50 protein-coding genes, 1 tRNA gene and 1 pseudogene (1 of these 52 cut by a window edge) are annotated in these 56590 nt (G+C 61.1%); 25 read left to right on the forward strand and 27 right to left on the reverse strand.

Going from position 1 to position 56590, the window contains the following annotated elements:
• Positions 1–2: 2 nt before the first annotated feature.
• Positions 3–1928: pseudogene (gene recG / locus JL2886_RS00005) on the forward strand (ATP-dependent DNA helicase RecG); the annotation flags it as partial.
• Between the two features lie 150 nt (positions 1929–2078).
• Positions 2079–2201: a hypothetical protein gene (locus JL2886_RS19760; protein ID WP_257784213.1), complete on the forward strand. Its 123-nt coding sequence runs from the start codon at positions 2079–2081 to the stop codon at positions 2199–2201.
• Between the two features lie 256 nt (positions 2202–2457).
• Here the strand turns inward: JL2886_RS19760 and JL2886_RS00010 are convergent, their stop codons facing one another.
• Together JL2886_RS00010 and JL2886_RS00015 are read right to left on the reverse strand one after the other, a co-directional pair.
• Positions 2458–3864 carry a methyl-accepting chemotaxis protein gene (locus tag JL2886_RS00010; RefSeq protein ID WP_065270138.1) on the reverse strand — a complete coding sequence of 469 codons (1407 nt, stop codon included), beginning with the start codon at positions 3862–3864 and terminating at the stop codon, positions 2458–2460.
• Positions 3865–3922: 58 nt separating this feature from the next.
• The gene (locus JL2886_RS00015; protein ID WP_065270139.1) at positions 3923–4375 is read right to left on the reverse strand and encodes an iron-sulfur cluster assembly scaffold protein; all 453 of its coding nucleotides are present in this window, start codon (positions 4373–4375) and stop codon (positions 3923–3925) included.
• A 58-nt stretch (positions 4376–4433) separates the two neighbouring features.
• On the opposite strand from JL2886_RS00015, the gene hisI reads away from it, so the two are divergent.
• The gene (gene hisI / locus JL2886_RS00020; protein WP_065270140.1) at positions 4434–4829 is read left to right on the forward strand and encodes a phosphoribosyl-AMP cyclohydrolase; all 396 of its coding nucleotides are present in this window, start codon (positions 4434–4436) and stop codon (positions 4827–4829) included.
• A 6-nt stretch (positions 4830–4835) separates the two neighbouring features.
• Here hisI and gluQRS read toward each other — a convergent pair whose 3' ends face one another.
• From gluQRS to JL2886_RS00035, 3 genes are all read right to left on the reverse strand, one after another.
• A complete protein-coding gene (gene gluQRS, locus JL2886_RS00025; RefSeq protein WP_065270141.1) occupies positions 4836–5678 on the reverse strand; it encodes a tRNA glutamyl-Q(34) synthetase GluQRS in 843 nt (280 codons plus the stop codon).
• A gap of 15 nt (positions 5679–5693) precedes the next feature.
• Positions 5694–7037 carry a methylenetetrahydrofolate--tRNA-(uracil(54)-C(5))-methyltransferase (FADH(2)-oxidizing) TrmFO gene (trmFO, locus tag JL2886_RS00030; RefSeq protein ID WP_065270142.1) on the reverse strand — a complete coding sequence of 448 codons (1344 nt, stop codon included), beginning with the start codon at positions 7035–7037 and terminating at the stop codon, positions 5694–5696.
• 339 nt (positions 7038–7376) lie between these two features.
• On the reverse strand, positions 7377–8165 hold the full coding sequence (locus JL2886_RS00035; protein ID WP_065270143.1) for an enoyl-CoA hydratase: 789 nt from the start codon (positions 8163–8165) through the stop codon (positions 7377–7379).
• Positions 8166–8223: 58 nt separating this feature from the next.
• Here JL2886_RS00035 and JL2886_RS00040 point away from each other — a divergent pair, with 58 nt between their 5' ends.
• Complete coding sequence (locus JL2886_RS00040) at positions 8224–8646, forward strand: PaaI family thioesterase (RefSeq protein ID WP_065270144.1); 423 nt, start codon at positions 8224–8226, stop codon at positions 8644–8646.
• 3 nt (positions 8647–8649) lie between these two features.
• Here JL2886_RS00040 and asd read toward each other — a convergent pair whose 3' ends face one another.
• Positions 8650–9540 carry an archaetidylserine decarboxylase gene (gene asd, locus JL2886_RS00045; RefSeq protein ID WP_065270145.1) on the reverse strand — a complete coding sequence of 297 codons (891 nt, stop codon included), beginning with the start codon at positions 9538–9540 and terminating at the stop codon, positions 8650–8652.
• Positions 9541–9739: 199 nt separating this feature from the next.
• Between asd and JL2886_RS00050 the strand changes: the two genes are divergently transcribed.
• The 5 genes from JL2886_RS00050 (at position 9740) to JL2886_RS00070 (ending at position 14334) form a co-directional block, all read left to right on the forward strand.
• Complete coding sequence (locus tag JL2886_RS00050) at positions 9740–10351, forward strand: holin-associated N-acetylmuramidase (protein ID WP_065270146.1); 612 nt, start codon at positions 9740–9742, stop codon at positions 10349–10351.
• Between the two features lie 5 nt (positions 10352–10356).
• Positions 10357–10905: a holin family protein gene (locus JL2886_RS00055; RefSeq protein ID WP_065273443.1), complete on the forward strand. Its 549-nt coding sequence runs from the start codon at positions 10357–10359 to the stop codon at positions 10903–10905.
• 79 nt (positions 10906–10984) lie between these two features.
• Positions 10985–12952 carry a heme lyase CcmF/NrfE family subunit gene (locus JL2886_RS00060; RefSeq protein WP_065270147.1) on the forward strand — a complete coding sequence of 656 codons (1968 nt, stop codon included), beginning with the start codon at positions 10985–10987 and terminating at the stop codon, positions 12950–12952.
• A gap of 50 nt (positions 12953–13002) precedes the next feature.
• Complete coding sequence (locus JL2886_RS00065; RefSeq protein WP_237028473.1) at positions 13003–13443, forward strand: cytochrome c-type biogenesis protein; 441 nt, start codon at positions 13003–13005, stop codon at positions 13441–13443.
• Between the two features lie 114 nt (positions 13444–13557).
• Entirely contained in the window at positions 13558–14334 is a 777-nt protein-coding gene (locus JL2886_RS00070; protein ID WP_065270149.1) for an enoyl-CoA hydratase-related protein, read from the forward strand.
• Between the two features lie 64 nt (positions 14335–14398).
• Here JL2886_RS00070 and JL2886_RS00075 read toward each other — a convergent pair whose 3' ends face one another.
• The 3 genes from JL2886_RS00075 to gltX form a co-directional block, all read right to left on the reverse strand.
• A complete protein-coding gene (locus JL2886_RS00075; RefSeq protein ID WP_065270150.1) occupies positions 14399–15271 on the reverse strand; it encodes a calcium-binding protein in 873 nt (290 codons plus the stop codon).
• Between the two features lie 252 nt (positions 15272–15523).
• On the reverse strand, positions 15524–16819 hold the full coding sequence (gltA, locus tag JL2886_RS00080) for a citrate synthase (protein WP_065270151.1): 1296 nt from the start codon (positions 16817–16819) through the stop codon (positions 15524–15526).
• A 128-nt stretch (positions 16820–16947) separates the two neighbouring features.
• The gene (gene gltX / locus JL2886_RS00085) at positions 16948–18348 is read right to left on the reverse strand and encodes a glutamate--tRNA ligase (RefSeq protein ID WP_065270152.1); all 1401 of its coding nucleotides are present in this window, start codon (positions 18346–18348) and stop codon (positions 16948–16950) included.
• A 79-nt stretch (positions 18349–18427) separates the two neighbouring features.
• Here gltX and JL2886_RS00090 point away from each other — a divergent pair, with 79 nt between their 5' ends.
• Complete coding sequence (locus tag JL2886_RS00090; protein ID WP_065270153.1) at positions 18428–20440, forward strand: ComEC/Rec2 family competence protein; 2013 nt, start codon at positions 18428–18430, stop codon at positions 20438–20440.
• Between the two features lie 101 nt (positions 20441–20541).
• On the opposite strand, the gene lexA is transcribed toward JL2886_RS00090, so the two are convergent.
• The 7 genes from lexA to JL2886_RS00125 form a co-directional block, all read right to left on the reverse strand.
• Entirely contained in the window at positions 20542–21234 is a 693-nt protein-coding gene (gene lexA / locus JL2886_RS00095) for a transcriptional repressor LexA (protein WP_065270154.1), read from the reverse strand.
• 229 nt (positions 21235–21463) lie between these two features.
• Positions 21464–22642 (reverse strand): gephyrin-like molybdotransferase Glp, encoded by a 1179-nt coding sequence (gene glp / locus JL2886_RS00100; RefSeq protein WP_065270155.1) that lies wholly within the window; start codon positions 22640–22642, stop codon positions 21464–21466.
• Positions 22643–23113: a cyclic pyranopterin monophosphate synthase MoaC gene (gene moaC, locus JL2886_RS00105; RefSeq protein ID WP_065270156.1), complete on the reverse strand. Its 471-nt coding sequence runs from the start codon at positions 23111–23113 to the stop codon at positions 22643–22645.
• Positions 23113–23925, reverse strand: a complete 813-nt coding sequence (gene trpC, locus JL2886_RS00110) for an indole-3-glycerol phosphate synthase TrpC (protein WP_065273444.1) — start codon at positions 23923–23925, stop codon at positions 23113–23115. The genes moaC and trpC overlap by 1 nt, the downstream gene beginning before the upstream one ends.
• A 14-nt stretch (positions 23926–23939) precedes the next feature.
• Positions 23940–24590 (reverse strand): uracil-DNA glycosylase, encoded by a 651-nt coding sequence (locus JL2886_RS00115; RefSeq protein ID WP_065270157.1) that lies wholly within the window; start codon positions 24588–24590, stop codon positions 23940–23942.
• The gene (trpD, locus tag JL2886_RS00120) at positions 24590–25612 is read right to left on the reverse strand and encodes an anthranilate phosphoribosyltransferase (protein WP_065270158.1); all 1023 of its coding nucleotides are present in this window, start codon (positions 25610–25612) and stop codon (positions 24590–24592) included. Before trpD ends, JL2886_RS00115 begins: the two co-directional genes overlap by 1 nt.
• A complete protein-coding gene (locus tag JL2886_RS00125; protein ID WP_065270159.1) occupies positions 25609–26190 on the reverse strand; it encodes an anthranilate synthase component II in 582 nt (193 codons plus the stop codon). The genes trpD and JL2886_RS00125 overlap by 4 nt, the downstream gene beginning before the upstream one ends.
• A gap of 194 nt (positions 26191–26384) precedes the next feature.
• Here JL2886_RS00125 and JL2886_RS00130 point away from each other — a divergent pair, with 194 nt between their 5' ends.
• Positions 26385–27941, forward strand: a complete 1557-nt coding sequence (locus JL2886_RS00130) for a polysaccharide deacteylase family 2 protein (protein WP_065270160.1) — start codon at positions 26385–26387, stop codon at positions 27939–27941.
• A gap of 82 nt (positions 27942–28023) precedes the next feature.
• Here the strand turns inward: JL2886_RS00130 and trpE are convergent, their stop codons facing one another.
• The 5 genes from trpE to fabI all read right to left on the reverse strand — a co-directional run bounded on the left by trpE (position 28024) and on the right by fabI (position 34376).
• Positions 28024–29535: an anthranilate synthase component I gene (gene trpE, locus JL2886_RS00135; protein WP_065270161.1), complete on the reverse strand. Its 1512-nt coding sequence runs from the start codon at positions 29533–29535 to the stop codon at positions 28024–28026.
• A 30-nt stretch (positions 29536–29565) separates the two neighbouring features.
• Positions 29566–31410 (reverse strand): peptidylprolyl isomerase, encoded by a 1845-nt coding sequence (locus tag JL2886_RS00140; RefSeq protein WP_065270162.1) that lies wholly within the window; start codon positions 31408–31410, stop codon positions 29566–29568.
• A 156-nt stretch (positions 31411–31566) separates the two neighbouring features.
• Positions 31567–32742: an aminotransferase gene (locus JL2886_RS00145; protein WP_065270163.1), complete on the reverse strand. Its 1176-nt coding sequence runs from the start codon at positions 32740–32742 to the stop codon at positions 31567–31569.
• 169 nt (positions 32743–32911) lie between these two features.
• Positions 32912–33415: a xanthine phosphoribosyltransferase gene (gpt, locus tag JL2886_RS00150; RefSeq protein WP_065270164.1), complete on the reverse strand. Its 504-nt coding sequence runs from the start codon at positions 33413–33415 to the stop codon at positions 32912–32914.
• A gap of 157 nt (positions 33416–33572) precedes the next feature.
• Entirely contained in the window at positions 33573–34376 is an 804-nt protein-coding gene (gene fabI / locus JL2886_RS00155; RefSeq protein WP_065270165.1) for an enoyl-ACP reductase FabI, read from the reverse strand.
• Between the two features lie 222 nt (positions 34377–34598).
• Between fabI and pdxH the strand changes: the two genes are divergently transcribed.
• The 6 genes from pdxH (at position 34599) to JL2886_RS00185 (ending at position 41951) form a co-directional block, all read left to right on the forward strand.
• Entirely contained in the window at positions 34599–35204 is a 606-nt protein-coding gene (gene pdxH / locus JL2886_RS00160) for a pyridoxamine 5'-phosphate oxidase (RefSeq protein WP_065270166.1), read from the forward strand.
• A 118-nt stretch (positions 35205–35322) separates the two neighbouring features.
• Positions 35323–35868 (forward strand): cold-shock protein, encoded by a 546-nt coding sequence (locus JL2886_RS00165; protein ID WP_065270167.1) that lies wholly within the window; start codon positions 35323–35325, stop codon positions 35866–35868.
• A 4-nt stretch (positions 35869–35872) separates the two neighbouring features.
• The gene (locus tag JL2886_RS00170) at positions 35873–36361 is read left to right on the forward strand and encodes a DUF192 domain-containing protein (RefSeq protein ID WP_065270168.1); all 489 of its coding nucleotides are present in this window, start codon (positions 35873–35875) and stop codon (positions 36359–36361) included.
• A 43-nt stretch (positions 36362–36404) separates the two neighbouring features.
• Positions 36405–36481 (forward strand) — tRNA-Pro (locus JL2886_RS00175).
• 832 nt (positions 36482–37313) lie between these two features.
• A complete protein-coding gene (locus JL2886_RS00180) occupies positions 37314–40988 on the forward strand; it encodes a vitamin B12-dependent ribonucleotide reductase (RefSeq protein WP_065270169.1) in 3675 nt (1224 codons plus the stop codon).
• Positions 40989–41207: 219 nt separating this feature from the next.
• Positions 41208–41951: a glycosyltransferase family 2 protein gene (locus JL2886_RS00185; RefSeq protein ID WP_065270170.1), complete on the forward strand. Its 744-nt coding sequence runs from the start codon at positions 41208–41210 to the stop codon at positions 41949–41951.
• Here the strand turns inward: JL2886_RS00185 and JL2886_RS00190 are convergent.
• Both JL2886_RS00190 and JL2886_RS00195 read right to left on the reverse strand, forming a co-directional pair.
• Positions 41938–42717 (reverse strand): hypothetical protein, encoded by a 780-nt coding sequence (locus JL2886_RS00190; RefSeq protein ID WP_133245344.1) that lies wholly within the window; start codon positions 42715–42717, stop codon positions 41938–41940. The genes JL2886_RS00185 and JL2886_RS00190 overlap by 14 nt on opposite strands.
• A 121-nt stretch (positions 42718–42838) precedes the next feature.
• On the reverse strand, positions 42839–44389 hold the full coding sequence (locus JL2886_RS00195; protein ID WP_065270172.1) for a trimethylamine methyltransferase family protein: 1551 nt from the start codon (positions 44387–44389) through the stop codon (positions 42839–42841).
• Positions 44390–44880: 491 nt separating this feature from the next.
• On the opposite strand from JL2886_RS00195, the gene JL2886_RS00200 reads away from it, so the two are divergent.
• The 5 genes from JL2886_RS00200 (at position 44881) to JL2886_RS00220 (ending at position 50580) form a co-directional block, all read left to right on the forward strand.
• On the forward strand, positions 44881–45429 hold the full coding sequence (locus JL2886_RS00200) for a hypothetical protein (RefSeq protein ID WP_065270173.1): 549 nt from the start codon (positions 44881–44883) through the stop codon (positions 45427–45429).
• 277 nt (positions 45430–45706) lie between these two features.
• Complete coding sequence (gene cysS, locus JL2886_RS00205; RefSeq protein WP_065270174.1) at positions 45707–47113, forward strand: cysteine--tRNA ligase; 1407 nt, start codon at positions 45707–45709, stop codon at positions 47111–47113.
• A gap of 110 nt (positions 47114–47223) precedes the next feature.
• The gene (gene cimA, locus JL2886_RS00210) at positions 47224–48846 is read left to right on the forward strand and encodes a citramalate synthase (protein WP_065270175.1); all 1623 of its coding nucleotides are present in this window, start codon (positions 47224–47226) and stop codon (positions 48844–48846) included.
• Positions 48846–49814, forward strand: coding sequence for an alpha/beta fold hydrolase (locus JL2886_RS00215; protein WP_197492329.1), 969 nt, complete (start codon positions 48846–48848; stop codon positions 49812–49814). Before cimA ends, JL2886_RS00215 begins: the two co-directional genes overlap by 1 nt.
• Positions 49804–50580, forward strand: coding sequence for a squalene/phytoene synthase family protein (locus JL2886_RS00220; protein WP_065270176.1), 777 nt, complete (start codon positions 49804–49806; stop codon positions 50578–50580). Before JL2886_RS00215 ends, JL2886_RS00220 begins: the two co-directional genes overlap by 11 nt.
• Before the next feature lie 88 nt (positions 50581–50668).
• On the opposite strand, the gene JL2886_RS00225 is transcribed toward JL2886_RS00220, so the two are convergent.
• On the reverse strand, positions 50669–51889 hold the full coding sequence (locus JL2886_RS00225; protein ID WP_065270177.1) for an MFS transporter: 1221 nt from the start codon (positions 51887–51889) through the stop codon (positions 50669–50671).
• Between the two features lie 105 nt (positions 51890–51994).
• Between JL2886_RS00225 and JL2886_RS00230 the strand changes: the two genes are divergently transcribed.
• Together JL2886_RS00230 and JL2886_RS00235 are read left to right on the forward strand one after the other, a co-directional pair.
• The gene (locus tag JL2886_RS00230; RefSeq protein WP_065270178.1) at positions 51995–52669 is read left to right on the forward strand and encodes a DNA-3-methyladenine glycosylase family protein; all 675 of its coding nucleotides are present in this window, start codon (positions 51995–51997) and stop codon (positions 52667–52669) included.
• Positions 52666–53331 carry an alpha/beta hydrolase gene (locus JL2886_RS00235; protein ID WP_065270179.1) on the forward strand — a complete coding sequence of 222 codons (666 nt, stop codon included), beginning with the start codon at positions 52666–52668 and terminating at the stop codon, positions 53329–53331. Before JL2886_RS00230 ends, JL2886_RS00235 begins: the two co-directional genes overlap by 4 nt.
• Positions 53332–53358: 27 nt before the next feature.
• Here JL2886_RS00235 and JL2886_RS00240 read toward each other — a convergent pair whose 3' ends face one another.
• Positions 53359–54048 (reverse strand): rRNA large subunit pseudouridine synthase E, encoded by a 690-nt coding sequence (locus tag JL2886_RS00240; RefSeq protein ID WP_065273446.1) that lies wholly within the window; start codon positions 54046–54048, stop codon positions 53359–53361.
• A 216-nt stretch (positions 54049–54264) separates the two neighbouring features.
• Between JL2886_RS00240 and JL2886_RS00245 the strand changes: the two genes are divergently transcribed.
• Positions 54265–54849: an HNH endonuclease gene (locus JL2886_RS00245; protein WP_065270180.1), complete on the forward strand. Its 585-nt coding sequence runs from the start codon at positions 54265–54267 to the stop codon at positions 54847–54849.
• Positions 54850–54857: 8 nt separating this feature from the next.
• Here the strand turns inward: JL2886_RS00245 and JL2886_RS00250 are convergent, their stop codons facing one another.
• Both JL2886_RS00250 and rocF read right to left on the reverse strand, forming a co-directional pair.
• The gene (locus JL2886_RS00250) at positions 54858–55922 is read right to left on the reverse strand and encodes an ornithine cyclodeaminase (RefSeq protein ID WP_065270181.1); all 1065 of its coding nucleotides are present in this window, start codon (positions 55920–55922) and stop codon (positions 54858–54860) included.
• Positions 55919–56590 carry the 3' portion of an arginase gene (gene rocF, locus JL2886_RS00255; RefSeq protein ID WP_065270182.1) on the reverse strand. It continues 255 nt past the right edge of the window, so only the last 672 of its 927 coding nucleotides appear in the window; its start codon lies beyond the right edge, outside the window — the gene reads right to left on this strand; its stop codon occupies positions 55919–55921. The genes JL2886_RS00250 and rocF overlap by 4 nt, the downstream gene beginning before the upstream one ends.

The raw sequence follows: 56590 nt of genomic DNA on the forward strand, positions 1-56590 counted from the left end.
ATACGGTTGCCGGGTTGGAACTGCCCACCGTTGCCACGGTTGAAGTCACCATCGGCGCCCATAGGCCGCCGCGCAATCGTGGGGGCGCCTACCGCATTACGGTGACGGATGCGGAGACAGATTTTCAGCTGGTGTTCTTTCACGGTCGCAGCCGTTATCTGGAGGCGCAATGCCCCGAGGGATCGCGGCGTCTGGTGTCGGGTAAGCTGGAGCTGTTCGACGGTATCGCGCAGATGGTGCATCCCGATCACATGGTGCCACTGGCCGAAGCCGCGACGATCCCCGAGTTCGAGCCGGTCTATCACTTGACCCATGGAGTGTCGCAGAAAACCATGTTCAAAGCGCTGCGCGGTGCCTTGGATCTGGTCTCTGATCTGCCCGAGTGGATCGACCCCGAGCAGGTGAAACGCGAAGCCTGGCCTTCATGGGACGAGGCGATCACCACGGCGCATGAGCCACAAGGGCAGGAGGATCTCGCCCCTGACGCTCCGGCACGGGCGCGCCTGGCCTATGATGAGCTGTTTGCGCATCAGCTGACGCTGGCGATTGCCCGGCAATCCGAACGCAAATCCCGTGGCATCCAGAGTCAGGCCACCGGGCGTTTGCAGTCCCGTGTCCTGTCGGCGTTGCCTTATCGCCCCACGGGGGCGCAGACCCGCGCGATTGAGGAAATCTCCGCCGATATGGCCTCGGACAGGCGGATGAACCGGCTGCTGCAGGGCGATGTGGGCGCGGGCAAGACGCTGGTGGCGCTGATGGCGCTTCTGGTCGCGGTGGAGGCTGGCGGGCAGGGCGTGATGATGGCTCCGACCAGTATCCTTGCGCAGCAGCATTACGAGGGCTTGCGCCCCCTTGCCGAAGAAGCTGGTGTGGTTCTGGAGCTGCTGACCGGCCGGGACAAGGGCGCCGAGCGCAAGGCCAAGCTGGCCGCGCTAGAGCGGGGTGATATCCAGATTCTGGTCGGGACCCATGCAGTATTCCAGCAGGATGTTCATTTTGCAGATTTGCGGCTGGCCATCGTCGACGAACAGCATCGGTTCGGCGTTCGTCAACGTATGGAGCTAGCGGAAAAGGGCATGGGCGCCGATGTTCTGGTGATGACCGCGACGCCCATTCCGCGCTCACTGGCTCTGGCGCAGTACGGGGATATGGATGTTTCGGTGCTGGATGAGAAACCCCCGGGCCGCAAGCCGGTCAAGACGGCTGTGATCAGCACGGAACGGACCGAGGAGATTGTCAGCCACCTGCGCCACGCCATTGAGGAAGGGCGGCAGTGCTACTGGGTGTGCCCCTTGGTTGGCGAATCCGAGGTCATGGACCTGACCGCTGCAGAAGAACGGTTCAAGCTCTTGCGCGCCGCCCTTGGCGAAGGCGTGGTGGGTCTCGTGCATGGGCAGATGCCGGTTGGGGAAAAAGATGCGGCCATGGCCGCCTTTCAACGCGGTGAGACCAAGGTTCTGGTGGCGACCACGGTGATCGAGGTGGGCGTCAACGTGCCCAATGCCTCGATCATGGTGATCGAACGGGCCGAAATCTTTGGCCTAGCCCAGCTGCACCAGCTGCGGGGGCGGGTCGGGCGTGGCAGCGCCGAATCCACCTGCCTGTTGATGTACCAGCCACCGCTGAGCGAGGGAGGCCGCCGGCGGCTGGAGGTGCTGCGCGAAACCGAGGATGGCTTTCGCATTTCCGAAACCGATCTGGAGATGCGCGGTGCCGGGGACATGATCGGCACAGCCCAATCCGGTCTGCCGCGGTTCAGGATTGCCGATCTGGAACGGCAGGCCCCGCTGATGGCCGTGGCGCAGAGCGATGCGCGTGCGCTGCTGGCCAAAGACCCCGATCTGACCGGCCCCCGGGGGCAGGCCGCACGCGTTCTGCTGTGGTTGATGAAGCAGGATCAGGCGTTCCGTTTAATTTCAGTGGGTTAACCTGTTTCGTTCCTACTGAAATCGGTTTTGTTCCAAAAAGTTCGCAAATGTTCTCATAAAGTTCTTTACTTGCTGTTCGCAAAATGAGAACAAAGGGGCAACAAGAACGCGCCCAAGCGCAAACACAGCGAACTGACCGGAGGAACGATAATGATTGCACAGTTGAAAACGACCCTTCAAAATGCCCAATCCACCCTGCTGCAGGACGCGATTGGTGCGGGCGCCCTTGCGGTCATGCTGGTGGCGGCGCTGCACCTTCCGGGATCTTTCTAAGCCTGACACAATCCTGAATTTGATCTTGGCTCTTCATGGTGGTCGCACTGCATCCTGTCCCGAACCGATGAGGGGAACACCTGCCTGTACCCATCCCCGTCCGGCCTTGCCTGATTGCCGGAAAGCGTGACCCGTCCCGCATGAAGAACCAGAGTTGCCGCCACCATCTGCCCGGATGTGTGGCGGCTTTTTTTATTGCGTGAATATATAGTTGCGCGGGGTTTTCGTCTGTTTCGGGGATCCGTGTAATTGGGCTTCAGGTCGTAAAGGCCATCCGGAGCCCCCCCCAATGGCGACCGCCCACGGTAATGGGCGCCGACAGGTCCTTCATCATGACAAAGTCGCCGCCGCCCATGTCGCGCCGGTAAACCTGCATCAGGAAGGGACCTGTGTTGCGTCCGGCCTTGAGCCCGACGCGATCATCGAAAATCCGCCGGTTGCGGCAGTTGGCCATGTTCCAGTCAGGATCTGCGCTTTGCGGTTTGGAAAATTTCTTGTTGTGGGTCGGGAGGTATCCGTTGACGTCCACTGCTGCGGAAAAGACCACGCGTGGATCCAGATCCAGGGCGGCCTCCAGCAGCGGCGGCAGGACGCTGTCGGTGAACTTGGTGAAACGGGTCATGACCTGTGTCGGATTGGTGTTGGGGATTGGAACATAGGTCCGGTCGAACAGATCTGCCTGCGAAATCCGGCTGCTGGTCAGGCCCTCTTCGAATAGCCTGCCAATCTGGGCCGCCATGTCGGTGACAAATGCGATGAACATCTTGTCCCCGGATTGGCCGCCAAGAGCGACCGTGCCCTGAACAAGACGTTCAGAGGAAAGAATGAGATTTTCAACACGGTGGTGGGTCTTTTGAATGTCGGCAGTGGTGTCCTGAACAGAATGCTTGATCCGGTTGATGTTGGGAAAACACGCCTCCATCGCGTCGCGCACGGTCGTGGCATCGGTCAGAATCCGGCCGGTTTCGCTGTTCACGTTCTGGGCGTCTTTTTCAATGCCAGCCAGCGACGCGTCGGTGTCTCGGGCGCGGTCGAGGATTTGTTTGGCGGACTGGGACATCGTCTCAGTCTCTTCGTCCAGAGTCCGGATCCAGCTGTAAAGCGTTTCGATATTTGTGCTGATCTCCCGTGCCGCGCGTTGGGTGCGTTTGGACAGATCATTGATCGCCTCTGCAACGACCGCAAATCCCCGCCCGGCATCGCCTGCGCGCCCCGCTTCGATCTTGGCATTGATGGCCAGAATGTTCACCTGCGCCGCGATCGAAGTGATGATCTCGTTGTCCTTGCGCATAGCGTCGACGGTGTTGCTGACGTCCTCGGTCCGGCTGTTGAGATCCTGCACCCATTCGGCAACCTCCTGGCTGCGTCCGCTGCTTTCGCGGACGAGGGCTACGGACTCTCTGGCTGACTCCAGCGTTTTCTGGGTTGATAGAGAGACGGCCCCCACGGTCTCCATGACCTGCGCATTCGATCTGACAACCCGCTCGGCGCCTCGGTCCAATTGGTCAAGATCTTCAAGTTGGGTTTTGGATTTACTCTCGATCGTGTCCAGAAACCCGGCAATGTCGACGATTTCAAAACCGAGCTGGGAAGAGATTTCGGCAAGATCGTTCAGATTGGCGTCCGCGACTGATGGCGCCTGAGTGTCTTGTTTTTGCAGCATTTAGGGACCCGTTTACTCGTTACAGTCCACAAGTAGCCCAAATGTTATAAAATTATCGTTAAGTACACTCTTCCTTAGCAACTTGCTGAAGCGCCTCACGCGTCGCATCCAGCGCCAGCATGATCGAAGCATGGCGATTCTTGAACTCACGGGCGGGCACCAATACCTCAAGTTCGTCAAAGGGGGCTTGCGGCGGTTCGGCACCTTCGGTCAGCATCGCTTTCAGCTGGTTGCGGGCTTTTTCCACCGTCTCCAGCGAGCAGCCGATAATGTGATCCGCCACAACCGATGCCGCGGCTTGCCCCAGGGCGCAGGCTTTCACGTCCTGGCCGAAATCGGTGATCTTGCCATCTTCGACCTTCAGATCGACGGTCACCGTCGACCCGCAGAGAGGCGAGCGTTTTTTCACTGTGACATCAGGATCTTCCAGACGCTCCAAATGCGGAATATCCGCCGCAAGGGCCAGAATGCGGGAAGAATAGAGTTTGATCAGATCGGTTTCGCTGGACATGCGGGCCTCGGGGTTTCCCTTGGGTGGAGTTCCTCATACATAGGGAGCGAAGCTTCAGATGCAAAAGGTTTTTGCCATGTCCAGCGCGACCACACAGTCCTTTGATCCCGCAAGCCTGCGTTACGACGCAAACGGGCTGATCCCCTGTATCGCGCAGGACCACGACAGCAATGAGGTGCTGATGATGGCCTGGATGAACGCCGAAAGCGTCGCGCGCACGCTGGAGACGGGCAAGGTAACCTATTGGTCGCGTTCGCGGCAGTCGTTCTGGGTCAAGGGTGAAAGCTCGGGCCACGTGCAGGAGCTGGTGGATCTGCGACTGGATTGTGACCGGGATTGCTTGCTTGCTGTCGTGCGCCAGACCGGACCGGCTTGCCACACCAACCGGCGCAGCTGTTTCTATACCGCTGTGCGGGAAGGGGAAGAGGTCGAACTGATGGCGCCCATGGTCTGAGGGCGCTCAGCCAAGGCCCACCATGCGGCGGATGTCCTGCGGTGTTGCGCCTTCGGCGCGGTATTTTGCGATGGCTCGGGCATCGTCGCGTTTGGCGAGGCGCTTGCCTGCCTCGTCACGGATCAGGCGGTGATGGTGGTAGATGGGGACGGGCAGCTCCAGCAGCGTCAGTAGCAGGACCTGTAGCTGGGTGAAGTCGAACAGATCCTCGCCCCGTACCACATGGGTGATCTCCTGATGCACGTCGTCCAGCGCCGAGGCCAGGAAATAGGCGATGATCTCTTCGCCTTTACGCGACAGAACCACGTCGCCGATTTCCTGCAGGGCGCGCTCAGGATCCAGATGGTGTGTGCCCTTATGCGCCGCGCCGGTTTCTTCGAAGGTCACGTTCTGGCCTTTGAGGCGGGAAAGCGCGCGGTCAAGATGCAGCCGCAGCGCATCACCCGGTTTGCGATCCGACATGGGGCGGTTCTTGCAGGTGCCGGGATAGACGTCGTGGCTGACACCCTCCTGCGGTGCGGATAGGGCGGCGCGGATATCTCCACGGCTGCAGGAGCAGGGATATAAAAAACCCATACTCTCAAAGGCTTTGAGGTATTTGTTATAGTCGTTCAGATGCTCTGACTGGCGCAGAATAGGCTCGTCCCAGCGAAGGCCCAGCCAGGTCAGATCTTCGATAATGGCTGCGTCCCATTCCGGTTTCGACCGTTGCAGGTCGGTGTCCTCCATGCGCAGCAGGAAGGCGCCTCCGGCGGCGCGGGCCATGTCATGAGCAATGATCGCGGAATAGGCATGGCCCAGGTGCAGCGGGCCGGTGGGCGAGGGCGCAAAACGGGTGCGAAATGTCATTGCGCCCCTCGCGGTTCAGGAAAACTGCTGCAGCCATTCGGTCCAGGCGGCTTTGGCCCGGTCGGTATAGGCCTTGTAGCGGTCCTTGCGGCCGCGACGCCCGCCTTTCAGCCCATCTACCGGGCGGAACAGGCCAAAGTTCACGTTCATTGGCTGGAACGTCTTGGCCTCGGCGCCGCCGGTGATGTGGTGGATCAGCGCGCCCATGGCGCTGTCCTGCGGCACATCGGTCAGGGCCTTGCCCAGGATCTCCGCAGCGGCCAGGCGACCGGCAAGCAGGCCCATGGCGGCGCTTTCCACGTAGCCTTCGACGCCGGTGATCTGCCCGGCAAAGCGGATATTGGGCCGCGATTTCATGCGCATCTGGCTGTCCAGAAGGGTCGGAGAGTTGAGGAAGGTATTGCGGTGGATACCGCCAAGCCGAGCGAAACTGGCATTCTCCAGCCCCGGAATCATCCGGAACACCTCGGTCTGGGCCCCGTATTTCATCTTGGTCTGGAAGCCGACGATGTTGAAGAGCGTCCCCAAGGCATTGTCGCGGCGCAGCTGTACCACGGCATGGGCCTTGATGTCGGGCTGGTGCGGGTTGGTGAGGCCAACGGGCTTCATTGGTCCATGGCGCAGGGTTTCGCGGCCGCGTTCGGCCATCACTTCAATCGGCAGGCAGCCGTCGAAATAGCCAGCGGTTTCACCTTCGTGGAACTCGGTCTTGTCGGCGGCGAGCAGCGCGTCGATGAAGGCCTCGTATTGGTCCTTGTCCATCGGGCAGTTGAGGTAAGCGGTGCGCTCCTCCTCGGTTTCGCCCTTGTCATAGCGCGACTGCATCCAGGCCTTGGACATGTCGATGCTCTCGGCATAGACGATGGGTGCAATGGCATCGAAGAACGCCAGCGCCTCGGCGCCGGTTTCAGCCTGGATCGCCTTGCCCAGATCGGGGGAGGTCAGCGGACCGGTTGCAAAGATCCAGTGACCTTCGGTCGGAAGCTCTGTGATTTCTTCATAAGAAACAGAGACATTCGGGAGGCTCTTAAGCTGGGCGGTCACGGTTTCGGCAAAAGGTTCCCGGTCCACCGCCAGGGCGCCGCCTGCGGGCAGGCGATGCTTATCCGCCGTGGTCATGATCAGACCCTTGGCGGCGCGCATTTCCCAATGCAGCAGGCCGACGGCATTCTGTTCATCGTCATCGGACCGGAAGGAGTTGGAGCAGACCATCTCACCCAGGTTGCCGGTCTGGTGGGCAAAGGTTTCGACCGTGGGCCGCATCTCGTGCAGCACGACCTTTACGCCCATGTTCGCCGCCTGCCAGGCAGCTTCGGACCCGGCCATGCCGCCGCCCACGATATGCAATTCTTGTGTCATGAGGTGCCACATAGGGCAGGGATGGCCATTGCGCAATATGACATGCGTCGGGGGCAGCGATGGCGCGCAATGCAAGGGGGCCGACAACGCACCCGTTTGCTCATCATTGGAACCGGTATTGTGCAGGGGAGAATTTTGGGGCCACTGCGGCGGGAATGTCGACCGGGGAGAGAGACCCGGTTGGAGGGACCTTCCGACGCAGCGGCCCAAAATTGTGACCGGTCTGTGACCGGTGCCCAACCTTTGCCATTATCCTGCCTTTATTGAAAGACCGGATATGGAAACAATATCTGGTCAATCGTAAACAAAGGCTAAACTTGTTTTAAATTTTCGGAAAACTCAGTTGTCTTCCCAGTTGGGCGGACGCTTTTCGATAAAGGCGTTGAGCCCTTCGATGGTGTCTTGGTGCATCAGGTTTTCGACGATCACCCCGCTGGTATAGGCATAGGCCTCGTCCAGGGGCATTTCGATTTGACGGTAATAGGCTTCCTTGCCGATCTTCACGGCCGAGCCGAGTTTTGATGCGATGGTTTCTGCCATCTTCAGCGTTTCCGCCTCCAGATCCTCTTCGGGCACGGCGCGGTTGATCAGGCCCAGCTCGGCGGCGCGGACGGCGGACATGAACTCGCCAGTGGTCAGCAGTTCAAAGGCATGTTTTCGCGGGATATTGCGAGACAGGGCCACCATGGGGGTTGAGCAGAACAGACCGATATTGACGCCATTGACGCCGAACCGGGTGCCCTGCGCGGCCACGGCCAGATCGCAAGAGGCGACAAGCTGACAGCCAGCGGCAGTCGCAATCCCATGCACCTGGGCGATCACCGGCTGCGGCAGGCGTTGCAGGCCCAGCATCACACTGGTGCAGCGGGCGAAAAGGCCCTCGAAATAGGCCTTGCCACCATCCTCGGCCGCGCGCCCTGCGTTCATCTGTCGGATATCGTGCCCGGCGCAGAAGGCCTTGCCCTCGCCAGAGAGTACAACGGCCTTGATTGTGCTGTCGTTTTTCAAGGCGTCGATCTGCTCTTGCAGGGCGGCCAGCATCTCATCCGACAGCGCGTTTAGCCGCTCGGGTGCGTTCATGCGCAGTTGTGCGATCGCATTTGCGTCGCGACGTTCCAGAATTGTCATCTTGTCCTCCTGACCCTGTTTGGGGCAACTCTATGGCGGACAAGGGAGAAGGAAAAGCATGGCTTTGGCTTTTGATGCGGCGGGGCTGACCGCCTATATGGCGGAGATCTTTCCGCAGGTGGCGGATGATTTCGCGGTGGATGAACTGTCTGAGACAGGTATCACCATGCGGCTGCTGACGGCAGAACGGCACCTGCGACCGGGCGGCACTGTGTCTGGCCCTTCGATGTTCGCGCTGGCTGATGTGACGGTCTACGGGCTGGTACTATCCCGGCTGGGGCGCAAGGCGCTGGCGGTGACCACCAATTGCTCGCTTGATTTCATGCGCAAGCCCGAGGCGGGTGTCGATCTGATCGCCAAAGGAACTCTGTTGAAACTGGGCCGCTCGCTGGCTGTGGGCGATGTGCATATGTATTCGGAAGGTTCGGACAAGATGGTGGCGCGCTCCACCATGACCTATTCAATTCCGCCGGAAAAATAGGGGTCAGAGGGTGCGCGCCAGAGGTTCACCGACTTTCACAAGGGTTTCCAAGCCTTTGGAACTGTTGGTGATTAGGTCGTCGCTGAACTGGACCTTCCCGGGTTCAAAGACCACGACGACGGTGGAGCCGCCGAACTTGAAATAGCCCTTTTCGTCCATCTTCTCGACCCGGCCACTGGTGCGGGTGTTGACGATGGACCCCACGCCAAAGGCGCCGACCTCGACAAAGCACATGGTGCCCGCCGTGTCCGTGTCGATCAGGGTCAGGCTGCGCTTGTTGTCACCAAAAACATCCGGCCCGGCGCCAAGCGCGATGGGGTTCACCGAATGCAGCGCGCCGGGTATGTCGCGGGTTTCGGTAATCTGGCCTGCGGTCGGAAAATGATACCTGTGATAATCGGCGGGGCACAGGCGGACAATGGCGAGGGCACCGCCCAGAAACCGCTCGTGCAGGCCGGGCAGCATTGTACGGATCGACATCGGGTGCCCTTTGACCGGGACAAAAACGTCCTCCTCCAGTTTGGGGAACACCAAGACGCGCCCATCCGCCGGGGAGACGATGTCGTTCAGCTCATCGCTATAGGGGCGGGTTTCCGGTTTCAGGTGCCGCACAAAGAAATCGTTAAAGCAGCGAAAGCTGGAGACCGGATCGCGGGCCTCGTCCATGTCAATCGACAGTTCCTCGATGACCGCGGCGATCTTGCGCCGGGACAGGGGCGAGTCGAACCACAGCCCGAACAGGCGGCTAACCAAAGAGGATCGGAACAGTGCGTGCTCCAGCAGGTTGGAGCCTGCGTCCTGATAAGCCCAGCGGATCCATTCCTCGCCAAGGATCACCTCGTCGAAAACCGTGCCGCTTGCCCGGTCGACCACCTTGATCGGAGTATTCGTCATCTATCCGCCTTGTCGCTTGTCCGGCCTGTCTGGCCCTTGGCGATGAGGTAGCAGAGTGCGCGCAGAAGGCTCAAGAGCGGAATGCAACAGGGGCGGAGGGCCGCAGGGCCAGACCGTTGCCTCACGCGCGGACGCCAGGGTAACGGGACCTCAGCTGTTTGGTGCAACACTTTGCCATTAAACAGCAAAGAGTGTCCGGATGCAGGTCAGACAGATTGCCGAAGAGATCGTCGAGCGCGAAGGCGGTTATGTGAATGATCCCGGTGATCCGGGCGGGGCCACCAAACACGGGATCACGATCGGGACCCTGAAACGGCTGGGAATTGATGTCACCGGTGACGGGCAGGTCGACACCGGGGATGTGAAGGCGCTGAGCCGCGAAGAGGCGGTGGATATCTTCATCCGCTGGTATTTCGAACGCCCAGGAATCGCCCGCTTGCCAGAGGCGCTCCAGGCATCGGTGTTCGATATGTACGTCAATTCCGGCGCTAACGCGGTGCGGATCCTGCAGGGGCTGTTGCGGGAGATGGGGTTCGACATTGTGGTGGATGGGGTGATTGGGACGCAGACTGCGGCGGCCGCACTGCGGGCGGCGCAGGTGGATGCAAAGAGCCTGCACGACGCCTACGGCATTGCCCGGCGCAGCTACTATTTCGACTTGGCAGACCGGCGTCCGGCCAGCCGCAAATACGCCCGGACCCGCGCGGGCGGCAAGGGCGGATGGATCCGGCGCGCCGAGACCTTCATCAGCAAAAAATACCACATGGACCGGCAGGCCTTTGCCCGGCGGGTCGCATCGTGGCAGGGATGAAAACGATGATCGCAGGTTTGGTTCGCTTGCTGTTTGGGCGTAATCGCAATGTGTTGCGTGAAACAGTTGAGGTGTTTCGGGAAAACGCAGAGGCCGGTGCAGAGCGGGCCAGCCGGGCGCAAGGCGCGGCGCTGCAGCAGTTCGCGGCAGAATTCCGTGCTGAACGGCGTAGCGGGTTTGATCGGGTGATGGATGGGATCAACCGGCTGCCAAGGCCGCTGTTGGCGCTCGGGACAGTGGGGCTGATGGTGAGCGCAATGGCCAACCCCTCATGGTTTGCAGCCCGGATGCAGGGGCTGGCGGCCGTGCCCGAACCGTTGTGGTGGCTGCTGGGGGTTATCGTCTCGTTCTATTTTGGCGCGCGCCATCAAATCAAAAGCCAGGAATTCCAGCGGAGCCTTGCGGAAGTTGCTGCACGAATACCCCAAGCGCTGGAGGGGCCTGCACCTGTGCAAAATGACAAGCCGCCATCCCAGATCGAAGTTGAGAACCCGGCGTTGCAGGCATGGAAGGAAAGCCAGTTCAGGCTGTCACAGGCCGACCCCGCAGAGTAAGCGCGCAATCGCCTCCTGCGGCGGCTGGACGCGCCAAATGCCATTGGCGCCGCCCCGGCGAAAGATTATAGACAGAGGTATGATTACAGAACTCGGTCACTTCGCCCTCATCCTCGCCTTTCTGGTTGCCATCGTGCAGATGGTTGTCCCTATGATCGGCGCCCATAAACGCTGGCCCGGCTGGATGGCCGTCGCCGAACCTGCGGCACAGGCGCAGTTCTTCTTTACCGCTTTTGCCTTTGCGGCGCTGGTCTGGGCCTTCGTGACCTCGGATTTCTCGCTGCGGCTGGTGACTCTCAACAGCCATTCGGCCAAGCCGATGCTTTACAAAATCTCGGGCACCTGGGGGAACCACGAAGGCTCCATGCTGCTCTGGGTGCTGATTGTCAGCCTGTTCGGCGCAGTGGCCTCGGTCTTCGGCGGCGGCTTGCCGCAGACGCTGAAGGCGCGGGTTCTTTCGGTTCAGGCCGCCATTGGCGTTGCCTTCTTTGCCTTCATTCTGTTCACATCGAACCCGTTCCTGCGGCTGGTGTCGCCGCCGTTTGACGGGCAGGATCTGAACCCGCTGCTGCAGGACCCGGGCCTCGCCTTTCACCCGCCATTCCTGTACCTCGGCTATGTTGGGCTTTCGATGGCGTTTTCCTTTGCCGTGGCAGCCCTGATCGAGGGGCGCATTGATGCCGCTTGGGGACGCTGGGTGCGGCCCTGGACGCTTGCCGCCTGGATTTTCCTGACCATCGGCATCGCGCTGGGATCCTGGTGGGCCTATTACGAGCTGGGTTGGGGTGGCTTCTGGTTCTGGGACCCGGTGGAAAACGCCAGCTTCATGCCCTGGCTGCTGGCGGCAGCGCTGCTGCATTCCGCCATCGTGGTGGAAAAACGTGAGTCACTCAAAAGCTGGACCATCCTGCTGGCCATCCTCGCCTTTGGCTTCTCGCTGATCGGGACCTTTATCGTACGCTCGGGGCTGCTGACCTCGGTGCATGCCTTTGCCAACGATCCGGAACGCGGCGTGTTCATCCTCTTTATCCTGGCCTTCTTTACCGGCGGGGCGCTGACGCTGTTCGCGGCGCGGGCCCAGCAGATGCAGGCCAAGGGCGTCTTTGGCATCGTCAGTCGCGAAGGCGCGCTGGTGGCCAACAACATCCTGCTGGCCGTGAGCTGCTTTGTGGTGTTCTTTGGCACGCTCTGGCCGATCGTGGCCGAAATGGCCTTTGCCCGCAAACTGAGCGTCGGGCCGCCCTTCTTCAACGCGGCCTTCACGCCCTTCATGGTGCTCTTGGGAATGATCCTGCCGGTTGGCGCCATGCTGCCGTGGAAACGCGGTAAGCTGGGCCAGACGATCTGGTACCTGCGCTATGTGCTGGTCCTGTCGGTTGCCTTGGGTGTGCTGGCCTGGGCCATGCAGACGAGCCGCTCCGGTCTGGGGCCCATCGGGTTGTTCATCGGCTCCTGGGTGGTCTTTGGCGCCGCTGCCGATCTGTGGTCGCGCACCGGCAAGGTCGGGCAGATCGGGCGCTTGCTGCGCCTGCCGCGCGCCGACTGGGGTAAGGCTGTGGCCCATGCGGGGCTGGGGATCACCATCTTTGCCATTGCCGGTCTGACGGCGTGGGAAGAGGAAGACATCCGCGTTGCCAAGATCGGAGAGCCCTTCACTGTCGGCGGGTACGAGCTGGTCTTGGATGCGGTCGATCGCGCGCGGGGGCCGAACTACTTCACCACCATGGCCACCGTCAGCATCTTTAAGGATGGCGCGGATGTTGCTGTGCTTCATCCCGAAAAACGCACCTATCCCGTGGCGAAGATGCCGACGACAGAGGCGGCCATCGACTACCGTTTGCTGCGCGACCTGTACGTGGTGATCGGCGATCAGCAGGCGGATGGCGGCTGGACCGTACGGACCTATATCAAACCGCTGGCCAACTGGATCTGGGGCGGCTGTCTGCTCATGGCGCTTGGCGGTTTGCTGAGCCTCAGCGACCGGCGTTTCCGCGTCGCGGCCGGGGCCCGCAAGGGCGCTGGCGCGGCCAAGGTACCCGCAGAATGAAGGGCGCGGCTGTGTTGAACCGGTATGCAAAGATTCTGGCGATCACCCTCATGGGGGCGATCGCGCTGCCTGCGACGCCTGTACTGGCTGTCCAGCCGGATGAGGTCCTGTCCGATCCGGTTTTGGAGGGACGCGCGCGCGAATTGTCCAAGGACCTGCGCTGCCTTGTCTGCCGCAACGAGAATATCGATGAATCCAACGCCGATCTGGCGCGGGATCTGCGGCTTCTGGTGCGCGAGCGCCTGGTGGCCGGGGACAGCGATACCGAGGTGATCGATTTCGTGGTCGACCGCTACGGTGAATACGTGCTGCTGCGGCCCACCACCACGGGAGCGAACTGGCTGCTTTGGGCGGCGGGTCCGCTGATGCTGTTGCTGGCCCTTGGTCTTGGCGCCGGGTATCTGCGTGGACGGGCCAGGGCGCCCGGAACAGCAGAGGCCGGGCTGAGCCCCGAGGAAGAAGACCGGCTGCGGAAAATTATGGACGAGTGACGCCGGGTCCGGCTTTTCGACCGCAATGCTTTACGCCACCATGGCTGAAATCACATCCGCTCTGCGGCGCCACTGGCCCGCGGGGATCCGAGAGAAGACAGACGAGGCCCTCTGATGGACTATAAAGAAATCCAATATTCGCTTGAAAACGGATTGGCGATCCTGACGCTGAACCGCCCGTCCAAGATGAACGCGCTGACTGGTCAGATGCGGGCCGAATTGACCCATGCCCTGAAACAGGCCGCGAGTGAGGCGCGCGCGGTGGTGCTGACCGGCGCTGGCAGCGCTTTCTGCTCGGGGCAGGATCTGAGCGATGCCTCCGGCTCTGGCGATCTGGATCTGGAGCGGACGTTGCGCGACGAATATACGCCGATGCTTGAGGCGCTTTATGATTGCCCGGTTCCGACCATGGCGGCGGTCAACGGTCCTGTGGCCGGGGCAGGGGCCAATCTGGCGCTGGCAGCCGATGTGGTAATCGCGACCGAGAGCGCCTATTTCCTGCAGGCCTTTGCCCGGATCGGCCTGATGCCCGATGCTGGTGGGACCTGGTTCCTGCCGCGCCAGATGGGGCTGGCCAAGGCAATGGGCGCGGCCCTGTTCGCTGACAAGATCACGGCCAAGCAGGCCAGCGACTGGGGCATGATCTGGGAAGCGGTGCCGGATGCAGAGTTCGACGCCCATTGGCGGGCGCGGGCTGCCTATCTGGCCGAGGGGCCGACCAAGGCCTTTGGCACCATCAAGACCGCGATGCGCGGCAGCTATGATAAAAGCCTGCCCGAACAGCTGTCGATTGAGGCGCAGCTGCAGGGCGAATGCGGCAAGACCCGCGATTTCCTGGAAGGCGTAACTGCCTTCATGGAAAAACGCCCAGCCAAGTTCGAAGGGCGCTGAAGACAGCCTTATGCAAAAGGAAGCCCCCGCCGGTTATTCCGGCGGGGGTTTTTCATTTCAGTTATCAGATCGTAGGTCTCGCGCTAGCGCCATCGGCAAACAGCCGGATATGGCGGTCTGGATCGAACTGTCCATCCTGATCCAGAACCCGCAGGACCTCGACCCCGTCTGCCAGGACGATAGCATCGCTGCCCCCATCCTCATTCTCTTGATTGAAGACAGAGAACCGCGGTGGTGGGCCGTCTTCGGGATTGAAACCGTAGACGATCTGATCCTCGCCCGGCTCGAAATCAGTAATGGTGGCAGCCTCGGTGGTTTCCAGCCAACGACCGGCGAAAAATTCATCCGCGCCGTCGCCGCCAGTCACGGTATCATCGCGGCCAAAGAGGATAAGATCATCCCCGGCGCCGCCATTCACGGCATCGCCACCGGTATCGACATCGGCCCGGATGGCGCCGGAGGGATGCAGATCAAAACGGCTGACCCATAGGACGTCATCGCCTTCTCCCCCGTTGATGGTGTCGCTCCCTTGACCCTCAATGACTCCGTCATTTCCCTGACCACCAAATATGGTGTCATTGCCTTCGGCACCGGTCAGCAGATCGTTGCCGTCGCCGCCGGAGACCAAATCGTTGCCAAAGCCTCCCATCAACGTGTCACTGCCACTATCGCCAAACAGACGATCATTTCCCCCACGACCGTCGATTTCGTCATTTCCGGAGCGTCCCGCGATGGATTCACCTGCGTTAGTGCCTGTAAGCGAGTCATCCCCGCTGCTGCCTTCGATCAATTCGCCCGGTGGGGTCGTGTTACCATTTCCTGGGGGGGAGGGCAGATCGCTGAGATCGTCATCGGGCAGGTTATCTCCATCATCGCTGGAGTCCATGATCAGCCCGGCAAAAAGGCCAAGAGAAACAAGCGCGAAAAGAGCAATCATAGGGTCGTCCTGAAATTGTTTAATACAACTTATAGAAAATTAACCCCGAGAGGTGAGTGAGTCAATTTTTAATAGAAAACAAACTTTTACCACCGTTTCCCTACGGGCGACAATGCGTATGTGGGCGCCCGAAATTCGCCGGAGCAGGAGTTTTTTCGCCTTTGCACGCAAAGGCCGGAGGTGACCGCCACGCCCAAAAAAACGCCCCGCACCCAGAAGGTGCGAGGCGTCCAATCAAGGCTGATATGCCGATCAGCGGTTCTCGATATCCACGTAATCGCGGGCGGTTTCGCCGAGGTACAGCTGACGCGGGCGACCGATTTTGTTCTGTGGGTCTGCGATCATCTCTTTCCACTGCGAGATCCAGCCGACGGTGCGCGACAGCGCGAAGATCGGCGTGAACATCGAGGTCGGGAAGCCCATCGCCTCCAGGATGATGCCCGAGTAGAAGTCGACGTTCGGGAACAGTTTCTTCTCGATGAAGTAGGGGTCGTTGAGCGCGGTCTGTTCCAGCTCCTTGGCAACCTGCAGCAGCGGGTTGTCTTCGACGCCGAGCAGTTCCAGAACCTCATCCGCGGACTGTTTCAAAACCTTGGCGCGCGGGTCGGTGTTTTTGTACACGCGGTGACCAAAGCCCATTAGGCGGAACGGATCGTTCTTGTCCTTGGCGCGGGCGATGAATTCGGGGATCTTGTCGACGGTGCCGATTTCTTTCAGCATCTCGAGGCAAGCCTGGTTGGCGCCGCCATGGGCAGGACCCCAGAGGCAGGCGATACCAGCCGCGATACAGGCGAACGGGTTTGCACCGGAAGAGGACGCCAGACGCACGGTCGAGGTCGAAGCGTTCTGTTCGTGGTCCGCGTGCAGGATAAAGATCCGGTCCATGGCGCGGGCGAGGATCGGGTCGACGTGGTATTCTTCGGCCGGGACCGAGAAACACATGTGCAGGAAGTTCGCGGCGTAATCCAGATCGTTGCGCGGATAGACGAAGGGCTGACCGATCGAATATTTATAGGCCATCGCGGCGATGGTCGGCAGTTTTGCGATCAGGCGGATCGAGGCGACCTCGCGCTGCCACGGATCGGCGATATCGGTGGAGTCGTGGTAGAAGGCGGACATCGCGCCAACCACACCAACCAGGGTCGCCATCGGGTGCGCATCGCGGCGGAAACCACGGAAGAAGTTGTGCATCTGCTCGTGCACCATGGTGTGACGGGTCACACGCGCTTCGAAATCTTCCAGCTGAGCAGCGGTCGGCAGCTCACCGTAAAGCAGCAGGTAGCAGACTTCGAGGTGGTGCGAATTGGCTGCAAGTTGGTCGATCGGGTAGCCACGGTGCAGCAGCTCGCCCTTGCCACCATCGATGAAGGTGATGGTGCTGTCGCAGCTTGCGGTTGAGGTGAAGCCCGGATCGTACGTGAAGACACCGGCCTGCGCGTAGAGTTTGCGGATGTCGAGAACATCGGGCCCGGCTGTCGGAGAGAAGATGGGAAGCTCGTAAGTTTCGCCATTCAGGCTGAGCTGGGCTGTCTTATTGGTATCGGTCATAGATGTCCCTTCCTGTTACAGGCACGAAAACCCGGAGAAATCCGGGCTTCGTGCAGGCAGCACCTGCGCGTGGACTGCGCAGGTGAGGTCGTATCGAAGCAGACTTACCCAAGGGTTAAGAGGCGGGATCAGCCTGCAGCGTCGGTCAAACGGGCCAATGTTTCCTCACGGCCCAAAATCAGCATCATATCGAACACCGAAGGCGTTACCGCCCGGCCTGCCAGGGCCGCTCTCAGCGGGCCGGCCAGCTTACCGAACTTGGTATCCTGTGCTTCCGCGAATTGGTTGAGAAGCGCCTCCAGATCGTCACGCGTCCAGCTAGCACTTTGCAACTGCGGCGTCAATTCATTCAGTATACTATCGGATACAGATGCCAGCGCCTTGGCCGCCTTTGCATCCGGTTCGATGGGGCGTGACGTCAGGATAAAATGCGCTTTCTCAAGAAGTTCAGGGAAAGTCTTGGCGCGATCTTTCAGGCAGTACATGGCCCGTTCAAGATCAGTTGACTGAACGTCAGTCAGGGCTGGCTCACCGGCTGCGGCAAGATAGGCTTCGATCTCTTGCCGCAGTGCAGCGTCATCGCTAACGGCGATATGCTGCCCGCAGAGGCTTTCCAGCTTTTTGGTATCGAACCGGGCCGGGCTTTTGCCGATTCCATCCAGATCGAACCATTCGCGTGCTTGCGCGTCGGTGAAGAACTCATCGTCGCCATGGCTCCAGCCGAGACGGGCCAGATAGTTGCGCATGCCAGCCGCGGGATATCCCATGGCCTGATACTCCTGCGCGCCAAGGGCGCCGTGGCGTTTCGACAGTTTCTTGCCGTCGGGGCCATGGATCAGCGGGATGTGCGCCCAGACCGGAATGTCCCAGCCCATCGCCTCGTAGATCATCATCTGACGAGCGGCGTTGTTGAGGTGGTCGTCGCCCCGGATCACATGGGTGACGCCCATGTCGTAATCGTCCACGACCACGGCCAGCATATAAACAGGCGTGCCATCGGACCGCAGCAGAATCATGTCGTCCAACTGGTCGTTCCGGATCGAGACATCGCCCTGCACCTGATCGCGAATAACCGATGTGCCCTCCTGCGGGGCCTTGATGCGCACCACGTAAGGCGCATCCGGATGAGTGGAGGCATCGGCATCGCGCCAGGGCGAGCGGTAGAGCGTCGATTTTCCCTCGGCCCGGGCGGCATCGCGGAAGGCGGCGATCTCTTCCTGGGTGGCAAAGCACTTGTAGGCCTTGCCTTCGGCCAGCAGCTGATGCGCAACCTCGGCGTGGCGGTCGGCGCGTTCGAACTGGCTGATCACATCACCGTCGTGATCCAGGCCCAGCCAGTCCAGCCCCTGCAGGATGGCGGCGGTGGCTTCGGGGGTGGAACGCTCCCGGTCGGTATCTTCGATTCTGAGCAGGAATTTACCGCCGCGTCCGCGCGCATACAGCCAGTTGAACAGCGCGGTGCGGGCACCGCCGATATGCAGAAAGCCGGTGGGCGAGGGGGCGAAACGGGTGACGACCGGTTTGGACATGGAGGTGATTTACCTTTTGGAAACCATAAGAGGAGTAGCGTTTCTGCCTGTCTACCCACCCGAAGGGTCAGGAGCAAGCATGCGTATGATGCCTATCCTGGACCAGCTGCTACAGGTTCAAAGGGGACATCTGCTGGCCTGGGTGCCGGTGTTTCTGGGGCTTGGAATAGGGGTCTTTTTTGCGCTCCCGGTCGAGCCGGAGGCGGTGGCCTATCTTTGCGCTCTGGTTCTTGGTGGAGTGTGTGCTGGTTTCTCTTTGCGGGGCAGCGCCAGCGGATTGCTGGCACGGGCGGTTCTTCTTTGTGTTCTTGGGTTCATGGTTGCGGGGTGGCGGACCCATTCTGTTGCCGCTCCAGTACTCGGCTTTCGCTACTACGGCCCTGTGGAGGGGCGCGTCACCACTATCGACCGCTCCGCGCGCGATATGCTGCGTCTTACGCTGGATCAGGTGCGGCTGAAGCAGGTATCTCCGGGTAGAACACCTGCGCGGGTGCGTGTCTCGGTGCCGGTGGACAGCGGGTTACCCGGTCCCGGCGCAAGGGTGGCCACCACCGCACATCTGATGCCGCCGCAGGGCCCGGCAGAGCCGGGCGGTTTCGACTTCCGGCGCCATGCCTGGTTCTTGCAACTGGGCGCAAATGGCTACACCCGCGTTGCCGTGCTGACGTTTGACCCCGGCCCGCCGGGGCCAACGCTGGCAGGGCTGCGGCGGGATCTGTCTTTGGCGCTGCGCCAGCGGCTGCCCGGTGAGACCGGCGCCATCGCCGCCGCCATCACCACCGGCGACCGCAGCGGTGTCAGTCAGTCAACGTTGCAGGATTTGCGAGCCAGCAATCTGGCGCATTTGCTGGCCATTTCCGGTCTTCATATGGGGCTGGTGGCCGGATTTGTCTTTGCGTCTTTACGGTTTGCCCTGTGCATGGTGCCGCCCATCGCACTGCGACTGAACGTGAAGAAACTGTCAGCGGCTGCGGCCTTGCTGGCGGCGGGGGCATACCTGGCGCTGTCCGGGGGAAATGTCGCGACCGAGCGGGCCTTTATCATGGTGGCGGTGATGTTTGTCGCGGTGCTGCTGGACCGGCGGGCGATATCCTTGCGCGCGGTTGCCATTGCTGCGGTTCTGGTTCTGTTGCGGCGCCCGGAGACGCTGCTCAGCCCCGGTTTCCAGATGAGCTTTGCTGCCACGGCCGCGCTGGTGGGGGTGTTTGGTTGGGTTCGGGATGGCGGTCTTACCCTCGGGCCAAAATGGCTGCGCCCTGTGGCCGCCTTGGTTTTGTCCTCGCTGGTGGCTGGGCTGGCCACGGCGCCCTTTGGCGCGGCGCATTTCAACACCCTGTCGCACTATGGGCTGCTGGCCAACCTGCTCGCGGTGCCGGTGATGGGCCTTGTTGTGGTGCCCGCCGCAGTTCTGTCCTTTTGCCTGCTGCCCCTCGGTTTGGAGGGCTTCGGCCTGGCGGTGATGGGGGCGGGCATTGACTGGATCCTGACCGTCGCCCGCGCGGTTGCGGAGCTGCCGGGAGCAGAGGGCACGGTGATGCAGCCGGGGCAGTGGGTGTTGCCGTTGCTTTCGGTCGGCGGGCTGTTCCTGCTGATCTGGCAGGGGCGTTTGCGCCTTCTCGGGGTGATGCCGATTGCCCTGGCCTTCGCGCTTTGGTCGCAAGACACGCGGCCGCTGGCGTTGATTTCATCGAATGGCGGCTTGGTCGGGGTAATGGGGCCAGAGGGCCGGGCCTTGTCCCGCAGCGAGGGGCAGGGCTTTGCGGCGCGGGTCTGGCTGGAAAATGACGGTGATCCCGTCAGACAGGCCATTGCCGCAAACCGCTGGCGGTCTCAGGGCAACGACCCGAGCCTTCGCCGCGTCAGGATTGGCCCCTACAGTCTGGTGCATGCGGTAGGCAGCAGGGCAGCGGAGCGTTTAACCTCATGTGCCGAGAGGGAGATTCTGGTGTCGACGGTCGATCTGAAGCCGGAGGGCGGCTGCATCGTTTTGGGGCTACAGCAATTACGGCGTATGGGCAGTATTGCGATCGATCAGCAAGGTAAATTGACCACGGCAAGGGACCTGTCAGGGCAGCGCATCTGGACCCGCTAGGGCCATTGACCGCGATTGGTAAGGCTCATCCGAACCGGGCCGGTGTCCGCCGCATACGACAACTGGCCGACACTCCGCACACCAAACAGCGGTGCGGGCGGTCAGTAGCTGCGGATCAAGCCAACCAGCCGCCCTTGTACCTCGATCTGATCGGAGGGGTAGGCGCGGGTTTCATAAGCTGGGTTGGCGGCCTCCAGTTCAATCGCGCCGTTGCGGCGATAGATCTTTTTCAGCGTGGCTTCATGCCCCTGAACCAAGGCGACCACGATGTCGCCATCGTCCGCCGTGTCGGTTTCGCGGATCACCACGATATCGCCGTTGTTGATCCCCGCGTCGATCATCGAGTCGCCGCGCACCTCAAGGGCGTAGTGGCTGCCGGATGAGGTCAGCATCGAACTGGGCACAGTCACCTTGCTGGCCATCTGGCTGATTGCCTCGATCGGTACACCTGCAGCGATGCGCCCCATGACGGGCAAGTCCATTGCGGAGCCAATCGCTCGGTCGGTGTTGGCCGCAGCCGGTCCCGCATCTGCACTGGCGGAGCGATCCGTGCCCGTTTCGGTGGATCCGCCGCTGATACTGTCAGGGAGACGCAGGATTTCGATGGCGCGAGCGCGATGGGCCAGGCGGCGGATGAAACCCCGTTCTTCCAAAGCAGTGATCAGGCGGTGGATGCCGGATTTCGACCGCAAATCCAGTGCGATCTTCATTTCATCAAAGCTGGGCGGAACACCGTCCTTTTGCAGACGTGTGTGAATGAATTCCAACAAATCCAATTGCTTCTTGGTCAGCATGTCCGCCCCTCTGCGCCCTATGACGCTTTGCCATGTTTCCCTTTGTTCTAGTCATGTTCCCGTTTTGTGTCAACGGACCCCATGCGAATTTCCCGGTGGCGTTGTGGCGACGCACCGAACGGTCGGGGTATCACAAGGGGCAAAGGGGCATGTGGCGCGCGGGCATACCGCAAGAGCGATCAACCTGAGAGACGGTTGGGATACGGCAGCCGTCCCGGCGCCGGAAACATCAGATCAAGCGCAGATAGGACATTGTTTCGCCGATCTCGCGGGGCGGATCATGCGGCGGGCGGATCAACAGGGCGTCGGCCTCTGCCAGTACCGTCAGCAGCGCACTGTCCTGCCGCTCGAACGCGCGGATCTGGCCGTCCTCCGTCAGGGTGGCGCGCATGTAATGCTCTCTCGGACCGTTCTGTCCCAGTGGTGCCGCCAGCGGCGCGGAGAGAATAACCTCTTGCAAGGGCGGCAGCCCCAGCATCGCCCGCACCATCGGTGCCAGGAAGATATGGCCGCAGACCATGGCCGACACTGGATTACCTGGCAGTCCGGCCATGGCAGAGGTGTCAAGGCGGCCAGCCATCAGCGGTTTGCCGGGGCGCATCGCCACCTTGTAGAAACTCCGCTCCATGCCAAGGTCGGCGGCAACCTCGCCAACCAGATCATGATCGCCAACCGAGGCGCCACCAATGGTGACGATCAGATCAGCGCCCTCGGCCAGCGAAAAGGCGGTGCGCAGAGAGCTGTGGGTGTCCCGCGCGATGGGCAGGATCCGGACCTGTGCGCCCAAACCCTCCAGCATTGCCTTCAATCCAAATGTGTTGGAGGCGATGATCTGATCCGGTCCAGGAGTGCCGCCGGGCATCACCAATTCATCCCCGGTGGAGATCAGGGCGATATCGGGTTTGCGGGCAACGGGGACCTCGGCAATATTCATCGCAGCGAGAAGGGCGATGTCAGATGGTGTCAGCAGCCGCGGCGCCGAGATGGTCTGGCCGTTTTTGAAATCACCACCGCGCGGGCGAACGTTGGGATTGTCGCCAGGCGCGTCGGTAATGGTGATCAGGGTACCTTTTGCGGTGACGTCTTCCTGAATGACGACGAAATCGGCTCCGTCGGGGATCGGTGCGCCGGTGAAGATACGCACCGCCTGACCCGCGCCGACGGTGCCGTCAAATCCGTGGCCGGCGGCGGCTTCGCCGATCACCTTGAACATGGCGTGAAGTTCGACCTCGGCAGATTTTACCGCGTACCCGTCCATCGCCGATGCGGCAAAGGGCGGTTGATCCCGGCGGGCGGCGACGTCGTCGGCCAGAACCCGGCCCGCAGCCTCAGCGAGAGGGACCAGTTCGGTTCCAAGCGGGGAAACCAGCTCCAGAAGATGCACGCGTGCCTCGCTAACTGAGATCATTTAAGCCTCGTACCGTCCTGATTTTCCGCCATCTTTCAGCGTAACGCGGATGCCGCCGATTTCCATCGCCTTGTCCACGGCCTTGGCCATGTCATAGACGGTAAGCGCCGCAGTCGACACTGCGGTCAGGGCTTCCATCTCGACGCCGGTCTGGCCGGTAGTCTTGACGGTGCCTTCGATGCGCACGCCCGGAAGATCGGGGTCCAGGGTCAGCTCAACCGCGACCTTGGTCACCGGCAGCGGATGGCAGAGCGGGATCAGCTCGGGTGTTTTCTTGGCGCCCATGATCCCGGCCAGCCGGGCCACGCTCAGCACATCGCCCTTTTTTGCGCGGCCTTCGGAAATGATATCAAAGGTTTCCCGGGCCATGGTGATGTGGCCTTCGGCGGTGGCGATGCGCGCGGTCACTGCCTTGTCCGAGACATCGACCATGTGGGCGTCACCCTTGCCGTCAAAATGCGTCAGCGGCATCACATCGCTCCCGGTGTCAGGGGATTGGCGAGCAGGTGGCGGGTTGCGGAGGCCACGTCCTCCTGACGCATCAGGGATTCCCCGATCAGGAAGTTGCGGGCGCCATAGCGGGCCATGTCCGACAGATCCTGCGGCGTGAACAAGCCGCTTTCGCAGACGATGGTGCGATCTGCCGGAACCATGCGCGACAGCTCACGCGTGGTGTCCAGAGTGGTCTCGAAGGTCTTGAGATTGCGGTTGTTTATCCCCATCAGGGGCGACTTCAGCGCGCAGGCGCGCTCGAGTTCTTCGGCATCATGCACCTCCAGAAGAACATCCATGCCCCATTCGGTGGCGCAGTCTTCCAGCTCGGCCGCCTGCGCGTCGCTAACGGAGGCAAGGATAATCAGGATGCAATCGGCGCCAAGCGCGCGTGCCTCGGCCACCTGATAGGTATCATACATGAAATCCTTGCGCAGCGCGGGCAGGCTGCAGGCATCACGTGCCTCGGTCAAAAAGGATTTGGCGCCCTGAAAGCTGGGCGTATCGGTCAGTACGGACAGGCAGGTGGCGCCGCCCTGTTCATAAGCCTCTGCCAGCGCCACGGGGTCGAAATCCTCGCGGATCAATCCCTTGGAGGGGCTGGCTTTCTTGATTTCGGCGATCAGACCGTAGCCTTCGCGGCTCGCCCCAAGCAGCGCATTTGCAAATCCGCGCACCGGAGACGCGTTGCGAGCCATGGCTTCGACCTCGGTCAGCGGCACGGCGGCCTTGTCGGCGGCGACTTCCTCCAGCTTGTAGGCCTTGATCTTGTCGAGCACGTTTTCTGTCATCGCGTTGCCTCCAGTCAGCTGGCCCAGTCGATGGGCGCTTCGCCGCGCGCGCGCAGCCATGTGTTTATTGCCGAAAACGGCCGGGATCCGAAGAAGCCGCGCCGCGCCGAAAGCGGCGAGGGATGCGCGGTCTTCAGGATCAGGTGATCGCCCGGATTCAGGTGTTTTTCAAGCCTTTGTGCCTGTTTTCCCCAAAACACATAGGCCGTGGGGCGCTGCGATGTGCGCTGCAGCACCTCTTCGATCAGGGATAGCCATCCCAGATCCTTGTGCCCGTTCGCGGCGCCTGCCGGTACGCTGAGCGCGGTATTGAGAAGCAGCACCCCTTGCCGCGCCCAGCTGCGCAGGTCACCGGTGGCGGGTGTAGCACCAATATCGCTCTGCAACTCCTTGAAAATATTGCCAAGGGATCGGGGCAGGGGCGCGACATCCGGTTCCACGGAAAAGGCCAACCCATGGGCGTGGCCGGGGGTCGGATAGGGATCCTGCCCCAGAATGACCACACGGGTGTCTGCAGGTTGGGTCAGCTCCAGCGCAGCAAAACGCTGCGCCGCAGGGGGCAGAACCGGCTGCGTTTCTGCCGCCAGCGCAGTCTCTATTGTGGGCCAGTCACGCTGAAAAAACGGCAGGTCGGACCAGGCGCCAAGACCACCAGGCAAGGGCATCAGTTGCCCCCGGAGGTGATCCGCGCAACGGTTGCGATCTTGTCCCGTGCAGCGCCGCTGTCGATGCTGTGGGCCGCCTTGGCGACGCCTTCGCGCAGGTCTTCGGCGTCTCCGGCGACCACCAGCGCGGCGGCGCTGTTGAGCAGGACGGCATCGCGATAGGCCGAAGGCTGCCCGTCCAGCAGCGCCCGGAAGGCGATCGCGTTCTCTTCCGGCGTGCCCCCGATGATATCCTCGAACGGGTGGACAGGCAGACCCGCGTCCTCGGGGTGCAGTTCCACATCGCGGATGCTGCCGTCTTCTTCCAGCGCGGAGACCCAGCTAACGCCGGTAATGGTCAGTTCGTCGGTGCCATCCGAGCCATGCACCAGCCAGGCCCGTTCAGAGCCAAGCTGCCCAAGTGTTTCCGCCATGGGACGGATCAGATCGCGGGAGAAAGCCCCGGTCAGCTGGCGTTTAACGCCCGCAGGGTTGGTGAGCGGGCCGAGGATGTTGAAGATCGTTCGGGTGCCAAGCTCCTGCCGGGTGGGCATGACATGGGCGATCGCAGGGTGGTGCATGGGGGCCATCATGAAGCCAATTCCGGCCTCTTTCAGTGACTTTTCAACCACTTCTGCGCTGACCATAACCTGAATGCCCATCTGCCCCAGCGCATCTGCCGCTCCGGATTTTGAGCTGAGGTTGCGGTTGCCGTGTTTGGCGACAACCGTGCCTGCACCAGCGACCACGAATGCGGTCGCGGTCGAGATATTGAGCGTGCCCTTGCCGTCACCGCCAGTGCCGACGATGTCGATAGCGCCCTCGGGCGCCTTCACCGGATTGCATTTTGACCGCATCACGGCAGCGGCAGCAGCATATTCATCGACAGTTTCGCCGCGGGTACGCAGGGCCATCAGCAACCCGCCCATCTGGCTGGGGGTCGCTTCGCCTTCGAACAGCAGCTTGAATGCCTGCTCCGCCTCGGCCCGTGTCAGCGGGCGGTCGGCTGCGGCGTCGATCAGCGGCTTCATCTGGTCGCTCATGCGGGCACCTTCATTTCATTCAGGAAGTTCTTCAGCAGGGTATGGCCGTGCTCGGAGGCAATGGATTCCGGGTGGAATTGCACCCCGTGGATCGGCAGCTCCCGGTGTTGCAGCCCCATGATGGTGCCGTCTTCGAGCTCTGCCGTGATCTCAAGGCAGTCGGGCAGGCTGTCGCGATCCACCACCAGCGAATGATAGCGCGTCGCCTGGAACGGAGAGGGCACCCCGGCAAAGACGCCTTTGCCCTGATGATGCACTGCGCCCATCTTGCCATGCACGATTTCGTGGCAGCGCACGACCTTGCCGCCAAAGGCCTGTCCGATGGTTTGGTGGCCAAGGCAGACGCCCAGCAGCGGAATACCGGCCTCTGCCGCAGCAAGGGTCAGCGGTAGGCAGATCCCGGCCTGATCCGGATCGCAGGGGCCGGGGCTCAGCAGGATCCCGGCGGGGCGCAGGGCCAGAGCGGCCTCGACATCCAGCGCGTCGTTGCGGCGTACTTCCATCGAAGCCCCCAACTCGCCCAGATAATGCACAAGGTTGTAGGTAAAGGAATCGTAGTTGTCGATCAGCAGCAACATCTTGGCAGGCTCTTTTATGGGTGGCGGGCAGGGCTTGCGCCGCAGTATAGTTGTTGCGACATACATGTTCAGGCTTGCAAGGCAGCGTCAAGAGCGCGGCGCGTTTTTGAAGGCTCGGCGGGGCAGTGGCGACAGGGTGCCGCCCCGCTGGTCCTGATGGCCAGGCCGGACACAAGGATAAAGGGCGAGCGGGCATGCGTGGCTTTCTGGGAGGCGTGAGTATCGGAGCTTTGGTGGCGGTGTGCGGCGCTGCCATGTGGTCGTTGTCGACCCCGCTGCCGCGGCAGGTCGACGTCAGCGCCACGGGACCGGAAAAGGCCACTGTGCCTCAATCGGGCGCGCTGGCGCCCATAGAGACGCCGCAACCCGACGCCGATCTGGTCGAGGCCGCGCCGGTAGCACCTGAAACGGCGCCTGCGGATGACCTCAATGACCTGACCTCTCTGGATACCGAACCGGCTGCCCGTCCCGAAGTCGGACCCGCGGGTGATGTGCGCGGCTCTGGCGATGCCGATCTGCCGGATGTGCCAGAGGCCCCGTCCGAGGCGGAAACAGCTGCTGGCGGGGCTGAGCCTGCAATGTTGCCCGAAACAGCAGAGAGCGACGACGGTGTCGAGGTGTCCATGACCCCGGCGCCGACACCCGAGGCGCCGGACACCACCGCAGAGGTGGGTCAGAGCCCGACTGACAGCCCGGCGCCTGGCACTGCGCCTGAAATGACGGCGCCGCAGGGCGCGCCCGAGACGGTTCAGCTTGAGCAAGGCGCTGCGGTGCCGGTGCCGGAGCTGGGCAGCGCCCCGGATCCGACCGCGCCGCCCGTGATTGCCTTTTCCAACCCCGAACCCGCGCCTGAGCAGCCTGAGGTCGTCGAGGCGGAGCCGGAAGAAGACATGGCGCCCGCCGAGGAGGCCGAGACGGAAGATGCACCGGAAAATGGTCGGATCGCCGCGCTGCCAACCGCAGACGGAAGCCGCGCGTCGCAATCGCCGCAGATCGGAACCCGCGTGGTGCCGCTGACCGAACGCGACAGCGAGGAGACCGCTGCGGCGGGCGGCGAAACCACGCAGCAACCGTTTGATGCCTATTCCGAACCCTTCGCTGGCAGCGATGGGCGGCCCTTGATGTCGATTGTCCTCATCGATGATGAGACATCCGTTGGCGCTGAGGCATTGGTCGATTTTCCCTATCCGCTGAGCTTTGCTATCGATCCCGAAGATCCCAGGGCGACTGAGAAAATGGCCGCGCGCCGGGCCGCGGGCTTTGAGGTGCTGATCCTGTCGGATCTGCCGCGCGAAGCCATGCCACAGGACGCGGAGACTGCGATGGAGGTCTGGCTGGACCGGGTGCCGCAGGCACTGGGAATTCTGGAAGGCGTGGAGACAGGCGTGCAGGGCAACAGGCCGCTGGCGGATCAGGTGTCCGATGTGGCGCGGACCGGGGGATACGGGCTGGTGCTGCAGAACAGCGGCCTTAATACCGTGCAGAAACTGGCGCTGCGCGACGGCGTGCCGTCCGGCGTGGTGTTCCGGGATTTCGATGGCGCCGGTCAGAACCCGCGTGCCATTCGCCGCTTTCTGGATCAGGCGGCCTTCCGGGCCGGTCAGGAAGGCGCAGTGATCATGCTGGGGCGTTTGCAGCCAGATACGATTTCAGCACTGTTGCTGTGGGGGCTGCAGGACCGGGCCAGCCGAGTGGCGCTGGCGCCGGTTTCGGCTAGTCTGCGCGCCAATCTGGCTGCAACGGCAGAATAACCCGTAATAGACACGCACGGGGCAGAGCCCAGGGGCACGGGGTTGCTTATGCGTCCCCGCGCCCCGGAGCGCTTTGATGTTATCAGCTGTTGCGGCTGCCGGTGAAACGCGCAGCATCCGCAGCAGCGCGGCGGATCGCGTTCGATTTATGCACGGTTTCCTGATACTCGGCCTCGGGATCGCTGTCATAGACCACACCGCCACCGGCCTGAATATAGAGCGTCTGATCCTGCACGATGGCCGTGCGCAGGGCGATACACATATCCATGTCGCCCCCGGCCGAGAAATAGCCGACGCCGCCGCCGTATACGCCGCGTTTTTCTGGCTCCAACTCGTCGATGATTTCCATCGCGCGTACCTTTGGCGCGCCGGACACCGTGCCCGCCGGCATGCCCGCAAAAAACGCATCCAGCGCGTCCTTGTCCTCGTCCAGCTCACCCACCACGTTCGATACGATATGCATCACGTGGCTGTAGCGTTCGATGATGAACTTTTCCGTCGGGCGCACAGTGCCGATCTTTGATACGCGGCCCGTATCGTTGCGGCCCAGATCCAGCAGCATTAGGTGTTCTGCCAGCTCTTTCTTGTCGGCCAGAAGATCGGCCTCCAGCGCCTTGTCCTCTTCCGGTGTTGCGCCGCGCGGGCGGGTGCCTGCGATGGGGCGGATGGTGACCTCTTTGCCAAAGACACGGACCAGAATTTCGGGGCTGGCGCCAATCACCTGAAAGCCACCGAAGTTGAAATAGAACATGAAGGGCGACGGGTTGGTTCGCCGCAAAGAGCGGTAAAGCGAGAACGGCGGCAGCGGGAAGTCCTGCTTCCAGCGCTGCGCCGGAACCACCTGAAAGATGTCGCCGGCCCGGATGTATTCCTTGGCCTTTTCCACCGCTTCCATGTAGCCGGATTTGCTGAAGTTGCTGACCGGCGGGGCCACCTCGTGCGCATCGCCAAGATCGCGGGTTTCGGCGGGCATGGCGCGCTCCAGGTCGCGCACCGCGTCCATCACCCGTTCGGCGGCCTGCGCATAGGCGGCCTTGGCCGATTTCCCGTCTCCGGTCCAGGCCGGGGAGACCACGGTCACCTCGCCTTTGACGCCATCCAGAACCGCGACCACCGAAGGGCGCATCATCACCGCGTCGGGCAGGCCAAGGGGGTCGGGGTTGACGTCCGGCAGATGTTCGATCAGCCGGACCATGTCATAGCCAAGATAGCCGAACAGCCCGGCCGCGGCCTGCGGCAGGTCGTCGGGCAGGTCGATGCGGCTTTCGGCGAGAAGCGCGCGCAGGTTGTCCAACGGCGCACCCGGCTGCGCTTCGAAACCCTCGGGATCAAAGCGGGCCGAGCGGTTGATTTCGGATGTCGTGCCGCGGCAGCGCCAGACCAGATCGGGTTTCATGCCGATGATCGAGTAACGGCCGCGCACCTCGCCACCGGTCACCGATTCCAGCATGAAGGCGTCCTTCTGGGCGCCCGTCAGCTTGAGCATCAGCGACACGGGCGTGTCGAGGTCAGCCGCCAGCCGAGTATAGACCAGCTGGTTCTCTCCCGCCTCATAGGCGGCGGCGAAAGTGTCGAAATCCGGGGTCAGAGCCATCGTCAGGTGCCTTGATTGATCTATGCGCGCTTATTGGAAATTGGCCTGAACCGCGTTCAGGGCCTGTTGGTCAACACGCGGTGCGGCGCGCAGCTGTGCGTCCTGCGCGAAGGCTTCGAACAGCGCCTGCGACAATGCCTGATCCAGCTGGGTCTGCATCGCGCTGGCCAGCATCTGCATTTCCTCGCTGGTGTCCTCGGCAGGCAGAACCTCGTCCAGGCGCAGCACCACGGTGGAGCCTTCACCGGACACGGTGCGCAGCTCGCCCGGGTTCATTTCGAAGACCTCGATCATCATCTCGACCGGGGTGGTGTCGATATAGGCGGTGCGGGTTTGCGCCGTCTCGGTCTGCACGTCGTAGCCTTCGGGGAAGGCTCCGTCTGCCTCGGTCTGTTTCAGCAGATCCTGTGCCAGGTTGTTTACGGCCTCTGCTGTCCGGTTTTCGTTCCAGGCGGCAAGTACCTTGTCCCGAGCGTCTTCGAAGGGCTCGGGGCGCGGGGGCAGGACTTCGTCGAGCCGCAGGGCAAAGAGGCTACCATCCTCAAGGAAGGCGACCGAGGGGAAATCATCAACCGTCACGGCCTCTGCGGCCTCGCGGAATCCGTCATATGCGGCGATGCCTTCGGCGTTGAGCCCGGTCCAGCCGAGGGTGCCAATCTGCATGTCTGTCTGATCCGGCAGTTCTTCCAGCGTGACGCCACCAGCGAGCATGTCCTCGATGGATTCGGCTTGCTGCTCAATCACTCGGCGGGCGCGGTCTGCGGCCAATTCGGCGCGCAGCTCGGCTTCGGCCTCTTCAAAGCTGGTTTCGCGGGCTTCGAGGCGGCCGTTCACCCGGTAGAGCGCGGGGCCAAGATCCGACGGCAGCGGGCCAACAACATCGCCGACCTCTGCAGCAAATACTTCAGCGCCTGCATTCGAGAGGTCAGCTTCGGTCACATCGCCCATATCCACGTCCGACAGGGCCAGACCGCGATCCTGCACCAGGACCTCAAAAGTCGTGCCGCTCACGTCAAGCTGCGCCTTGGCGCTTGCGGCACTGTCATTGTCCGCAAAGACAAGGCGTTCCACCAGACGGCGTTCCGGGATCAGGTATTGATCGGCGCGATCTTCATAAAGGCCACGCAGCGCCTCCTGATCGACCTCAACGGTGTCAAGCAGCATGTTGGGGCTGAGATGCGCGTAGGTCAGGGATTTGGTTTCCGGCAGGGTGAAAGCCGCGATATTGTCGTCATAGAAGGCACGCAGCGCAGTGTCATCGGGCATCTCCTGCGTCAGGAGCACATCGTCGGGTGACAGTTGCACGTAGGAAAAGCTGCGGCGTTCGCCGATATAGGACACCAGCGTGTCACTCATCACTTCGGGCATCTTGGTGCCGGACATGATGGCGCCCTGGACCAGCGTGCGTGAGGCCTCGCGGCGAAGATCGTCTTCGAACTCGGCTTCGGTGAAACCGGCGTTGTCGAGGGTAAAGCGGTAGGTCTCGCGGTCGAACTGGCCGCTGGAGTTCTGGAACGAGGAGACCTTGGTCAGTTCGGACAGCAGGTTTTCATCCCCGATGGAGATGCCCAGCTTGCTGACCTCATTGTCAATGGCGGCGAGGGTGATCAGTCGCCCGAGCACAACCTGATCCAAACCCATTGCGGTCAGCTGCGACATCGGCATTGCCTGACCGGTCTGGGCCTGCATGGCGCGTTGTTCGCGCTGCAACTCGCGCACATAGGCGTCGACGGTGACTTCTTCGTCGCCCACCAAGGCAACCGCGCTCATCGAGCCGGTGAAATTGACCGCACCAAAACCGGCAAGGCCGACGATCAGCATCCCCATCAGGATCCAAACAAAGGTTCTGGAAAGATTTTTCATGCCTGCGGCCATTGTGCCCTCATTCGTACCTGTTGCCCGCTCCCTTTGCGCCGGATGGGCGCTGCGGGCAGGGTGCCTGTGTCATAATCGTGTTCTGCATACGCTGCCGCCCGTACAGGAGCAAGATCTTGTGCCGGGCTTGTTGGTTTCGGATGGCGCAGCGTAGCGTTAGGGGTGAAACGCGCAAAGCCGGTCGAACAGGGAGACGATCCCGGCCCGGTCGACATTGGCAAAGGCGATGCGGAATTGCTTGCTGCCTGCCGGATCGCCTTCGGGCATGAACATCGTGCCCGGCAGCATCAGGATCGACGCGTCCTGCACCAGCTTTTTGGCCAGCTCGGACGAGGCTTCCTCGAAGGGGTGTTCCACATAAGCGAAATAGGCACCGCAGCCCAACAGCTTCCATCCCTTCTCGGCAAGTCGGGGGAATTCCTCTTCGATCGCCGCCTTGCGGTCCAGAATTTCCAGCCGTTCCCCCGCGAGCCAGGACTGGAGGTTTTCAAGTCCCCAATGCGCGCCGATCTGTCCAAGCTGTGCAGGACAGATCGTTATCGTATCGAGAAACTTCTCCATTTCGAACAATTTCTCTTCAGAACTCGCGATCGCTCCAACCCGGTGACCTGTCAGCCGATAGGCCTTGGAGAAGGAGTACAGATGGATCAGAGTCTCGTCCCAGTTCGGCGTCTGGAACAGGTCGTGCGGCGCCCCTTCGCGGCTGTCAAAGTCGCGGTAGGTTTCATCCAGAATCAGTGCCAGCCCATGTTTGCGGGCCAGATCAAAGAAGGCCTGCACGAGGCCCGAGGGGTATTCGGCGCCAGTGGGATTGTTGGGGGTGACAAGCGTGATGGCCCGCGTCTTGGGTGTGATCAACTGGGCCGCGGCCTGCGGATCCGGCATCATATCAGCACCTACGGGCAGCGGAACCGCTGTGACACCTGCCATATCGAGGCACATTTTGTGATTGAAATACCAAGGCACCGGGATGATCACCTCGTCCCCTTCGCCGCAAAGGGCGGCGATGGCAGCGGCAAAGGCCTGATTGCAGCCAGAGGTAATACCGACCTGCGCTGCGCCAACGGTGCCGTCATAATGCTCCGAGATCTGTGCTGCCAGTGCTGCACGCAGCTCGCTGCGGCCCAAAACGGCGCCATATAGATGCGCGTCGGTTTCATTCAGGGCCGCATCGGCGATGGCCTGCCGCAAGCCCGTGGGCGGCGGATCTGCCGGGGCGGCCTGACTGACGTTGATCAGGGGGCGCGACGGCGGAAAAGTGACCCCTTCGGTCCAGCGCCTGGACTCGACGATCGGAGAACAAAAGGTCGCTTCGGTGCGGGAGATATGCATGCAGTCAATCCTGTTGTCGCAAGGCCCTGCCAGGGCAGGCGTATTCGGGCCTTATCTGTGGCACGCCCTCGCGGCAGGCTCAAGAAAAAGCGCGCCTCCAACAGGGGCGCGCATTCATGGTGTTTTGAAAATCGGCTGCGGTCCGTCCCGCGCACGGGGCGGGGCGGCGTCAGTCCTTGCCGCGATAGGGCTCGACGTATTGCAGCGCCATATCCCAGGGGAAGAAGATCCAGGTATCCTGGCTGACCTCGGTGATGAAGGTGTCCACCATCGGGCGGCCCTTGGGTTTGGCATAGACCGTGGCAAAATGCGCCTTGGGGTACATCTGGCGGACCAGTTCCAGGGTTTTGCCGCTGTCGACCAGATCATCGATGATCAGGATACCTTCGCCATCACCCATCAGCTCGGCGTCGGGTGCTTTCAGCACCACGGCCTCACCCTGGTCCTGGTGGTGGTAGGATTTCACCGAGATCGTATCGACGGTGCGGATGTCCAGCTCGCGGCTGACGATCATCGCGGGGGCCATGCCGCCACGGGTGATCGCGACCACGGCACGCCATGCGCCACCGTCAGGTCCCTGACCGTCCAGCCGCCAGGCCAGCGCGCGGCTGTCCCGGTGGATCTGATCCCAGCTGATGTGAAACCCTTTTTCGTGCGGCAGGCGGTCGGTCATCTTGCGATTTGCTCCGGCAATTGTAGCGTCTGATGCGGTGTCATGTGCCGGGCTGCAAAGCAGGCACGATACCAGTGTTGGTCTGACGAGTGCGTCGTTGATATAGCCCCGGGCGCACCATTCAAAATAAAAACAGCACAGGCCCGGGGCAGTTCGTTTATTTGGTAATGTCGGGCGCGTCCACAGCTTTCATGCCGACAACGTGATAACCAGCATCCACGTGCAGATTTTCCCCGGTCACGCCCGATCCGAGGTCCGACAAAAGATACAAAGCGGATTTACCGACGTCCTCGGTTGTAACATTTCGCCGCAGCGGCGAATTGTATTCGTTCCATTTCATAATGTAGCGGAAGTCGCCAATTCCGCTGGCGGCCAGCGTTTTGATCGGACCGGCGGAAATCGCATTTACGCGAATGCCGTCTTTTCCAAGATCTTCGGCCAGATATTTGACCGATGCTTCGAGCGCGGCCTTGGCAACGCCCATCACATTGTAGTGAGGCATAACCTGCTCGGCACCATAGTATGTCAGGGTAAGCATTGAGCCGCCCTCGGACATCAGTTTCTCGGCGCGGCGGGCAACAGCCGTAAAAGAGTAGACCGAGATATCCATGGTCATCTGGAAATTGTCACGGCTGGTATCGACGTAGCGGCCGCGTAGTTCGTTTTTGTCAGAAAAACCAATGGCGTGTACGACAAAGTCCAGCTTACCCCATTCTTTTTCGAGGCTCTCAAATAGGGCGTCGATCGAGGTTTCGTCGGATACATCGCAGGGCAGAACGATGGTGCTGTTCAGCTGTTCGGCGAGCGGGCCAACGCGCTTTTTTAGGGCTTCACCCTGGTAAGAAAAGGCAAGTTCGGCACCGGCATCGGCGCAGGCCTTGGCGATCCCCCATGCGATGGATTTGTCGTTGGCCAGGCCCATGATAAGGCCACGTTTGCCGGACAGCAGTTGACTGGGCATGCAGGTTCTCCGCCTGTAAAATATGAACTGAAGGACCTTTAATATGCTCGGGCCGCTGCATCAAGAGAGTACCGGTTGAGGCGCATTGTCAGTTTTGCGGCCCGTTTTGGATGTCGGCCTGCATGGCCGCACATATTTATACGCATAAATCCGCAGCCACCTTGGCTTGTATGCCCAACCAAGGCGGCATAGATTGGCGCGCACAGTTAAGAAGAGGTTTCCATGTCAGAGCGGTCGGGATTATTTGCGGGGGATAACCCCTTTGAACTTGCGCGGGCATGGCTCGCGGAGGCCGAAGAGACTGAGCTCAATGATCCGAATGCGATTGCGCTGTCGACGGTGGATGCTGATGGCATGCCGAATGTCCGCATGGTGCTGCTCAAGGAAATCGAAGATGGCGCTTTTGTCTTCTTCACTAACTACGAAAGCGCCAAAGGGCAGGAGCTGGAGCAGTCCGGCAAGGCCGCCTTCGTGCTACATTGGAAGAGCCTGCGTCGCCAGATCCGTGTCCGTGGTCATGTGACACGCGAAGACGGTCCGCAGGCAGACGAGTATTACCACTCCCGGTCGCTGAAAAGCAGGCTCGGGGCGTGGGCTTCGCGGCAATCGCGCCCATTGCAGAGCCGTTCGGCCCTGATGGCAGAGGTTGCAAAAATCACGGCCACGAAAGGCCCGAACCCGGACCGGCCGCCATTCTGGGGCGGATTTCGCATCGTTCCGAGCGAAATTGAATTCTGGGCAGATGGGGCTTTCAGGCTGCATGACCGATTTGTCTGGCGCCGAAATACGCCGGATGACGAATGGAGTGTGGTGCGGCTAAACCCTTAATGGGTTAAGCATAAAATAGCATTTTCGTGATAATGGGGAATTTTTTTAACTTGAACTCATATGCGAAAATCGCGCATCAAGCATCGAGAAATCAAATACGACGCGGTGGACGAGATAAGTGGCAGACGATCAAAGCAGTCTCAGGCAAATCCAGGGCATAGTGAAGTGGTTTGACCCGACCAAAGGGTATGGCTTCGTTGTGTCCGACGAGGGTGGTCCCGACATCCTGTTGCACGTGAATGTCCTGCGTAACTTCGGGCAGAGCTCGGTGGCGGACGGGTCCAGCGTAACCGTTCTGACCCACGCGACGGAGCGCGGGGTTCAGGCTGTGGAGGTTGTCGCAATCGTGCCTCCGGCCCGGGATGACGCGCCGGTTCTCAGCGATTTTGTCGATATGGATATCGAGGAGCTGAAAACACTTCCGTTGCGCCCGGCGCGTGTGAAGTGGTTCGACAAGGGCAAGGGCTTTGGCTTTGCAAACCTGTTCGGCTACGGAGATGACGTCTTCTTGCACGTCGAGGTGTTGCGCCAGTCGGGTCTTGCTGACCTCCAGCCGGGCGAGGCCATCGCGATGCGATCGATCAGCGGTCGGCGGGGCTGCATGGCGGTCGAGGTCCAGGCCTGGGAAGCGGCCATTTCCGAAACCGCATCCGAAGAAGAATAAGATCATGTCGGTGCGCGCCTCTGGAATTGTCCGCTGGGGTGCCGCCATAATTCTGTGCCTTGGTGCAGGTATTGCACAGGCACAGGAGACCTGCGCCCCGGATCGTGTCGATCTTCGCGGCGATTGGGGGCAGGCGTCCTTCTCTGTTGAGATTGCCGATACTGTCGACAGCCGTTCAATGGGGCTGATGCACCGGGAGGACCTGCCGCGCGGGGCGGGGATGCTGTTTGTTTACGAGCACCCCCAAAGGGCGGCTTTCTGGATGAAGAACACGCTGATCCCTCTTGATATCATTTTCCTCGATGAAACCGGCGTGGTGACGTCGGTGCATTCCAATGCCATTCCCCATGATCTGACCCCCATTCCAGGCGGCGACCGGGTGTTTGCGGTGCTGGAAATCAATGGTGGTTTGGCGCGCCGATATGGCATTGGGCCGGGCACCCAGATGCGGCACGAAGTTTTTTCTTCTAATGCGTCTGTTTGGCCCTGTTAGGGCTTTTCAAATCCGTTTCACACCGCTAGGAAAGCGCACGGTCCGGGGCGTGGCGCAGTCTGGTAGCGCACCTGTTTTGGGTACAGGGGGTCGTGAGTTCGAATCTCGCCGCCCCGACCACTTTCCACTTATAAAAATCCCAGCTCTGATCGGTTTGGCCCGGTCAGGGTGACGTCCTTTGGCGGTCAAGTCTAAGGCGAGCGTGCAAGCAGCCAGATTCGCTGAAAGGGCGATCAGGGGCCCAGGTCTCACTTAGATGTGATCGGGGCGATGGTTAGAATCGCGCAAAATGTGACCCCGAAATGTTGGTGGCTACCAAATCTTGTGTTAACCGATTATTAACCATGTGACGCGAACTGGCGCCACCTGCAGCTGGGTTTTGCCTAACTTGGCACAGGATTTCAGCAGATAGACTGTGCGCTTCGTGCAACGTGGCAGGTCGGCGCAAAAAGTCCGCTGCCATGTCTCGGAAGTGGACCGCCCGCGGGTGTTAGTGGAGTCGCCGAGGAAGTGGTGGAGGGGCCGTGAGTAAGGTGTTTGCGGCAAACCATTAGTGTTTCGCAAAAAAATACGAGGCTGCCGAAGTGGTGTTGGCAGCTCGGTCAGCCCGCGGGTGCAGTTGGTGAATCGATGAAGCGAACCACGAGCGTTTCCGATTTCACCGGTCAACCAAAAAAATGGTATCTAAGTGGTAAATTTTGCGTTGACCCTCACGGCGTGATTACGCCAAATTGTGGGTGCCGGTTGCTTCGCCACTAAATCTTGTATGTTCTTTGGGCGCTGCAACAAGACTAAACACTAGTAGAGATTCCAAGGACCGGGGCCGGTGTAGGGCTCCCTGGCACGCTTCTGACAGCAGTTGCCGCCTGTTTTCTGTGTTTCTTCATGGCAAGGCTGCGCCGCGACGTGGCCAACAAAAAGACGGGACAGAGCTAATGCGAAGGGGCAGAGCATGAAGATCGAACGGAAGTACACCAAATCTGGTCAGGACGCATATGCGGACCTCGATTTCATCTCGGCTACATCCGAAATTCGAAATCCTGACGGGACCATTGTCTTCCGACTCGAAAACATCGAAGTTCCGGCTGAATGGAGCCAGGTTGCCAGTGATGTCATCGCCCAGAAATACTTTCGCAAAGCCGGTGTTCCGTCCCGCCTGAAAAAAGTCCGCGAAAAGGGCGTGCCAGAATTCCTGTGGCGGTCGGTTCCCGATGGCGATAATGTTGAATTTGTTGGTGAAACCTCTTCCAAACAGGTCTTTGACCGTCTTGCCGGTGGCTGGGCATACTGGGGCTGGAAAGGCGGCTATTTCTCGACCGAGGAAGACGCCCGCGCCTATTACGACGAAATGCGCTATATGCTGGCCTCCCAGCGCGCGGCGCCGAATTCGCCGCAGTGGTTCAACACCGGGCTTCACTGGGCTTATGGCATCGACGGCCCCGCGCAGGGCCACCACTATGTCGATTACAAGACCGGCAAGCTGACCAAATCCGACAGCGCCTATGAACATCCGCAGCCGCACGCCTGTTTCATCCAGTCCGTGTCCGACGATCTGGTAAACGACGGCGGCATCATGGATCTTTGGGTGCGCGAGGCGCGCCTGTTCAAATACGGCTCCGGCACCGGCACCAACTTCAGCCATCTGCGCGGCGAGGGCGAGCCTCTGTCCGGTGGTGGCAAATCTTCGGGCCTGATGGGCTTCCTCAAGATCGGTGACCGGGCAGCCGGCGCGATCAAATCCGGTGGCACCACCCGCCGCGCGGCCAAGATGGTTATCGTCGATGCGGATCACCCCGATATCGAGGATTTCATCCAGTGGAAGGTGATCGAAGAGCAGAAAGTTGCCTCGATCGTTGCGGGTTCGAAGATGCACGAGCAGATGCTGAACGGCATCTTTGCGGCGATCCGCGAATGGGACGGTCTGGAGGCAGACGCCTATGAGCCGAGCAAGAACGAGGGGCTGAAGAAAGCCATCCGCGAAGCGAAAAAGGTCGCGATCCCGGAGACTTATATCAAACGGGTTCTGGATTACGCCAAGCAGGGCCACACTTCGATCGAATTCCCGACCTATGACACCGATTGGGACAGCGATGCCTATTCCTCGGTTTCGGGTCAAAACTCCAACAACTCGATCCGCGTCACCAATGCTTTCCTGCACGCGGTTGAGAAAGATGCCGATTGGGAGCTGATCAACCGTACCGATGGCCGCGTCGCCAAGACCGTCAAGGCGCGTGATCTGTGGGAGAAGGTCGGCCACGCCGCATGGGCCTGTGCCGATCCGGGTATCCAGTTCCATGACACAGTGAATGACTGGCACACATGCCCCGAAGATGGCGAGATCCGCGGATCGAACCCGTGCTCGGAGTATATGTTCCTGGATGACACCGCCTGTAACCTGGCCTCGCTGAACCTCCTGACCTTCCTCAAGGACGGTGAGTTCCAGGCCGAGGACTACATGCATGCCTGCCGCCTGTGGACGTTGACGCTGGAAATCAGCGTGATGATGGCGCAGTTCCCGTCCAAGGAAATTGCGCAGCGGTCTTATGACTTCCGCACGCTGGGTCTGGGATATGCCAATATCGGCGGTCTCTTGATGAACATGGGCTATGGCTATGACAGCGACGAAGGCCGCGCGCTCTGCGGCACGCTCACTGCCATCATGACCGGCGTTGCCTATGCCACTTCGGCCGAAATCTCCTCCGAGCTGGGCCCGTTCCCCGGTTTTGAAAAGAACCGCGACCACATGCTGCGGGTGATGCGCAACCACCGCACCGCCGCCCAGGGGAAGACGACCGGCTATGAAGGGCTGGCGGTGCCGCCGGTGCCGCTCGATCTGAAAAACTGCCCCGATGCACGCCTGACCGATCTGGCCGCAGGTGCCTGGGATGAGGCGCTGGAACTGGGCGAGAAGCACGGCTACCGCAACGCGCAGGCCACCGTGATTGCCCCGACCGGCACCATCGGCCTGGTGATGGATTGCGACACCACCGGGATCGAGCCTGACTTTGCCCTGGTGAAGTTCAAGAAACTGGCCGGTGGCGGCTATTTCAAGATCATCAACCGCTCGGTGCCTGCCGCGCTGGAAGGGCTCGGGTATACCTCGGCCCAGATCGAAGAAATCGTTGCTTATGCCGTCGGCCACGGCACCATCGGCAACGCGCCGGGGATCAACCACACTTCGCTGGCCGGTCACGGCTTTGGCCCCAACGAGCTGGCCAAGATCGACGCCGCACTGGAAAGCGCCTTTGACGTACGTTTCGTGTTCAACCAGTGGACCCTGGGCGAAGAGTTCTGCACCGGTGTTCTGGGCATCCCGGCGACCAAACTGAACGACCCGACCTTTGATCTGCTGCGTCATCTGGGCTTTACCAAGGCCGATATCGAGGCAACCAACGATCACGTCTGCGGCACCATGACCCTGGAGAACGCGCCGCACCTGAAGGAAGAGCACTATCACATCTTCGATTGCGCCAACCCCTGCGGCAAGAAGGGCAAGCGCTACCTGAGCGTTGACAGCCACATCCGTATGATGGCGGCGGCGCAAAGCTTTATCTCGGGCGCGATCTCCAAGACGATCAACATGCCCAACGATGCCACCATCGAAGACTGCCAGAAGGCCTATGAGTTGTCCTGGTCGCTGGGTGTTAAAGCAAACGCGCTCTATCGTGACGGGTCCAAGCTGAGCCAGCCGCTGGCGGCTGCGCTGGTCGAGGATGACGATGAGGCGGCGGAGATCCTGGAAAGCGGTAGCCAGCAGGAAAAGGCCGTCACCCTGGCCGAGAAGATCGTCGAAAAAGTGGTCATCAAGGAGGTGGTGAAATCGCACCGCACCAAGATGCCCCAGCGCCGCAAGGGCTATACCCAGAAGGCGGTTGTCGGCGGGCACAAGGTCTACCTGCGCACCGGCGAGTATGAAGACGGCAACCTTGGCGAGATCTTCATCGACATGCACAAGGAAGGCGCTGGCTTCCGGGCGATGATGAACAACTTTGCCATCGCCGTCTCTGTTGGCCTGCAATATGGCGTGCCGCTGGAAGAGTTCGTCGATGCCTTCACATTCACCAAGTTCGAACCGGCGGGCATGGTGCAGGGCAACGACAGCATCAAGAACGCAACCTCGATCCTCGACTATGTTTTCCGCGAACTGGCGGTCAGCTACCTGGATCGCACCGACCTCGCGCACGTGAAACCCGAAGGCCCCGCATTCGATGATATCGGCCGCGGTGAGGAAGAGGGCGTCTCCAACGTCACCGAGCTGAGCGAAAGCGCCGCAACCCGCTCGCTGGAGGTGCTGAAGCAGATCTCCTCGACCGGGTACTTGCGCAAGCGTCTGCCGCAGGAACTTGTGGTGCTGAACGGCGGGCAGACCGTGCTGGACGGGATCGCGCCGCTTGGCACCGGTGCTGACCCGGTGACTGCGCTGCAAACACTGGTGCCGGAGGTGACTGAAAGCGCAACGGTGACGGAAACGGCTTCGGTTACGGTGACCGGCATGGACGCCCGCACCAAGGCCAAGATGCAGGGCTACGAGGGCGAGGCCTGCGGCGAATGCGGCAACTACACGCTGGTGCGCAACGGCACCTGCATGAAATGCAACACCTGCGGCGCCACTTCGGGCTGCAGCTGAGACCAGATCGGGGGCGAGTGCGCTCGCCCTGGACGCCAAGAAGGCCCAGGCAAAAAAACGCGGGCGGTACACTAATGAGCCTGATTGGCGAAACTCGCCCCCTCCGCATCGGAGGGGGCTTTTTCCTGTGGGGTATCCGTTTCCCCGTTCTGCCGCTTGGCCTTGGCGCGGCTCTTTGCTAGGCCAAGAGTGCAGTCCACCAAGCCCCGGAGAAACGCCATGCCTGCCATAAGTATCTGCATTCCGGCCTATGGCATGGGGGGCAAGGGTGCAGAGTATCTGGCTCAGTCGCTGGAGATCCTGACAGGGCAAAGCTTTCGCGATTTCGAGGTTGTCGTCTCGGACCAATCCGATGATACGGCGGTGGCCGATGTCTGTGCCACTTTCGCGGATCGTCTGACCATGCGCCACATCTGGAACCGCGATGCACCGAGGCAGGCATCGGCCAATGTGAATAATGCCCTGGATCACGCATCCGGTGATATCGTCAAAGTGCTTTTTCAGGACGATTTCCTGAATGGAAGCCGTGCCTTGGGTGATATTGTTGAAGCGATGGATGGGGGGGGCGACTGGCTGTTGTGTGGCTCCGGTATCAGCCGCAATAGCGGGTCGGTTGAACGCTCCATGGTGCCGCGACTGACTGAGAAGTTGCAGTTTGGCAAAAACACCGTCTCAAGCCCATCGGTGCTGGCAATGCGGCGCAGCCGTATGCAGCTGTTTGATGAAAACCTGATCTGGCTGATGGATGTGGACCTCTACAAACGGCTGTGGGATGCGCTTGGCGATCCGGTGATCCTGCCGCAGACGCTGGTGGTGAACCGGATACATGAGGGGCAGGTCAGCGCCGGCGTTTCAAAATCGCTGCGCCAGAAAGAGCTGCGCTATGTCCGCCAGAAATTCGCCGCCTCCACATCCCTTTCAGGTTATCTTGAATACCTGCGCCAAAGGATCAAGGCTCTCTAGAGTTTCGGGCCAGCAGTTGGTGCAGACGCCCGGTATCCTTTTTGAAATCCTGTGTTTCGTGGGAGTTCATCTGGAAATGCTGCAAAACCTCACGGTCGTACAGGTTGTGCCTTCCTGTCAAAATGCAAAACAATTTGATGGCACGCTCGAACGCATGCCCGGACGGGCGACTGTTTCCCATCGCAAGGCCAAGCGGCGTAAACCAACGCACGAAATCGGACAGCGTATCGCGGCGCATAGCCACGTTGTTTGTGGCAGGCCAGTTCTTGTCGGTTGCTGAGGCCATGTGGCTGCGCAGGATCGGTTTGATGTCAAACCCATACACCTTCTTCACGGCCTCACGCAGGGGCGCGTAACCCATGTTGTCACGGATAAAATTCCGATCTGCCATGGGGACAGGGCTATATCCCAGCACCGCGTCTGGATCGGTTTGAAGCTGGGACAGCGTGGTGCTGGAGAAACTTTCGCTTACGGTTACATCGTATTGAATCAGCGCAACAAATTCCGTCAGGGGGACAGCGTTATTGATGCAGGCGTACCAAGACGTGAAGTCTACGAGGAATTTGTAATCCTCAATATTGTCAGCCTGTTCCCGGGCAATGATGACGCGATCCATGGCGCGAACCTTATCTACCGGCCCTTTGCCTACGAACATATAGGTGACAGGGCACCCAATCGTTTGGAATTTGTTCTCAGCTTCATACTGCAGAAGAAGGTCCTGATCGTGGATGGTCACGATTGCGGATAATTGGGAGGGAGGTGTCATCGTATGCTCCAACAGGGCGCTGCTTTCTCCGCAGCGGACGCTCCCCTATATGGACCATTCGACAGCCCAACACTAGGTGCGAGCACCGGAATGCCTGAGACCCTCAGGTGCTCGCGCTGTGTCAACTGGGCAAATGGATGGGGAACCGCTCCCTTATGACCCGGTCCAGATCCGGGGGAAGGCGCGCCGGGCTTCGGCGTGACAGGATCTCCTCCTTCCGCTGCCGTGCCTTGTGCAACAGATCCGGCTTCCCTTTTTCCTCCCACTCCTTGGGGGAGGTGCGATCCCCAAGGGTTGGATAGACATGGTCGGCCTGCATCCGTGACAGGGTTTGCGCCGTTCCAAGATAGTGACCACTGCCACCAAGGCAAACCTCGGCGATTTGATCCAGCGCCAGGGTTTCATCTGTCACCTCGATCCCCCGCACGCAGCGCAGCGCCTGACCGATCAGATCATCGCCAAGGATCAGAGATTCGTGGCAGAACCCCAGCAGCGACGCGTGCATTCCGGCGGCCTCATAGACCATGTTGAGGCCGGAAAGGCCGGCCATGACGTTGGAGCACATCTGCTCCCATCCCGCCTGCATGTCCGGCAATTTTGCATCCGCGATCCCCGCCGCCGCGCCGCCGGGTAGGCCGTAGAACCGGTGCATCTGTGCACAGCCTGCCGTCAGCAACGCCTGTTCACCCGATCCGCCGGTCATAGCGCCGGTGCGCAAGTCCAGCCCAAATGGCCAGGTGCCAAAAATCGCAGGATGTCTGGGGCTTACGGCGTTGACGTAAACCAGCCCTGCCAGGCATTCAGCCACTGCCTGCACGATCGCGCCCGCGATGGTTGATGGCGCAGTGGCCCCGGCCATTCCCGCCGACAGCAGCAAGACAGGAACGCCGTGGCGAATGCATTCCTCCATCACCAGACAGCTTTCAGTGGCGAATTTCATCGGCGGCACCACAAAGCAGTTGGAATTGGAGACAAAGGGGCGTTCGCGCCATTTCTCCTCGCCACCTGCGATCATGTGCAGCATCTCCACGGCGGGCGCGACAAAGCTCGCGTCGGTGAATGAGGTGCCAATGTGTTTGAAGGTCCCCGAACAGCAGGCGTAGATGGTGTTGAGGTCAAGTTCGCGGCTGTCGGTGATGTCCCGGGCTACCATGGGGCGCTGTACGAAATGGATATTGTCAAGCGCGTCGCAGATCCGGGCGGCGTCATGCAGGTCCTGCAAGGTGGACTCGCGATAGGCGCGGCCGTCGACGTCAACCATATGTACCGCTGCGCCTGCCGTTCCGTAGTGCACCCGGGTGCCGGAGAGGTCTAGGTCGGTCTGCCCGTCGCGGCTGAACAGGGTGACGGATCTGTTGGCGCGGGCCAGGGTATCTTCGACCAAGGCGCGGGGAAAACGCAGGCGCCCGTCGCTGCCCAGCGTGCAGCCAGCAGCGGTCAGGTAATCAATGCCACTTTGTGGGGCGTCGGCAAGGCCAATACGTTCCAGCGCATCAAGGGCAGCGTGGTGGATTTTCTCCACATCGGCCTGTGACAGGGGCGAATAGGCGCCGCCGGACATACCGGGGCGGATGGGACGGAGGGCGCGGTCCAGTGGCGCGGCGCGCGCGGCGCGGCGGGCCGCACGCCCACCGCTGCGTAAATTGGTGCGGATTGTCGGATCAGAAGTCATGGAAAATCCCGTGAATAGATAGGGTTACCTTCTTTTGTTAAGCGGATAACCCGATCTTGGCCGACCGCGCGCGGCAAGACCCCGCGCGGCGCCGATGGTGCGCCAGACCAGACTGACCAAGCATTGCTCCTCCTGCATCCGTGCGCCCCCCTTTCACGGTTTCAGGATGGCAGCGCGACAAGGCAAAACTATCGTGTTTGCGACCGATGTGAAAAAAACGTCATCTATTTCACGAGCGCGCTCGGACGATGGAGGGTTGCGTGGGGACGCCCCGCAAGGGCTGGGGAATGTTCTGGAAATTTTACTGTCGGAAAGTGTTGTGTTTTCAAAATGTTATAACGAAGCGGTGATTTTGCGAGGGAATGGCCGCAGCACACGCGATACGGGAACCAAGTGTTAAGAGATTTTTGACAAGCTGGATCACGGGGATGCCGCGCCATCACTGGCGTAAAATACCGTACCGATACGGGTGCGAAAACAGGACCGAAACAATGTCAGGGGTTTTCAAGCTTCATCATCTCAGCACCAATGTCATCGGGGCGATGACCGGGCTTGCGCTGGCCATTCCCGCAGCGGCGGGGGACTGGTCCACCTCCTTTGTGGCACGCTCTCTGGGGCAGGCGGGATCCGGCGGTATCGGTGCATATGTCGCTCGGTCGGGGCTGCAGTCAAACGGGGCTGCCACGCTGCAGGCTGGGTTCGATCATGACTATGGTGAGCTTGTCCTCGGTGGCACGGTCCGGCAGGGCGGCGGCCTGGATATTACTGGCCTTGGCGGTCAGTCGGACAGTCAACAGCTGCATCTGCGGGCCGGATATGATTTTGGCGATGCCCTTGGCTATGTCACGCTGGGCGAGGTTCAGCACGGTGCGTCCTCTGGTCTGGCGCCGAGCCAGGTCTTTGGTCTCGGGTTGCGGGTCTCGGTGAACCGGGTGTTGCAGATGACCGGCGAATTTCTACACCATGATGTCGATCCTGCGGCCGCGCAGGCGGGACAGGGCGGCGATATCCTTTCGGTAAGGGCCGCGTTCCGGTTCTGAAGGCGGCGGCGTGTCTGCGGAGGGTCGGCAAGAGCGTCGGCAGAAAGAGCCAGCATAGCATCGCGAAACGCTTGGCGACCGGGCTGCGGCGTGCTAACAGCCATCCCATGAACCGAACCGCCGCGCCTATCTCCATTAGCTGCTGCATTACCTGCTGAATTTCACAGCGGGCTGGTTTCTGTCGTTCCCTTCCAACTGACAACTTGCTAAGCCCGCGCTGCGCCCCCGTGCGCCTGGCCTTGAGCCCTGCACGCCCGTGCCTGTCAAAGGAGCTGTCATGACGACGACCGATACAGTGACCCAACCGGTGATCAAACTGCACAACACGAAGACCCGCAAGAAAGAGGTCTTCACTCCGATCGATCCGGAAAACGTGCGGATGTATGTCTGTGGTCCCACTGTCTATGATCGGGCGCATCTGGGCAACGCCCGCCCAGTGGTGGTGTTCGACGTGCTCTACCGGCTGCTGCGGCACGTCTATGGCGCGGATCACGTGACCTATGCGCGCAACTTCACCGACGTGGATGACAAGATCAACGCCCGCGCTGCCGAAAGCGGTCGTGCGATCGGTGAGATCACCGCCGAGACGACCCAGTGGTTTCTGGATGACATGGGTGCCCTCGGCGCGCTGGAGCCGAACCACATGCCGCGGGCAACGGAATATATTCCCCAGATGGTCGCGATGATCGAGGATCTGATCGCCAAGGGCCACGCCTATGCCGCCGAAGGGCATGTGCTCTTTGCCGTCGACAGCTGGCGCGAGGGCTATGGCAAGCTGTCGGGGCGCTCGGTCGACGACATGATCGCGGGCGCCCGGGTCGAGGTCGCGCCCTACAAGAAGAACCCGATGGATTTCGTGCTGTGGAAACCGTCGAGCGACGATCTGCCCGGTTGGGACAGTCCCTGGGGCCGCGGGCGCCCCGGCTGGCATATCGAATGCTCGGCCATGTCCTATGAGATTTTAGGCGAGACCTTTGATATTCACGGCGGCGGCAACGATCTGATGTTCCCGCACCACGAAAACGAGATCGCGCAAAGCTGCTGCGCCCATCCTGAAGGCGAGTTCGCGCGCTACTGGCTGCACAATGAGATGCTGCAGGTCGAAGGCAAGAAGATGTCGAAATCGCTCGGCAATTTCTTCACCGTGCATGACCTGCTGGACCAGGGCATTCCGGGCGAGGTGATCCGGTTTGTCTTCCTGTCGACACACTATCGCAAACCGATGGACTGGACCGAGAAGAAGGCAAAGGAGGCTGAGGCGACGCTTTCAGATTTTAAGTCACTTGTCTTTGAAATTGAGGCGACGGTTGTTGACGATGGTGTTCTCGAAGCACTTGCAGATGACTTGAATACCTCGAAGGCTATCACGCGCTTACACGAGCTGAAGAAGACAGGGGACTATGGGCGCCTAAAAGCATCCCTCGCATTTATGGGGTTTGATCTCAGCACGATCGAGAGTTGGTGGGGCGGGGCCAAAGAGCGTGAGGCATTGCCTGGAGAAGAGCTTATTGGGGAGATTGTTCAAACTCGTCATAGAGCGAAGATGGATAAGGACTGGGCAACAGCAGACAGGCTACGTGATATTTTGACGAAGGCGGGTGTCATTCTTTACGACAGCAAAGACAAGCCAGCGAGATGGGAGGTTGGTCCCGATTTCGATGTAACCAAGCTGGAAGACATCTGAAACGAACCGCCCGGAGCATGTCACCGGGCAGCGCCCGACCCGCCCCCACGGGCGGGCGCTTTACGCCCACCCCGGGCCGGGCGCCGCCCGGTGAACACAACGAGGCAGGAATGAGCAAAGAACGTCTCTACCTTTACGACACCACGCTGCGCGATGGGCAGCAGACGCAGGGCGTGCAGTTCTCGACCGCGGAAAAGCAGCAGATCGCCGAGGCGCTGGATGATCTCGGTATCGACTACATCGAAGGTGGCTGGCCCGGTGCCAATCCGACCGACAGCGCCTTTTTCGAGGTGGCGCCGAAAACCCGCGCGCGGCTGGCGGCCTTTGGCATGACGAAACGGGCAGGGCGCTCGGCCGCGAATGACGATGTTCTGGCAGCAGTGATGAACGCGGGAACCGATACGGTCTGCCTGGTGGGCAAATCACACGATTACCACGTAACGGCCGCGCTTGGCATCACGCTGGAAGAGAACCTTGAGAATATCGGTGCCTCGGTGGCGCATATCGTGGCCGAGGGACGCGAGGCGCTGTTTGACGCTGAACATTTCTTTGATGGCTACAAGGACAATGCGGAGTATGCGCTGGCCGCCTGCCGTGCCGCTCTGGATGCGGGGGCGCGCTGGGTGGTGCTGTGCGACACCAACGGCGGCACCATGCCCGCCGAGGTCTATCGCATCGTGACCGAGGTAATTGCCGCAGGCATCCCCGGGGAGCGTCTGGGCATCCATACGCATAACGACACAGAAAACGCCGTGGCCTGTTCGCTGGCGGCCGTGGATGCTGGCGTGCGGCAGGTGCAGGGCACGCTGAACGGGCTGGGCGAACGCTGTGGCAATGCCAATCTGACGACGCTGATCCCTTCGCTGCTGCTGAAGGAACCCTACGCCAGCCAGTTTGAAACCGGCGTCAGCTTTGAGGCGCTGACCGGCCTCACACAGCAAAGCCGGATGCTGGATGATATCCTCAACCGGGTGCCGATGAAGCAGGCGCCCTATGTTGGGGCCTCGGCCTTTGCCCATAAGGCAGGGCTGCACGCCAGCGCGATCCTGAAGGATCCGTCGACCTATGAGCATATCCAGCCTGAACTGGTGGGTAACGCGCGCATCATTCCCATGTCCAATCAGGCCGGTCAGTCGAACCTGCGCAAGCGGCTGACCGACGCCGGGCTGAATGTGGAAAAGGGCGATCCGGCACTGGCGCGGATCCTAGACCGGATCAAGGCGCGCGAGGATGAAGGATACTCCTACGACACGGCGCAGGCCTCGTTTGAGCTGCTGGCGCGCGAAGAGCTGGGGCAACTGCCGACATTCTTCGAGGTGAAGCGCTACAAGGTTACGGTGGAGCGGCGCAAGAACAAGTACAACAAGATGGTCAGCCTGTCTGAGGCGGTGGTGGTGATCAAGGTCGACGGCGAGAAACGTCTGTCGGTTAGCGAATCCATGGATGAAACCGGCAGCGACCGCGGGCCGGTCAACGCGTTGGCGAAGGCGCTGGCCAAGGATCTGGGGCGTTACTCCGAGGTGATCGACGATATGCGTCTGGTGGACTTCAAGGTGCGCATCACTCAAGGCGGCACCGAAGCGGTGACGCGTGTGGTTATCGACAGCGCCGACAATCAGGGCCGCCGCTGGTCCACGGTCGGCGTCAGCCCGAACATCATCGACGCCTCTTTCGAGGCGCTGCTGGATGCGATCCGCTGGAAGCTGATACGCGACTGCGCGCCGGAAGCATGATGGAAGCGCTGATCCGGGCGGCGGCTATCGGTCTGGCCATCACGGCGGTGCTGCCCTTTGCTTTGATCCTGTCGCAGAGGCCTGCAGATATGCTGCCTGCGGCGCCGGAAAAGGGGCTGGATTTCTCTGCGGTCTCTGCGGGGCCGGACATGCCAGAGCCGGAGACCGTTCCGATGCGGGATGGCTATCCGCTGCAGGTGCGCAGCTTCGACAACGGCGTCGGGCCGCTGGTCGTCATGGTGCATGGTTCCGGCTGGAATGGGCTGCAGTATGCCACGCTTGCACGGCAGATCGCAGGACATGTTCTGGTGCCGGATCTGCGCGGGCACGGAGCCGCCCCCGGGCGGCGCGGCGATGTGGAGTATATTGGCCAGCTAGAGGATGACCTTGCGGACCTGATCGCAGCCCGCGTGCAACCGCGGCAGAAAGTTGTTCTGCTGGGGCATTCCTCGGGCGGCGGGCTGGTGGTGCGCTTTGCCGGGGGGCAACATGGGGGCAGGCTGGACCGCGCCGTTCTTCTGGCGCCGTTCCTGAAGTATGACGCCCCGACAACCCGCAAGAATTCCGGCGGATGGGCGCAGCCGCTGACGCGCCGGATCATCGGGCTTTCGATGCTGAATGCCTTGGGGATCACGTGGTTCAATCACCTGACCGTGATCCAGTTCGCCATGCCGAAACAGGTTCTGGACGGACCGCTGGGGCATCTGGCGACGACGGAATATTCCTATCGGCTCAACACCTCATACGCACCGCGAAGCGACTATCTAGCGGACATTAGGGCTCTTCCGGAGTTCTTTGTAATGGCAGGGGAAAAGGATGAAGCCTTTGTCGCGGAGGGCTATGAGCCACTGATGGCGCCAGTGACGCACCGGGGGAGCTATCGCATCATTCCGGGTGTCGGCCATCTTGGCATCGTCGATGCGCCGGAAACTGCAATGGCCGTGAAGGAGTTCCTAAATGGAATTTGACGACGATCTGAAGGGCTGCGCCGAGTTGGTCCGGCAGGGCGATCCGGACCGCTTCATGGCGACCATGGCGGCGCCCGTTGCAGCGCGTCCGCTTCTGTTCGCGCTTTATGCCTTCAATCTTGAACTCTCCCGCGCGCCCTGGGCCAGCCAGGAAAGCATGATCGCAGAGATGCGGGTGCAATGGTGGCGCGATGTCGGCGCCGAAATCGCAGAGGCGAAGCAGGTGCGCCGTCACTATGTGGCGACCCCGCTTGGGCGGCTGCTGCGCCCCGAACTTGCGAAAGAGATTGATCCCATGGCCGAGGCGCGGCGCTGGGACATCTACCGCGATCCTTTTGAGGATGAAGCGGCGTTTGATACCTATATCGATGCCACCTCGGGTAGCCTTTTATGGATGGCAGCAGCTTCGCTGGGCGAGGCGGAAGAAGAAACTGTGCGCGCCTTTGGACGTGGCATAGGCATTGCCAACTGGCTGCGCGCAATCCCGGAGCTGGAAAAACAAAAACGCGTGCCCTTGCTCGATGGCACCACCAAGGGTGTGCAGCAGCTGGCGGAAAAGGGATACCAATATCTGGCGCAAGCGCGGCGCGCGCGCGGCAGCGTGTCGACGGCAGCGGCCCCGGCGATGCTGGCGGGCTGGCAGGCGCAGAGTATCCTGAAGCAGGCGATCGGGGAGCCAGAACGGGTTGCGGCAGGCGCGCTTGGCACCAGCGAATTCCGCCGCCGCGGCGGGCTGATGATGCGAGCCGCACTGGGGCGCTGGTAGACGGGCGCGTTTGAGCCCGTGGGTCTCTAGCGAACACAAAAAAGCCGCCCCATTGGGCGGCTTTTTGAATTTTGGCTGAACGAAACTGTCAGACCCGCTTGGGCCGCAGAGCGAGCCAGACCAGCGCGCCGCCGGCCAGCACCAGGAAGGGCGCCATTGCCATGTTGACCGCGCTCCAGCCATCCACAGGCGAGCCGCCCGAGCAGTTCATCAAACCGCCCGAGGCGAGCGAGGCCATGGTCACACCGCCAAAGACCAGAAGGTCGTTCAGACCCTGCATCCGGCCACGCTCGTGCGGTTCATGCGCGCCAGCCAACATGGTGGTTGCGCCGATAAAGCCGAAGTTCCAGCCCACGCCAAGCAGGACCAGCGCGATGAAGAAGTTGCCCAGATCGACGCCCTGCAGCGCCACGGCGCCCGCACCGGCCAGAATGACCAGACCTGCGGCAACGATCTTTTCCACGCCGAACCGCGCGATCAGGTGACCGGTAAAGAAGGAGGGCACATACATCGCCAGCACGTGAGAGGTTACCACATCGGCCGCGTTGCCTTCGGTATAGCCGCAGCCGACCACGGCCAGCGGGGTCGAGGTCATCACGAGGTTCATCAGCGCGTAGGAAACCATCGCGCAGATCACTGCCACCGCGATCACCGGAGTTTTCAGAAGTTCGATGCGGCTGCGGCCCTTGGGGGCGTCATGGCTCGGGACCGGCGGTTTCGGGATATCAAGGAACAGGAACAGCGCCGCGCCCACCACGTTGACCGCGATCACGGCCATGTAGGTGCCAAAGAACGGTATGACAAAGGCCTGGCTTGTCGCCTTAACCAGCTGCGGGCCGATGATGGCTGACAAAAGCCCGCCCGCCATCACATAGGAAATCGCCTTGGGGCGGAACTCTTCGGACGCGGTATCGGCAGCGGCAAAGCGGTAGAAACCATGCGCGCTCATGTAGACACCGGTCAGAAGGCTGCCGAGCAGGAACACAGGGAATGAGCCGAGATAAAGACCATAGGCCCCGACCATGCCGCCAAATGCACCGAACAGCGCTCCGGTAAAGAAGCCCGCGCGGCGGCCCCAGCGCTGCATGATTGCCGAAATCGGCGTTGCTGCCATCATCGACCCGGCGACGATCAGTGAGATCGGCAAGGTGGCGAAACAAGGGTTGGAGGCCAGCGACTGCCCCGCGAGGCCGCCAATGGTAAAGATCATCGGCATCTGAGCGCCGAGGAAGGCCTGCGCCATCACGAGAATGGCAACATTCTTCTTGGCGACTCTGTCGTCGGTGGGGGTGGTCATGGTCTGTGTCATGTGGGATGCGTAACCCTGAATGTGAGCGGGAACAAGACGCCAGGCGCGCCTCATCGGGCGTCCGTCGGCAGTTTTGTGAAAATTAACAGATGAAGGAAACGTGACGTGGCGTCACACACAGATACAGAGAGCCGTGTAGTCACGGATAACGGGGTTGGACGGATCATTCACAGCGATGCATGCGTTACCGAAGGCGCGGCATGGCTGGCGGCGCGGCACCCACGCTTTGCCGATGCATTGGCCCAGATCGAAACTTTGCCACTGCGGCGCCATCCTGATGGTTTTGCGGAGTTGTTGAATGCCATCGTGGGCCAGCAGCTCAGCATTGCTTCGGCGGCCTCGATCTGGACCCGGATGTCCAATGCGGGGCTGACCGAACCGGATGCGATCATCGCGGCCAGCGACGAGGAAATGCGCGCAGCCGGGCTTAGCCGTCAAAAGGTCCGCTATGCGCGGGCTTTGGCGGAGGCCTCTATTGATTTCAATGCCTTGCGGAGTAAACCGGATGCGGAAGTCGTGGCGATCCTAACCGAAGTTTCCGGCATCGGGGTCTGGACTGCGGAAATCTATGCAATGTTTGCGCTAGGGCGGGCGGATGTCTTCGCGCCCGGCGATCTGGCCTTGCAGGAGGGCGCGCGGCTGTTGTTCGATCTGCCGGAACGTCCCAAGGAACGCGCCTTGCGCAAAATGGCCGAAGACTGGTCGCCCTGGCGCGCGGTTGCGGCACGGGTGCTCTGGGCCTATTACCATGTGAAGAAGGACAGGGAAGGGATCCGATGACTCGTGTATTGACTGCTGGCCGCAAAGAGCCGCTTTCCGGCTCAACCCGCTCGGTTGTGGTGTTTCTGCATGGCTATGGCGCCAATGGAGCCGACCTGCTGGGGCTGGCTGATCCGCTGGCCGAGCACCTGCCGGACACGCTGTTCGTGGCGCCTGATGCTCCCGAAAACTGCGCCGGGGCGCCGATGGGCTATCAGTGGTTCCCGATCCCCTGGATCGATGGATCCTCCGAAGAAGAAAGCATGCGCGGCATGCAGGCCGCCGTCGAGGATCTGAACGCCTTCCTCGACGCGCTGATGGTGGATGAGGACGTACTGCCCGAGCAGGTGGTGCTGTTCGGCTTCTCGCAAGGCACCATGATGAGCCTGCACGTGGCACCGCGCCGCGAGGATCCGGTGGCCGGCATCGTTGCCTTTTCCGGTCGTCTGCTGAGCCCAGACACCTTCAAGGACGAGGTGGTCAGCCGGATGCCGGTGCTGCTCGTGCATGGCGATGCGGATGACGTGGTGCCGGTGCAATCCCTGCCCGAGGCCGCCGAGGCCCTGCAGGAAGCCGGATTTCAGGACGTCTTTGCCCATATTCAGAAGGGCACCGGCCATGGCATTGCCCCCGACGGGCTGAGCGTCGCGCTCGCCTTCATGCGGGACAAGCTGAGCCTCTGACCGGCGCGGACGCCGAACAGGAAGAATTCAGGACGGGCGGCGAGGCTTTCGGGCCTTGCCGCCCGTTTTCTTTTGCTCGGTGTCTTTGGCTTTTTCCTTGGCCCGTCTCGCCTGCGCCCGGCGGTTGGGTAGCTGTGCGGGTTTTGGTCGTCCCGGGACCTTTGGCGGTTCCAGATCTTCCCATTTGGCCTGCGCCAGCTCATCCAGGGTCCAGGCGCCAATAGCAAAACGGATCAGCCGCAAGGTGGGGTGGCCGACCGCAGCGGTCATCCGGCGGACCTGCCGGTTGCGCCCCTCGGTAATGGTCAGCTCGATCCATGTATCGGGCACCGATTTGCGGACCCGGATCGGGGGAGTGCGCGCCCATAGACCGGCAGGTTCATCAATCCGCCGCGCCTTGGCGGGGTTGGTCAACCCGTCTTTCAACTCCACGCCCTGCCGCAGGGCCTGCAGCGCGGCCTCATCCGGCGTGCCTTCGACCTGCACCCAATAGGTCTTTGCCATCTTGTTGCGCGGATCGCTGATCCAGGCCTGAAGGCGGCCATTGTCGGTCAGCAGCATCAATCCCTCGCTGTCGCGATCCAGACGGCCAGCGGGGTAAACGCCGGGGCAATCTATGAAATCGCTCAGCGTCTTGCGGGGTCCCCCTTCGGTGCTGCGGTCGGTGAACTGCGGCAGAACGTCAAAGGGTTTGTTAAAGCGGATAAGCCGGGTCATGGCGCCGCAATAGGCCTCGTATGTGAAAGGCGCAAGTTTCTTGAGCAGGCCCGTCACCTGCCTGTCACGGAATCGGCCTATGCCTGCCTTCGAGATGTTGTAGCGCGCAAGGGGCTTGCCAGCTTTCTACCGCGATATATAGTTAATCTCAGACTGGGGCGGGTTCCCCGCTCTGGTGTCAGGTAACGGGCAGGCAGGGCGAGGAAGACGTTTAGAATGGACGGCGATTTCAGAACAGACTTTGTACGGGACCCCGGGGCGCTGAAACAGCACCCGGCCTTGGTACTGAATGCGGACTATAGGCCACTTTCCTATTATCCGCTGTCATTGTGGCCGTGGCAGGATGCAGTCAAGGCAGCCTGGCTGGACCGGGTGGCGATCGTTGCGGAATATGACACCGTCGTGCATAGCCCGAGTACTCAGATCCGAATACCGTCGGTTGTCGTCCTCAAAGATTATGTCAAACCTCAAAAGCGCGTGGCCTTCACGCGCTTTAATTTATTTCTGCGGGACGAATTCTGCTGTCAGTACTGCGGCGCAAGGGGCGATCTGACATTCGATCACGTGGTGCCCCGCGCTGCTGGCGGCGTGACCAGCTGGGAAAACGTTGTCGCGGCCTGTTCCAGGTGCAACCTGCGCAAGGGGTCAAAATCGCTGCACCGGGCCGGGATGCACCTGCGCAAGGCGCCCAAACGCCCCGGCGCCGAGGAGCTGCGCAATATCGGGCGCAAGTTTCCACCCAACCATCTGCACGACAGTTGGATGGACTTTCTTTACTGGGATTCCGAACTGGAGGCCTGAGCCACAGTTTATGCGGGGTGCGCGGTTCCGGCCCGTTGCAGCATGCCGAACAGATCACGCGGATCGTCCGGGTCCGCCAGCATGTCGAGTTCGATGAAGAATTCGCTGCCCTTGATCTGGTCGCGGATATACCGCAGTGCACTGAAATCCTCGATGGCGAAACCGACGCTGTCGAACAGGGTAATCTGCCGGTCGTCCCGGCGTCCTTGCTTCTGGCCGGTGATCACCTGCCACATTTCGGTGACTTCGAAATCCTCGGGCATCTGCTGGATCTCGCCTTCGATGCGGGTTTGCGGTGGGAATTCCACAAAGACATCCGACCGGGACAGGATACCAGCCGCCAGTTCCGTCTTGCCGGGGCAGTCACCGCCGATGGCGTTGATGTGTACGCCGGGGCCGACCATATTGTCGCTGAGGATGGTAGCGTATTGTTTGTCCGCGGTGCAGGTGGTGAGGATCTGCGCGCCTTCGATGGCCTCTTCGGGGGTTTTGCATTTCACCACTTCAAGACCGCAGCCCGCCAGATTACGGGCGCATTTTTCGGTGGCCTTGGGATCCTGATCATAAAGGCGCACGGATTTCAGACCGCAGATCGCCTTCATCGCCAGGGTCTGGAATTCCGACTGGGCGCCATTGCCGATCATCGCCATGGTGTGAGCGTCCTTTGGTGCCAGGTATTTCGCCACCATGGCCGAGGTCGCCGCCGTGCGCAGTGCCGTCAGCATGGTCATTTCCGTCAGGAGCACCGGATAGCCGGTGTAGACATCCGCCAAGAGGCCAAAGGCGGTCACGGTCTGCAGCCCCTCCGAGGTGTTCTTGGGGTGGCCATTGACGTATTTGAATCCGTATGCCTCCCCATCCGAGGTGGGCATCAGCTCGATCACACCCACGTCCGAATGGCTTGCCACGCGCGGGGTCTTGTCGAACAGCTCCCAGCGGCGGAAGTCCTCTTCGACATAGGCAGCAAGGTCGCGCAGCATGTTTTCCACGCCGGTGTGATGGATCAGGCGCATCATGTTGTCGACGCTGACAAAAGGCACCATGGCCTTGGCGGAAGGATTGAGGTTGGTCATTGGTAGCTCCGTGTGGGGCGGTCAAAGACGCGACGGCCCAGGGCCGAGGCGCAGAGATCGACCATCAGATGCGCGGTGCGGCCGCGTTCATCGAGGAAAGGGTTGAGTTCGACAAGGTCGAGCGAGGTCATCAACCCGGAATCATGCAGCATTTCACAGATGAGATGCGCTTCACGCACCGTGGCGCCGCCGGGCACCGTGGTGCCCACCGCCGGGGCGACAGAGGGGTCGAGGAAATCCACATCCAGCGACACGTGCAGCATGCCGTTCTGGGCTGCCACATGGTCCAGAAACGCGGCCAAGGGGCCAGTGATACCGTTTTCGTCAATGTCGCGCATGTCGTGGCGCCGGATCCGGCTGCCTTCCAAAGCCTGCCGCTCGGGCGTATCAACAGACCGCAGGCCGAACATGCAGACGTTCTCCTCGGGCACCGGGTTCTTCACAGCCGGAAACCCGTCAAAGCCTTCGCGACCGGTGAAATAGCCAACCGGCGTGCCGTGCAGATTGCCACTGTCGGTGGTTTGCGGTGTGTGGAAATCGGTATGTGCATCCAGCCACAGCACGAATTGCGGACGGTTCTGCCGGGCGGCGTAATTGGCCACACCGATGACTGAGCCAAGGGACAGCGCGTGATCACCGCCAAGGAAGATTGGCAAGCCTTGCTCCAT

The sequence above is a fragment of the Phaeobacter gallaeciensis genome (assembly GCF_001678945.1).
Classification (GTDB): Bacteria; Pseudomonadota; Alphaproteobacteria; order Rhodobacterales; family Rhodobacteraceae; genus Phycobacter; species Phycobacter gallaeciensis_A.

Coding starts and splice junctions, on each gene's coding strand:
- pdxH (WP_065270166.1), top strand. CDS start 34,599: ATGTCAGAGCGGTCGGGATTATTTGCGGGGGATAACCCCTTTGAACTT.
- gltA (WP_065270151.1), bottom strand. CDS start 16,819: ATGACCGATACCAATAAGACAGCCCAGCTCAGCCTGAATGGCGAAACT.
- JL2886_RS00070 (WP_065270149.1), top strand. CDS start 13,558: ATGGACTATAAAGAAATCCAATATTCGCTTGAAAACGGATTGGCGATC.
- JL2886_RS00065 (WP_237028473.1), top strand. CDS start 13,003: ATGGGGGCGATCGCGCTGCCTGCGACGCCTGTACTGGCTGTCCAGCCG.
- JL2886_RS00195 (WP_065270172.1), bottom strand. CDS start 44,389: ATGACTTCTGATCCGACAATCCGCACCAATTTACGCAGCGGTGGGCGT.
- fabI (WP_065270165.1), bottom strand. CDS start 34,376: ATGCCCAGTCAACTGCTGTCCGGCAAACGTGGCCTTATCATGGGCCTG.
- trmFO (WP_065270142.1), bottom strand. CDS start 7,037: ATGACACAAGAATTGCATATCGTGGGCGGCGGCATGGCCGGGTCCGAA.
- JL2886_RS00055 (WP_065273443.1), top strand. CDS start 10,357: ATGATCGCAGGTTTGGTTCGCTTGCTGTTTGGGCGTAATCGCAATGTG.
- JL2886_RS00125 (WP_065270159.1), bottom strand. CDS start 26,190: ATGTTGCTGCTGATCGACAACTACGATTCCTTTACCTACAACCTTGTG.
- JL2886_RS00235 (WP_065270179.1), top strand. CDS start 52,666: ATGACTCGTGTATTGACTGCTGGCCGCAAAGAGCCGCTTTCCGGCTCA.
- JL2886_RS00115 (WP_065270157.1), bottom strand. CDS start 24,590: ATGCCCTTGCCTGGTGGTCTTGGCGCCTGGTCCGACCTGCCGTTTTTT.
- lexA (WP_065270154.1), bottom strand. CDS start 21,234: ATGCTGACCAAGAAGCAATTGGATTTGTTGGAATTCATTCACACACGT.
- JL2886_RS00035 (WP_065270143.1), bottom strand. CDS start 8,165: ATGACAATTCTGGAACGTCGCGACGCAAATGCGATCGCACAACTGCGC.
- trpC (WP_065273444.1), bottom strand. CDS start 23,925: ATGACAGAAAACGTGCTCGACAAGATCAAGGCCTACAAGCTGGAGGAA.
- JL2886_RS00140 (WP_065270162.1), bottom strand. CDS start 31,410: ATGGCCGCAGGCATGAAAAATCTTTCCAGAACCTTTGTTTGGATCCTG.
- JL2886_RS00050 (WP_065270146.1), top strand. CDS start 9,740: ATGCAGGTCAGACAGATTGCCGAAGAGATCGTCGAGCGCGAAGGCGGT.
- cimA (WP_065270175.1), top strand. CDS start 47,224: ATGAGCAAAGAACGTCTCTACCTTTACGACACCACGCTGCGCGATGGG.
- JL2886_RS00145 (WP_065270163.1), bottom strand. CDS start 32,742: ATGCATATCTCCCGCACCGAAGCGACCTTTTGTTCTCCGATCGTCGAG.
- trpD (WP_065270158.1), bottom strand. CDS start 25,612: ATGAGCGACCAGATGAAGCCGCTGATCGACGCCGCAGCCGACCGCCCG.
- trpE (WP_065270161.1), bottom strand. CDS start 29,535: ATGGCTCTGACCCCGGATTTCGACACTTTCGCCGCCGCCTATGAGGCG.
- JL2886_RS00075 (WP_065270150.1), bottom strand. CDS start 15,271: ATGATTGCTCTTTTCGCGCTTGTTTCTCTTGGCCTTTTTGCCGGGCTG.
- JL2886_RS00190 (WP_133245344.1), bottom strand. CDS start 42,717: ATGACACCTCCCTCCCAATTATCCGCAATCGTGACCATCCACGATCAG.
- JL2886_RS00010 (WP_065270138.1), bottom strand. CDS start 3,864: ATGCTGCAAAAACAAGACACTCAGGCGCCATCAGTCGCGGACGCCAAT.
- JL2886_RS00060 (WP_065270147.1), top strand. CDS start 10,985: ATGATTACAGAACTCGGTCACTTCGCCCTCATCCTCGCCTTTCTGGTT.
- JL2886_RS19760 (WP_257784213.1), top strand. CDS start 2,079: ATGATTGCACAGTTGAAAACGACCCTTCAAAATGCCCAATCCACCCTG.
- JL2886_RS00250 (WP_065270181.1), bottom strand. CDS start 55,922: ATGACCAACCTCAATCCTTCCGCCAAGGCCATGGTGCCTTTTGTCAGC.
- JL2886_RS00015 (WP_065270139.1), bottom strand. CDS start 4,375: ATGTCCAGCGAAACCGATCTGATCAAACTCTATTCTTCCCGCATTCTG.
- asd (WP_065270145.1), bottom strand. CDS start 9,540: ATGACGAATACTCCGATCAAGGTGGTCGACCGGGCAAGCGGCACGGTT.
- JL2886_RS00090 (WP_065270153.1), top strand. CDS start 18,428: ATGCGTATGATGCCTATCCTGGACCAGCTGCTACAGGTTCAAAGGGGA.
- JL2886_RS00040 (WP_065270144.1), top strand. CDS start 8,224: ATGGCTTTGGCTTTTGATGCGGCGGGGCTGACCGCCTATATGGCGGAG.
- JL2886_RS00215 (WP_197492329.1), top strand. CDS start 48,846: ATGGAAGCGCTGATCCGGGCGGCGGCTATCGGTCTGGCCATCACGGCG.
- cysS (WP_065270174.1), top strand. CDS start 45,707: ATGACGACGACCGATACAGTGACCCAACCGGTGATCAAACTGCACAAC.
- JL2886_RS00225 (WP_065270177.1), bottom strand. CDS start 51,889: ATGACACAGACCATGACCACCCCCACCGACGACAGAGTCGCCAAGAAG.
- JL2886_RS00200 (WP_065270173.1), top strand. CDS start 44,881: ATGTCAGGGGTTTTCAAGCTTCATCATCTCAGCACCAATGTCATCGGG.
- JL2886_RS00130 (WP_065270160.1), top strand. CDS start 26,385: ATGCGTGGCTTTCTGGGAGGCGTGAGTATCGGAGCTTTGGTGGCGGTG.
- gluQRS (WP_065270141.1), bottom strand. CDS start 5,678: ATGACATTTCGCACCCGTTTTGCGCCCTCGCCCACCGGCCCGCTGCAC.
- JL2886_RS00180 (WP_065270169.1), top strand. CDS start 37,314: ATGAAGATCGAACGGAAGTACACCAAATCTGGTCAGGACGCATATGCG.
- JL2886_RS00170 (WP_065270168.1), top strand. CDS start 35,873: ATGTCGGTGCGCGCCTCTGGAATTGTCCGCTGGGGTGCCGCCATAATT.
- hisI (WP_065270140.1), top strand. CDS start 4,434: ATGCAAAAGGTTTTTGCCATGTCCAGCGCGACCACACAGTCCTTTGAT.
- glp (WP_065270155.1), bottom strand. CDS start 22,642: ATGATCTCAGTTAGCGAGGCACGCGTGCATCTTCTGGAGCTGGTTTCC.
- JL2886_RS00240 (WP_065273446.1), bottom strand. CDS start 54,048: ATGACCCGGCTTATCCGCTTTAACAAACCCTTTGACGTTCTGCCGCAG.
- moaC (WP_065270156.1), bottom strand. CDS start 23,113: ATGCCGCTGACGCATTTTGACGGCAAGGGTGACGCCCACATGGTCGAT.
- JL2886_RS00185 (WP_065270170.1), top strand. CDS start 41,208: ATGCCTGCCATAAGTATCTGCATTCCGGCCTATGGCATGGGGGGCAAG.
- gltX (WP_065270152.1), bottom strand. CDS start 18,348: ATGTCCAAACCGGTCGTCACCCGTTTCGCCCCCTCGCCCACCGGCTTT.
- gpt (WP_065270164.1), bottom strand. CDS start 33,415: ATGACCGACCGCCTGCCGCACGAAAAAGGGTTTCACATCAGCTGGGAT.
- JL2886_RS00220 (WP_065270176.1), top strand. CDS start 49,804: ATGGAATTTGACGACGATCTGAAGGGCTGCGCCGAGTTGGTCCGGCAG.
- JL2886_RS00245 (WP_065270180.1), top strand. CDS start 54,265: ATGGACGGCGATTTCAGAACAGACTTTGTACGGGACCCCGGGGCGCTG.